43 protein-coding genes and 2 tRNA genes (2 of these 45 cut by a window edge) are annotated in these 57,671 nt (G+C 46.7%); 36 read left to right on the forward strand and 9 right to left on the reverse strand.

What is annotated here, in order from left to right; genetic code table 11:
- Positions 1-276, reverse strand: the start of a protein-coding gene (locus MHI01_RS24915) for a TetR/AcrR family transcriptional regulator (RefSeq protein WP_340984340.1). 300 nt of this gene lie to the left of the window's left edge; only the first 276 of its 576 coding nucleotides appear in the window; its start codon is at positions 274-276; the stop codon falls past the left edge of the window.
- A 1,046-nt stretch (positions 277-1,322) separates the two neighbouring features.
- On the reverse strand, positions 1,323-2,678 hold the full coding sequence (locus MHI01_RS24920) for a dipeptidase (protein WP_076329046.1): 1,356 nt from the start codon (positions 2,676-2,678) through the stop codon (positions 1,323-1,325).
- Positions 2,679-2,893: 215 nt separating this feature from the next.
- On the opposite strand from MHI01_RS24920, the gene MHI01_RS24925 reads away from it, so the two are divergent.
- The 7 genes from MHI01_RS24925 (at position 2,894) to MHI01_RS24955 (ending at position 15,653) form a co-directional block, all read left to right on the forward strand.
- The gene (locus MHI01_RS24925) at positions 2,894-5,299 is read left to right on the forward strand and encodes an AraC family transcriptional regulator (protein WP_340984341.1); all 2,406 of its coding nucleotides are present in this window, start codon (positions 2,894-2,896) and stop codon (positions 5,297-5,299) included.
- Between the two features lie 333 nt (positions 5,300-5,632).
- Positions 5,633-6,562: an ABC transporter permease gene (locus tag MHI01_RS24930; protein ID WP_340984904.1), complete on the forward strand. Its 930-nt coding sequence runs from the start codon at positions 5,633-5,635 to the stop codon at positions 6,560-6,562.
- A gap of 12 nt (positions 6,563-6,574) precedes the next feature.
- Positions 6,575-7,462, forward strand: coding sequence for a carbohydrate ABC transporter permease (locus tag MHI01_RS24935; RefSeq protein WP_340984342.1), 888 nt, complete (start codon positions 6,575-6,577; stop codon positions 7,460-7,462).
- 18 nt (positions 7,463-7,480) lie between these two features.
- Positions 7,481-8,986, forward strand: coding sequence for an extracellular solute-binding protein (locus MHI01_RS24940; protein WP_036673488.1), 1,506 nt, complete (start codon positions 7,481-7,483; stop codon positions 8,984-8,986).
- Between the two features lie 239 nt (positions 8,987-9,225).
- Positions 9,226-12,579: a glycosyl hydrolase gene (locus MHI01_RS24945; protein WP_340984343.1), complete on the forward strand. Its 3,354-nt coding sequence runs from the start codon at positions 9,226-9,228 to the stop codon at positions 12,577-12,579.
- 17 nt (positions 12,580-12,596) lie between these two features.
- Positions 12,597-13,418, forward strand: a complete 822-nt coding sequence (locus MHI01_RS24950) for a polysaccharide deacetylase family protein (protein WP_340984344.1) — start codon at positions 12,597-12,599, stop codon at positions 13,416-13,418.
- A 90-nt stretch (positions 13,419-13,508) separates the two neighbouring features.
- Positions 13,509-15,653, forward strand: a complete 2,145-nt coding sequence (locus MHI01_RS24955; protein ID WP_340984346.1) for a glycoside hydrolase family 88/105 protein — start codon at positions 13,509-13,511, stop codon at positions 15,651-15,653.
- Between the two features lie 190 nt (positions 15,654-15,843).
- Here the strand turns inward: MHI01_RS24955 and MHI01_RS24960 are convergent, their stop codons facing one another.
- Positions 15,844-16,719, reverse strand: a complete 876-nt coding sequence (locus tag MHI01_RS24960) for a DUF72 domain-containing protein (RefSeq protein ID WP_340984347.1) — start codon at positions 16,717-16,719, stop codon at positions 15,844-15,846.
- A gap of 215 nt (positions 16,720-16,934) precedes the next feature.
- Here MHI01_RS24960 and MHI01_RS24965 point away from each other — a divergent pair, with 215 nt between their 5' ends.
- Positions 16,935-17,402: an Lrp/AsnC family transcriptional regulator gene (locus tag MHI01_RS24965; protein WP_315370740.1), complete on the forward strand. Its 468-nt coding sequence runs from the start codon at positions 16,935-16,937 to the stop codon at positions 17,400-17,402.
- On the opposite strand, the gene MHI01_RS24970 is transcribed toward MHI01_RS24965, so the two are convergent.
- Complete coding sequence (locus MHI01_RS24970; RefSeq protein WP_315370739.1) at positions 17,383-18,588, reverse strand: MFS transporter; 1,206 nt, start codon at positions 18,586-18,588, stop codon at positions 17,383-17,385. The genes MHI01_RS24965 and MHI01_RS24970 overlap by 20 nt on opposite strands.
- A gap of 741 nt (positions 18,589-19,329) precedes the next feature.
- Between MHI01_RS24970 and MHI01_RS24975 the strand changes: the two genes are divergently transcribed.
- The 5 genes from MHI01_RS24975 (at position 19,330) to MHI01_RS24995 (ending at position 23,427) form a co-directional block, all read left to right on the forward strand.
- The gene (locus tag MHI01_RS24975; RefSeq protein WP_253502930.1) at positions 19,330-20,073 is read left to right on the forward strand and encodes a class I SAM-dependent methyltransferase; all 744 of its coding nucleotides are present in this window, start codon (positions 19,330-19,332) and stop codon (positions 20,071-20,073) included.
- Between the two features lie 27 nt (positions 20,074-20,100).
- Positions 20,101-21,084: an MBL fold metallo-hydrolase gene (locus MHI01_RS24980; protein WP_340984348.1), complete on the forward strand. Its 984-nt coding sequence runs from the start codon at positions 20,101-20,103 to the stop codon at positions 21,082-21,084.
- Positions 21,085-21,282: 198 nt separating this feature from the next.
- Positions 21,283-21,699: a hypothetical protein gene (locus MHI01_RS24985; RefSeq protein WP_036605873.1), complete on the forward strand. Its 417-nt coding sequence runs from the start codon at positions 21,283-21,285 to the stop codon at positions 21,697-21,699.
- Positions 21,696-22,739, forward strand: a complete 1,044-nt coding sequence (locus MHI01_RS24990) for an FAD:protein FMN transferase (RefSeq protein WP_340984349.1) — start codon at positions 21,696-21,698, stop codon at positions 22,737-22,739. Before MHI01_RS24985 ends, MHI01_RS24990 begins: the two co-directional genes overlap by 4 nt.
- 31 nt (positions 22,740-22,770) lie before the next feature.
- Positions 22,771-23,427 (forward strand): ferric reductase-like transmembrane domain-containing protein, encoded by a 657-nt coding sequence (locus MHI01_RS24995; protein WP_340984350.1) that lies wholly within the window; start codon positions 22,771-22,773, stop codon positions 23,425-23,427.
- Between the two features lie 205 nt (positions 23,428-23,632).
- Here the strand turns inward: MHI01_RS24995 and MHI01_RS25000 are convergent, their stop codons facing one another.
- Positions 23,633-24,199 (reverse strand): phosphatidylglycerophosphatase A family protein, encoded by a 567-nt coding sequence (locus tag MHI01_RS25000; protein ID WP_017692570.1) that lies wholly within the window; start codon positions 24,197-24,199, stop codon positions 23,633-23,635.
- A 272-nt stretch (positions 24,200-24,471) separates the two neighbouring features.
- On the opposite strand from MHI01_RS25000, the gene MHI01_RS25005 reads away from it, so the two are divergent.
- The 9 genes from MHI01_RS25005 to MHI01_RS25045 all read left to right on the forward strand — a co-directional run bounded on the left by MHI01_RS25005 (position 24,472) and on the right by MHI01_RS25045 (position 34,853).
- Complete coding sequence (locus tag MHI01_RS25005) at positions 24,472-25,527, forward strand: GerMN domain-containing protein (RefSeq protein ID WP_047841205.1); 1,056 nt, start codon at positions 24,472-24,474, stop codon at positions 25,525-25,527.
- 301 nt (positions 25,528-25,828) lie between these two features.
- A complete protein-coding gene (rph, locus tag MHI01_RS25010; protein WP_017692572.1) occupies positions 25,829-26,584 on the forward strand; it encodes a ribonuclease PH in 756 nt (251 codons plus the stop codon).
- Position 26,585: 1 nt separating this feature from the next.
- On the forward strand, positions 26,586-27,209 hold the full coding sequence (locus MHI01_RS25015; protein WP_017692573.1) for an XTP/dITP diphosphatase: 624 nt from the start codon (positions 26,586-26,588) through the stop codon (positions 27,207-27,209).
- 350 nt (positions 27,210-27,559) lie between these two features.
- Complete coding sequence (locus MHI01_RS25020; protein WP_211084587.1) at positions 27,560-28,402, forward strand: STM4015 family protein; 843 nt, start codon at positions 27,560-27,562, stop codon at positions 28,400-28,402.
- A gap of 21 nt (positions 28,403-28,423) precedes the next feature.
- Positions 28,424-29,674 carry an STM4014 family protein gene (locus MHI01_RS25025; RefSeq protein ID WP_200869435.1) on the forward strand — a complete coding sequence of 417 codons (1,251 nt, stop codon included), beginning with the start codon at positions 28,424-28,426 and terminating at the stop codon, positions 29,672-29,674.
- Positions 29,667-30,452, forward strand: a complete 786-nt coding sequence (locus MHI01_RS25030; RefSeq protein ID WP_340984351.1) for an STM4013/SEN3800 family hydrolase — start codon at positions 29,667-29,669, stop codon at positions 30,450-30,452. Before MHI01_RS25025 ends, MHI01_RS25030 begins: the two co-directional genes overlap by 8 nt.
- A 47-nt stretch (positions 30,453-30,499) precedes the next feature.
- Positions 30,500-31,888, forward strand: a complete 1,389-nt coding sequence (locus MHI01_RS25035; RefSeq protein ID WP_036673517.1) for an STM4012 family radical SAM protein — start codon at positions 30,500-30,502, stop codon at positions 31,886-31,888.
- Positions 31,885-32,745, forward strand: a complete 861-nt coding sequence (locus MHI01_RS25040) for an STM4011 family radical SAM protein (protein WP_340984352.1) — start codon at positions 31,885-31,887, stop codon at positions 32,743-32,745. Before MHI01_RS25035 ends, MHI01_RS25040 begins: the two co-directional genes overlap by 4 nt.
- 410 nt (positions 32,746-33,155) lie before the next feature.
- Positions 33,156-34,853, forward strand: a complete 1,698-nt coding sequence (locus tag MHI01_RS25045; RefSeq protein ID WP_340984353.1) for a methyl-accepting chemotaxis protein — start codon at positions 33,156-33,158, stop codon at positions 34,851-34,853.
- A 147-nt stretch (positions 34,854-35,000) separates the two neighbouring features.
- On the opposite strand, the gene asnB is transcribed toward MHI01_RS25045, so the two are convergent.
- Positions 35,001-36,845, reverse strand: a complete 1,845-nt coding sequence (gene asnB, locus MHI01_RS25050; RefSeq protein WP_036673522.1) for an asparagine synthase (glutamine-hydrolyzing) — start codon at positions 36,843-36,845, stop codon at positions 35,001-35,003.
- A gap of 192 nt (positions 36,846-37,037) precedes the next feature.
- Here asnB and MHI01_RS25055 point away from each other — a divergent pair, with 192 nt between their 5' ends.
- Together MHI01_RS25055 and MHI01_RS25060 are read left to right on the forward strand one after the other, a co-directional pair.
- Positions 37,038-37,337, forward strand: a complete 300-nt coding sequence (locus tag MHI01_RS25055) for a hypothetical protein (RefSeq protein ID WP_017692581.1) — start codon at positions 37,038-37,040, stop codon at positions 37,335-37,337.
- Between the two features lie 31 nt (positions 37,338-37,368).
- Positions 37,369-37,725, forward strand: coding sequence for a hypothetical protein (locus tag MHI01_RS25060; RefSeq protein ID WP_036605881.1), 357 nt, complete (start codon positions 37,369-37,371; stop codon positions 37,723-37,725).
- A gap of 171 nt (positions 37,726-37,896) precedes the next feature.
- On the opposite strand, the gene MHI01_RS25065 is transcribed toward MHI01_RS25060, so the two are convergent.
- Positions 37,897-38,190, reverse strand: a complete 294-nt coding sequence (locus tag MHI01_RS25065; protein ID WP_017692583.1) for a DUF4870 domain-containing protein — start codon at positions 38,188-38,190, stop codon at positions 37,897-37,899.
- 479 nt (positions 38,191-38,669) lie between these two features.
- Between MHI01_RS25065 and MHI01_RS25070 the strand changes: the two genes are divergently transcribed.
- From MHI01_RS25070 to MHI01_RS25080, 3 genes are all read left to right on the forward strand, one after another.
- Positions 38,670-38,743 (forward strand) — tRNA-Arg (locus MHI01_RS25070).
- Positions 38,744-38,942: 199 nt separating this feature from the next.
- A complete protein-coding gene (locus MHI01_RS25075) occupies positions 38,943-39,713 on the forward strand; it encodes a class I SAM-dependent methyltransferase (protein ID WP_340984354.1) in 771 nt (256 codons plus the stop codon).
- Positions 39,714-40,105: 392 nt separating this feature from the next.
- The gene (locus MHI01_RS25080; RefSeq protein ID WP_340984355.1) at positions 40,106-44,065 is read left to right on the forward strand and encodes a S8 family serine peptidase; all 3,960 of its coding nucleotides are present in this window, start codon (positions 40,106-40,108) and stop codon (positions 44,063-44,065) included.
- A gap of 128 nt (positions 44,066-44,193) precedes the next feature.
- Here the strand turns inward: MHI01_RS25080 and MHI01_RS25085 are convergent, their stop codons facing one another.
- Both MHI01_RS25085 and MHI01_RS25090 read right to left on the reverse strand, forming a co-directional pair.
- On the reverse strand, positions 44,194-45,423 hold the full coding sequence (locus tag MHI01_RS25085; protein ID WP_340984357.1) for a CynX/NimT family MFS transporter: 1,230 nt from the start codon (positions 45,421-45,423) through the stop codon (positions 44,194-44,196).
- Between the two features lie 632 nt (positions 45,424-46,055).
- Positions 46,056-46,129 (reverse strand) — tRNA-Arg (locus tag MHI01_RS25090).
- A gap of 189 nt (positions 46,130-46,318) precedes the next feature.
- Here MHI01_RS25090 and MHI01_RS25095 point away from each other — a divergent pair.
- The 9 genes from MHI01_RS25095 to MHI01_RS25135 form a co-directional block, all read left to right on the forward strand.
- Positions 46,319-47,299 carry a hypothetical protein gene (locus MHI01_RS25095; RefSeq protein WP_370511445.1) on the forward strand — a complete coding sequence of 327 codons (981 nt, stop codon included), beginning with the start codon at positions 46,319-46,321 and terminating at the stop codon, positions 47,297-47,299.
- 138 nt (positions 47,300-47,437) lie between these two features.
- Positions 47,438-48,778 carry a trigger factor gene (tig, locus tag MHI01_RS25100; RefSeq protein WP_340984358.1) on the forward strand — a complete coding sequence of 447 codons (1,341 nt, stop codon included), beginning with the start codon at positions 47,438-47,440 and terminating at the stop codon, positions 48,776-48,778.
- A 379-nt stretch (positions 48,779-49,157) separates the two neighbouring features.
- Entirely contained in the window at positions 49,158-49,748 is a 591-nt protein-coding gene (gene clpP, locus MHI01_RS25105) for an ATP-dependent Clp endopeptidase proteolytic subunit ClpP (protein ID WP_036605886.1), read from the forward strand.
- Positions 49,749-49,760: 12 nt separating this feature from the next.
- Complete coding sequence (clpX, locus tag MHI01_RS25110) at positions 49,761-51,014, forward strand: ATP-dependent protease ATP-binding subunit ClpX (protein WP_036605887.1); 1,254 nt, start codon at positions 49,761-49,763, stop codon at positions 51,012-51,014.
- 121 nt (positions 51,015-51,135) lie between these two features.
- Entirely contained in the window at positions 51,136-52,233 is a 1,098-nt protein-coding gene (gene ispG / locus MHI01_RS25115; protein WP_017692591.1) for a flavodoxin-dependent (E)-4-hydroxy-3-methylbut-2-enyl-diphosphate synthase, read from the forward strand.
- 167 nt (positions 52,234-52,400) lie between these two features.
- Entirely contained in the window at positions 52,401-54,155 is a 1,755-nt protein-coding gene (gene lonB / locus MHI01_RS25120) for an ATP-dependent protease LonB (RefSeq protein WP_036605888.1), read from the forward strand.
- Between the two features lie 86 nt (positions 54,156-54,241).
- Entirely contained in the window at positions 54,242-56,581 is a 2,340-nt protein-coding gene (gene lon / locus MHI01_RS25125) for an endopeptidase La (protein ID WP_340984359.1), read from the forward strand.
- Positions 56,582-56,737: 156 nt separating this feature from the next.
- The gene (yihA, locus tag MHI01_RS25130) at positions 56,738-57,394 is read left to right on the forward strand and encodes a ribosome biogenesis GTP-binding protein YihA/YsxC (RefSeq protein ID WP_100527752.1); all 657 of its coding nucleotides are present in this window, start codon (positions 56,738-56,740) and stop codon (positions 57,392-57,394) included.
- Between the two features lie 267 nt (positions 57,395-57,661).
- A protein-coding gene (locus tag MHI01_RS25135; RefSeq protein ID WP_036605891.1) for a hypothetical protein crosses the window boundary here: on the forward strand, positions 57,662-57,671 show its 5' end (the start). The gene runs 578 nt beyond the window's last position; the window shows 10 of its 588 coding nt (coding positions 1-10); it begins with the start codon at positions 57,662-57,664; its stop codon lies off the right edge, out of view.

The raw sequence follows: 57,671 nt of genomic DNA on the forward strand, positions 1-57,671 counted from the left end.
GAACGTTTTGTTGTTCTCGATGTAACAAAAGATTTTATAGAATCCGTCCGTCCATGTGCTGTAGCTTCGGTACTCCGTAAGACTCTCCACCGCTTCAGTCTGATAGATCCACCCAAGTAGCGCGTAAATATCCTGAAAATGATAATAAAAGGTTTGCCTGTTCACGCCGCAATGATCAACCAGATGTTTGACCGTAATCTTGTTCAATGGAGTATGCTCCATCAGTGATTTAAGCGAGTGAGCCAGCGCATTTTTGGTCAGGTGAGAAGTAGACACAACATTCACCTCATCATTTTGGATTAGCTTGCCGGGGCGCAACAGCAGGTAAACACTCATGGCAAAAGTCCCGCGCCGAAGTCGCTGAACATAAGCAAGTCAAAACGCAGGAATCCCGAAAGACCCTCCCATCCACAAAACCCCTTTAGCTATCAACATCTTCGTTACCCGATCCACATCATACTCCATAAGGTTCATTCTAAGTACTGAATATCAATCGATTCAAACAAAACTCCAAAGGCCAACGCTTGAGTTATCTCTATCAAAACCCTTAAAAGTTAGCCGTCGTCTAAAACCAGTCACAATAAAGCAACCGCTGTAAAAGCTGAAACCTAGTGAAGGAGACCGAATCAAAAAAGACTATAAGGTCGCGTATGTTATCTCCCATACACTAAACCATTAAAACCGAGACCTCGTCTATAAAATCAGTCATAGGAACAATGATAACGAAGTTATCGAGAAAAAAATCGAAAAAGTGTTCAGTAGCCCATCCTTAAGGTAATCTATCACACTAACCCATCAAAGTGAGACCCAACCCTCTAAAGCACCATGATAAAGCTACAACGTAACGATCGAGACAAAATCAAAGAAACGGCCTATAGGGCTACCATGTTGTTATCACTAATACACTAACCTTTTTAAAAGTAAGCCTCCATCGTCTCCATCATAAAAAGCAACCATCAAAAAAACTACAATTTCACCAAAGAAACAAGAACCAAAGAACCAAAGAAACAAGAAACAAAATCAAAAAAACAAAAAAACAAAATAAATCAAAAAAACGACCCGAAGGCCGTCATTTTGTTCTCCCCATTACACTAACCATTCAATAGTTAGGCTCAATCCTAAAATCAGTCATGCGAGAAGCTGCAACGTAGTGAAGGGGACGAAATCGATTCTGAAGAAGCGGAGCGTTCGCCTTTATCGTCGGATTTTACCCTTTGAGAAGGGGAATCCAAAAAATCCGACGATAACAGCGATCTAAAGAACGATTCGGCCCCGGAACGTCCACTCAGCACGCTCTCATGAACTGGTTTTAAACACGATGATTACAAACTCTTCAGAAATTGAACAATCGTCAACAACCCTTTATCAAAGTTCTCCAGGTTGAAGTGCTCGTTCGGTGCATGCAGGTTCTCATCCGGCAAGCCAAAGCCCATCATAACAGCAGGGATTTCGAGTACACGTGAGAGCTTCTCAACAATCGGAATGGAGCCGCCATCTTTGGTAAAGAGGGCACGAACGCCATACACGTGCTCATACGCGTCTGCTGCTTTTTGCAGAATTGGATTGGAAGGATCGGTATTGAAAGCAAAAGCTTTCTCGATCTGTTTCACATGCAATGTTGCACCCGGTTGAACGTTAGCGCGCAGATGTGCTTCGATACGATCCAATACATGTTGTGGATCTTGATCCGCCACGAGGCGGCAGGTGATTTTGGCATGAGCTTCCTTCGGAATAACCGTTTTGCTGCCTTCGCCTTGGAAACCACCCCATACGCCATTCAGTTCCAATGTTGGACGAGCGCCAACACGTTCCACGAACGAGTAACCTTCTTCGCCGTACAATTGCTCCAGCCCAAGGTCTTGACGAAGCTGTTCTTCATTGAAGCCTTGTTTCACAAATTCTTCTCTCATCTCAGGAGACAGTGGCAGTACGCCGTCGTAGAAACCATCTACACTTACACGGCCTTGCTCATCATGCAACGAAGCGAGCAGTGATACGAGTGCGTGCAGTGCGTTAGGTACACCACCACCAAATGAACCGGAGTGCAAGTCGGTATTGGCTGTGTTCAGATCTACGTGAAGCGAGCAAAGGCCGCGCAGGCCTGTAGAGATCGCCGGCTTACCTTTTTCAAGCAAGGACGTATCCGAGATCAGTATCATGTCTGCACGCAGCTTGTCTGTATGTTCATTCAGATAGATGGGCAAGTTCGGGCTGGAGATTTCCTCTTCGCCTTCGATACAGAACTTGATATTAACTGGAAGTTCCTTGTTTTCGGCGAGAATGGCTTCAACTGCCTTGATATGTAGGAAGATCTGTCCTTTGTCATCCGTTGCACCACGGGCATACAGCTTGCCATCACGAACGGTAGGTTCAAAAGGAGGTGTCTCCCACAGGTTAAGCGGATCAACAGGTTGTACATCATAGTGTCCATAGATCAGAGCCGTTGGTTTGCCGGGTGCATGCAGGTGATCTGCATAGACAATCGGATGTCCAGCCGTTTGAATGACCTCTACGTTTTCCATGCCTGCACGTGTGAGCGCATCTGCTGCCCATTGTGCTGCACGATTAATATCCTCTTTATGCTCTGAAATGGCAGAGATACTTGGAATGGACAACCATTCATTCAGTTCTGCCAGGTGTTTTTCTCTATTTTGTTCAAAATAAGTCTGTTCTTTCATTAAAAAGGCCTCCTTCATGTTTGCTATATCTCATTGTAATCCATTTTGTCATGTTAATAAAACATTGGTTAAAAAAATGATCGGTTACAGATCGTTTCATTCACCTGAGGATTGTGCGTATAATACAAGAAAAGGATTTCATCCATATATTCTCAGGGGAGTTGAGGAAGTTTCCATGACAGTCAGACTCGATGCAAGCAGGCAGGTGAGCAACGATGGAACCGACTAGGAGCGATCGAATATTTGGCAGATTCAAGCGGTTATCCGATTTGAAGGCTGGAAGGCATAAAGGACGATTTTATCGGAACAGCCTCATGCTTATTTTACTCATTGCCAGCATTCCCGGACTAATCACAGGTATCGTCATGTATCAACAGGTTGTTGGCCGGATGGAATCCGAGTTCAATCAGATGCACCAGAACCAGATTGAGAACCGGGCACGTAATGTGGATGACCAGCTGGCTTATCTGGAGATGAACTTATCCCATTGGGCTTTTGAACCGAGGTTTGGCAATGCACTGCGAACGCTGGATTTTGTGTATTATTTTAATGAGACGCAGGAGATTGTGACTACCTTATACGTATTACAAGGTTCCCATCCACTGATCAAGTCAGCACAGCTGTATTTGCAGGAACCGAAGCCAATCTTGTTTAATCGGGATTATACCGAATTGAACGATGAAGCGAAAGTACAAGCCTATGATCGATACCTTTCCATGGGGAACCACGTGTACTGGACAGATTGGGTTTCCAGCATCAACAGTGATACCGAACCTTCGACCAACGATAGTCCACTGCATACGGATGCAGGCAATGCACTTGTTCTAGTACATAAGATACCGGGGGAGAGCATTAATCCGTTTGGTGCACTGATCATCACGCTGGATAACGAGAAAGTCGCCAGTTTATTGAAAACGCTTACTCCGTATGACGAAGGTTTAACGTTCCTTATGGATCAGGAAGGAAACACACTGGTTACCGGGAATCCGGGAACGGCGGGAGAGACTTCTGCTTTTGAGCAGCAGCTAAAAGAAGAAGTAGCCCTGCATGCGGACAGCCGCTCATTCCTGTTCCGATATGAGGATCAGACCTATTCTGTCTCATACGGTTCATTGAGCCGGATCGATTCAGACTGGACTTACGTGTCCGCAGCACCTTTGACCTCAGTCACTTCGCCAGTCAAACTGGTATCCAAAATCATCGTCATTGCGAGTGCAGGCAGTCTCATCCTGGGATTATTGTTATCCTGGTTTGCTTCCCGCCGCATCTATTCGCCTGTAGCACGGATGCTGCATCTGCTTACGCCTGGCAGAAACGAAACAACACCAACGGATGCCAAGCTGGACGAGTTTAAGCTACTGGAGCAACAGTGGAACGAATTGACCTCCCGCAATGTCACGGCACATCGCCAATTGCAGGAGCAGCTTCCCCATCTGCGCGACAGTTTTGTCTTACAACTTGTACAGGGGCATCTATATGCCTATAACGAGCAGGATCTTCAGCAGCGGATGCGTCATCTGGGATTTGAGTTGGAGGGCCAGCAGTTTTTGTTGGTGCAGATGTATTTTACGGGGTACGAGCAGCTGCAAGGCAGATTTGGAAGCCAGGACACGGGATTAGTCACCTTTGCAGCAGTGAATATTACACAGGAAGTTGCGAAAAATTATTTCAGGCAGATCAGTGTCATGAACTTTCATGACCTGTCTTCCGCCATGCTTGTGATCGCTCCCCAGGACGAACCTGTGAAGTCACAAGCGCTGTTATGGGGACGGGAACTGGTGGAGGTCATTGGACGTACGCTCAAAATGAAGGTGACCTTGATGGTCAGTCGCCCGGCAGCTTCACTACAGGAACTGCCCGGACGATTCGTCGAGATGGAACAGGCCGTGGCTTATCGCAGTGTGGAGGAAGGAAGTCAGATTCTCGATCTGGAGGATGAGGCGTGTTTCAGCAGAAATGAAGCAGCTTCCTATCCGCTTGGGCTGGAAAGGGAATTGTTACAGGCGGTCAGGCTGGGCAAACAAGCCGAAGCGGAACGTGTGCTGGAACAATTCATGAGTGAGATTACGCGGACGGGCAGTACCGAATTTCAGGTGCAACAGATGATGCTTCAATTGCTTGGCAGCATTCAGCACATGATGTTGCAAACGGGTGTCACACCTTATAAGCTGTTTGGTGGTTACAACATGTATGAGCAACTATCCGGTATTCGTGAACCTGTACAGATGAAGCAATGGATGATGAATGAGGTACTCATACCTTATATACAAGAGGTTGAGGTACGATCGCAGGAACCGCTGAAACTGGTGGTGGAACGAACGATGTTGTATATCGATACACATTACCGCAGCGACATTTCGCTGGAGAATTGTGCTGACGAGGAGCAGATGACACCCTATGCACTGAGTAAGGCTTTCAAACAGGTATCGGGCATCAACTTTATTGATTATTTGACACGTGTGAGAATGGATGCGGCGAAGCAATTGTTGCGGGAGACAACGATGAAAATCAATGATGTTGCAGCGGCTGTGGGATATCAGCACAGTTATTTTAATCGGATCTTCAAGAAACAGGAGGGAGTTACCCCGAGTCAGTATCGCGATCAATGGTTTGGACAATAACCTTTTATATCTTTGTCATTTCAGACCGGCATTCGGCTTTAGCGGATGCCGGTTTTTTCTTTTTTTTACCGTGATACAAAGAAGGATAAACCCGCAAAAATGTGCAATTCTACCTGCTACGTTATGTGCAATTTCTTGTGAAAATGGCGTTATAGCGGGCTTTTCGGCCATCATGTCGTAGCAATGCAAAAAATGAAGGTTGCCGGAAACCAGGCGTCTGTATAGTCTGAATAACAGGTTAATTGATAACGCTTACATCGTTGAGGGAGGGGAGACATGATGAACGGGAAGACGGACTGGAATACCAACGGCACTGCAACTGCTCAAGCGGATATGGCAACAAGACCATTAAAACAAGAGTCCAATTGGAAGAGGCGGATCAAACGAAACAAGTGGTTATATGTGCTTGTGCTTCCCGGCTTTTTGTACTTTGTCATCTTTAAATACTTGCCCATGTGGGGGATCATCATTGCCTTTCAGGACTACCAGCCTTTCCTGGGCATCCGGGAGAGTAACTGGGTGGGGCTAGAGAACTTTACGAACTTTTTCTCCAATCCGGACTTCTACCGACTATTACGCAATACGCTGGTCCTTGCCCTGTATGATCTCATCTTCTTTTTTCCGGCACCAATCATTATCGCTTTGTTATTAAATGAAATTCGGGTCGCTTTCTTCAAAAGAACGATTCAAACACTGGTCTATGTACCCCATTTTGTATCGATGGTTATTATCGCGAGTATCACGTACGTGTTCCTGACCCCGCAGGGCGGGGTGTTATACGACCTGATCGCCTGGATTACAGGCAAGCCTATTGATGTACTCTCCAGCCCGGGTTCGTTCCGCCCGCTCATTATTGTTCAGATGATGTGGAAGGAGATGGGATGGGGCACAATTATTTTCTTGGCAGCCCTCGCAGGTGTCGATACGGAACAATATGAAGCCTCCATTGTGGATGGTGCAGGACGGTTACGGCGGATGTGGCATATCACGCTTCCAGCCATTCGTACGACCATAGTCATTTTGCTTATTCTCAGACTGGGGAACTTCCTCGATACCGGATTTGAGCAGATCTATCTGATGACCAACTCCCTCAACCGGGATGTGGCGGACGTATTTGATACGTATGTGTACACGGTAGGGATTACGCAAGGTGCATTCAGTTACAGTACCGCTGTGGGACTATTCAAGTCTGTGGTGGGGATTATCCTGGTGCTTGGCAGTAATAAACTTGCGAAAAAATTCGGCCATCCCGGAATTTATTAAGGAGGAGCGCCCATGAACAGCCGTCTATACAACAGCCCTGCCGGCAAGGTATTTGATATCTTCAATTACGTCATGCTGGGGATTCTGGGCATATTAACCGTCCTTCCGTTCCTGTATATTATAGGGAATTCTTTCGCAACGGAAGCCGAGATCACCGAACGTAGTTTTTTCCTCATCCCGAAGGTATTTTCCTTTAGTGCATATGAGTATATTTTCTCCTCGTCCACGATCTTTCGCAGCATTGGTGTTTCCATCTTCATCACGGTGGCAGGGACACTGGTCAATCTGTTCTTCACCCTAACGATGGCCTATCCACTATCCAGAAGTGACTTCTGGGGCCGTAACGTCATAATGAACATGGTGATTTTCTCGATGTTATTTGGCGGTGGCATGATTCCAACGTATCTCGTCATTCGTGGACTGGGACTGCTCGATTCTTACTGGGCCCTTATGCTTCCTGGCGCGATCAGCGCTTTTAACTTAATAGTTGTCAAAAACTTTTTTCAGCAAATGCCGCCCGGGCTGGAGGAAGCGGCCCGCATCGACGGCTGTTCGGATCTTGGGGTGCTGTGGCGAATCGTTCTGCCTTTATCCAAACCGGTCATTGCCACGTTTGCCTTGTTCTACGCCGTAGGCCACTGGAACAATTTTTTCTCCGCACTGCTGTACATTTCCGACAGTGACAAATGGCCGTTACAAGTCATGCTGAGACAGATCGTGTTACTCTCGCAAGCCAGTGTCGGAGATATGGCAAACATGGACCCCAATTTTGTACAGCCACCAGAGCAGTCGATCAAAATGGCGGTGATCGTTGTAGGTACCATTCCGATTTTGCTGGTGTATCCGTTTTTGCAGAAGCATTTTGCCAAAGGTGTCATGTTAGGTTCAATCAAAGGCTAAAGCCAAGGGGGAGAACGTATGGGACAAAAAACGGGATTCAAAAAAGGTGCACTGTTACTCTCTGCGTCACTGGTATTGAGTACAATTCTGGGAGCATGCTCCACGGATAAAACAGGTTCAGGGAGCGCTGCCGGTGGCACAGACGAAATTACCATTATGCTGCCGAACTTTGAAGCGGAGAATCCGCCGGAGAACAGCCCGGTCATCCAGAAGCTTGAAGAACTGACCAAGGTGGATGTGAACCTGCAGTGGGTGCCAAGCAGCTCGTACGAAGACAAATTTAACATCACACTGGCTTCGGGAAAGCTGCCTCAGATTATGGTGGTGTTAGGGAAGTCTCCGAGTTTTATCAATGCGGCACGAACTGGAGCATTCTGGGAGCTTGGTCCTTATCTGAAAGATTATCCGAATCTGAGCCAGATGAATGAAATCATCACCAACAATGCGTCCATCGATGGCAAAACCTATGGGATCTACCGGGCACGCGCCCTAGGACGTAATGGGGTTACAATCCGAAAGGATTGGCTGGAGAAGTTGGGGTTGGAAGAGCCAAAGACGATTGATGAATTTTACAATGTATTGAAAGCGTTCACGAAGGATGATCCAGACGGTAACGGCAAGGATGATACGTACGGTCTGGTTGCCAGCAAATTCACAGGCCCGTGGGATAACATGCAGGTATGGTTTGGTGCACCCAACAAGTGGGGAGATGATGGCAGTGGAGGCCTGATCCCGGCGCATGAGACACCAGAATACATGGAAGCCCTGAAATTTTTCCGGCAAATCTATAGCGAAGGTCTGGTGAACAAGGACTTTGCCGTGATGGATGCAACGAAACTTCCTGATCCATTTGTGAATGGGCAAGCCGGTGTCATGGTGGATGTAGCAGATAATGCGCAGCGGATGGATCAGAAAATACTCGATAAAGACCCCAATGCGACGGGACGCGTGGATGTGCTGCAAGCGATGGAAGGTCCAAAGGGATTGCGTGATATGCCAACGTCCGGCTACTCCGGCCTGATTGCGATCTCCAAAAGCAGTGTCAAAACGGAAGAAGACCTGAAGAAGGTACTGAGTTTTCTGGATCAGCTGAATGAACCGGAATTGCAGGCATTGTTGTACAACGGACTGGAAGGCAAGCAGTATGAGAAAAAAGAAGACTACATCATACCGAGCACTGACAAGCTTGCGCTCCGCGACCTGCAAGGTTTAAATCAGATTTTGATGTTTGTGCCGGAAGACAGAACGCTTCGTGTCCAACAGACACCTGTCCGTGAAAAGGTTGCACAGGTGCAGAAAGCCAACGAAGAGATTGTCATTGCCAATCCTGGCGAACCGCTGATCTCTGATGTTTACGCTCAGAAAGGACCGCAGCTGGACAATATCATCAACGATGCACGGATCAAATATATCGTAGGTCAGATTGATGAGAAAGGATTCGAAGATGCTGTTGCCCTTTGGAAGAATAATGGCGGAGACGATTATGTGAAAGAAGTTAATGAACTGTACGCTGCACTGAAGTAGTCTTATAAGCCAAAGCCCGGTAGCCGTGCCTTCAGTGTAGGGGAAACAGCCGGGCTTTCCTTATCGCTGTAATGGCTTGATTCGCGAACAAAATTTCATCCAACTTTCTGGAAATTATGACTTCCTGAATATGGTTTTTGATGTATAATCAAAACAAAAAAAACCTATATGAACTGAAATGAACGTTATTGGTAAAGCTGGACACCACACACTCTTGGACACGCAGGGAGGAAGGCAACATGTGGAACGGGGATGCTTTTGAAAATCCCGAGGCGCAGTACCGGGTTCATCCCTTTTGGTTCTGGAACGGGGATATGGAAGAAGAGCAGATAAAGCGGCAAGTGGCTGAGATGGCGGCGCAAGGTGTAGGTGGATTCTTCATCTGTCCACGTCAGGGACTGCAAATTCCCTATCTGTCGGAAGCGTGGTTTGATAAGGTGCGGATTGCAGTGGAAGCGGCGGCTGCTCACGGCATGCAAGTATGGTTATATGACGAATATCCATATCCAAGTGGGATGGCTGGTGGGGAAGTGACCCTTGATTTCCCTGAAGCGAAGCAGCGACAGCTCGTACATCATCAGTTGGTGGTTCAGGGCGGAGAAGCTGTGGATCTGGAGTTACCATGGGGACGAGTCTTGGTTGCCAAGGCGATTCCCAAGGATGAACAGGGCAAACGGTTGTGGCATGAATCCATTGACTTGCGCAGCAAAATCGGTAATATCCAGACCGATCAGGTGTATCAGGAGACCGGACTCACATCGTATAACCGCAAGCGGTTCTTCACCTACCGAACAGCGTTCCGCTTGTTGTGGGATGTTCCCCCGGGTGATTGGGAGTTGATTATATTTCAAGAAATGGAGATCGACGATTTCAAATATTACGGCAACTTTGTTGATCCTTGCCACAAGGAAGCGATGAGTCGTTTTATTGAACTGACACATGAGTGTTATAAGTCAGCGGTTGGAGATCAATTTGAGAGCGTAATCAAAGGTATGTTCTCGGATGAGATTGCACCGCTGGGCCGTATCCCCTGGTCACCACAGCTTCCCCGTTATTTCAGCGAGCGTTGTGGTTATAGTCTGATCGATTCGCTACCGGCCCTGTTATATAGTGATGTTCCGGACGCGCATCGGATTCGGTATGACTACTATCAGTCCCTACATCTGCTTCTCCGGGAGTCCTATCACAAACAGGTGCATGACTGGTGTGAGGAAGCAGGAATCCAGTACGCGGCAGAGGTGCCTGGCGTACGGATGACCACCCAGTTGTTCAGTCATATGCCAGGTGGTGATTCGGCCCATGAGAAAATCGGACGATCCTTATCGTGGATTCTGGAACGGTATGGTCAAAAGATGCGTGACAATCCCAAGATGGTCAGTTCGCTTGCCCGGCAATTGGGCCGAAGCCGCAATCTGATTGAATGTTTTCACAGTGTAGGCTGGTCCATGACGCTACAGGATGCCAAGTGGATGATTGATCGTATGGCCGCCATGGGCACTAATTTCTATAACTTTCACGCCTTTTTCTATACGATTGGTGGGCTTGCGAAGCATGACGCACCACCGTCTCAATTTTTGCAGAATCCCTACTGGAAGCATTTCCGGCAGTTGGGGGATTACACCGGACGGTTGAGCTATCTCATGAGCACCGGAACAGCAGATATTCGTATTGCCGTGCTTGACCCAACGACGACATTCTGGAGTCTGATGGGTAATCCGCTGCATGGATTTGAGTATAGCGGCGAGGACGAAGCAGAACGGGTGCAACTGGAGCGCCTGACGAAGGACTGGATGAGGATCACGACACATCTGCTCGAAAACAGACGTGACTATGATCACCTTGACCCCGAATTGTTGGTTGAAGCTGACTTAACGGATGGCATCATTCAGATCGGCGTTGCCCGTTATGACGTATTAATTCTGCCACCGATGCTGAATCTGGAGGCCGTGGCCTGGGAACAGGTGAAGCGATTTGTTCGGCAGGGAGGAACTGTCATCTCTGTTGGGATGCCTCCGCATATTGCGATTCAGCAGGGAAGTCCAGAGGGAGATGAAGCTGCCCAGTTCTTTGGTGCGGACGAGCAGCCGCAAGAGGTGTACTGGGGCCGTAACGTGACAACAGATCACGATAACCGTGAAACCATGTGGCATCAGGGTGAGGGGAATGCCTATTTTCTACCCGCAGGAACGGGGCAGGGAGATGACTTTTCGCTGGAGCTAATCTCTCTCCTGCTCGATCAGGTATTGCCGGAACCCATCTGTTGGATCATGGAGGAGGAAAGTGCCTCCCTGCTGATGCACACCCGTGAATTGTCGGCTGGAGAGCATATGGTTTTCTTGACCAATCAGGAGGGTCAGGACCTGAAGGGACAATTGAAGCTGGTCACCAGGCAGTTGTGGGATGGAACGGAGCTGACAGAGGGTGCTTGTCTGGTGGCAGAACGACTTGATCTGGAGACAGGGCAGCTTCAGACATTGCCGTATACGAGCAGTGGCGGGGAATGGTGCATTTCACTAACGCTGGCGCCTTATGAAGCGCATGCTGTTCGTCTTACTTTACAACCTGCGAAGGAAGAGGCATTAACAACGAAGGTGGATGTAACAGACAAAACGGGTTCGACGTTCGTAACGGATGTATTGGCAGGAGCTAATCAAGCCTGTAAGATCATGGTCCCTTCGGAAGGGCCATGGCGACTCGAAACGGTGCAACCTAACATTTTGCGAATGGGACAATTCCATCTTCAGGCTTCCAATGTTAATGGTGTGATTCTGGAAAGCCAGCATGTAGCTGTAAAACCGTTTATTGATCAGGCGGCAGAATTATCGGAGCAGCAGCATCTGTCAGTCCAGTTTAATCAGGTATTTGGCACACCGAAAAAAGCATCCTTAGCCTATCCCATCGAATGTCGATATACGACTACATTTGAGCTAAGAACGGCATTGCCTGCATGTTTGTTATTTATGGATAGAGCGGCGATCTCGGGCAGTTGGTCCATGGAGATTAATGGGCAACCACTTGAAAAGGAACAATTCGATCCAATCGAAATAACCGACCACAATAACATTGCTTGTGAGATTACGGAGTTGCTGCACAGCGGTCTCAACGAAATGACGGTCATCGTACAGGTAACGAAAGATGAGGATGGCATTGTGGATCCCTTGTATCTACAGGGAAGATTCGGCGTGGAGTTCCATCATGAAGGCATGGCTTCGCTCGTGCGGGAGTCGGACACGGCCCTTTGTATCGGACCAGAACCGCAGCCGCTGTATCCCCATTTTGCCGGGGAAATGAGTTATAAACGCACGTTCTGGCTGGATGAGCCAGGGGAAGATATTACCTCGTTTGAATTAGAATTTAGCGATTGGCGGGTGCAGGATGTGACGGAAGTGCGGGTGAACGGACATAGTCTGGGTGTGAGATGCTGGTCTCCGTATCGTTGGAAAGGAGAGGCCTCCTGGTTGCGTCCGGGAGACAACGACATTGAAGTACGGATCACGAACACATTAATTGGCCTGCTGGAAGGTACGTATTTTGATTCAGAACATCATCGATTACAGGATGCAGGTCATGTACCTGTTGAAGAATTGGGATAAAGGAGTGGAAGTAAGGGATGGGACATCGTATTCAGTTTGACCGCTATCCAGGTGGTGTGATGAAAGCGTTAACGCTCAGTTATGACGACGGAGTGGTGCATGATCGTAGACTGGTGGAAATCTGTAATCGGTATGGTCTGCGGGGAACCTTTAATCTGAACTCCGGTACCCTGCGTAATCCAGGCCGCATTGAGGCTGGGGAAGTCGCTGAACTTTATTCGGGGCATGAAGTAGCCGTTCACACGGTTACTCACCCTACGCTGCCTTATGTTCCGAATGAACTACTGACCGAAGAGATTACGGAGGACCGAAAAGCATTGGAGCAGCTCGTCGGTTATCCGGTACGAGGCATGGCTTATCCCAACGGAGGGTATGACCGTGCGTTAAGTACAAAGCTGGAGTGGCTTGGCATTGATTATGCCCGTACCGTTGAATCACATGGGAGATACACGTTGCCAGATCGGCCGCTTGAATGGCATCCGACGTGTCATCATAACCATGATCTGGCGGCGCATGCCAAACGTTTTATCCAACATTCCAAAACAGGTACGCCACTATTACTCTACGTCTGGGGTCACAGTTATGAGTTCAATGACAACGACAACTGGGAGATCATCGAACAGTTCGGTGAGCAGATTGGCGGCAGGGACGATATCTGGTATGCCACGAACATCGAAGTGATTGCCTATTGGAAAGCGGTGCAACGATTGGAGTGTTCAGCAGATCGCTCCATCATCCATAATCCGTCTGCCATCCCGGTTTGGTTCACGGCTGACCAGCAGGTTGTTGAAGTGCAGGGTGGAGAAACATTGCGGCTAAGCGAACGAATCAAGGTATAAGGAAGGGAGCTGACGATCATTCGTTATTTTCATGAGAACGAGGCGATTGCAGGCAAGGTATACGATTCAATTCCGGATATATTAACTACGGTGGCTCAGCGTTATATTGGCGATCATCCGAAACATTCCTTTTTGTTCAGAGCTTATCATCAGGGAGGTTTTCGTAGACTTGGAGATTATCGTTACGACCTGAATCTGAATGAGAAATGCGTTGGGGCGCATGCAGGGCAGTACGTGTATGTATGGGGCAAGTTATGGAGCGAGCAGAATACAACGTTAAATACGGGCTTGAACTGTTATAGTCCGGTGACGATTTACGTGAACGGTGAAGAGGTATTCAAGTCTGAGCTGTTGCAGGAATTATTTCCCGAGCGAAGAACCCAGATTCCGATTTCCGTGAACTATGGCTGGAATGATGTATTGCTGTGTTTTGTCAAAACAGAAGTGGGATTCGGCGGTATCTACGGAACAGCCTCGTTCAAAAATTTCCCGCTGCACTTCCTCACTCCTGGGGCAGATCGTCAGGGTCAGGAGGGCTGGTTATATTCGGAACCCGTCGATGAACCTGTAGTATCTCTTCCTCGTGACGGCATGACGGAAGAAGAAACGGGTCTTACCTGGTATCCGCGCAGGGGCTGGACAGATGAGGAGCAGAGCATGGGTTCTTTTGCCCGTATCTTTGGTACAGAAAAGCCCGCTGTTGCCTACGCATGGTCCAGATTGGATGTAACTTTGCCAGGAACATCACCAGTTATTTTAAAAGGTCGTCATGATGGAGCTTTGACCCTGTATGTGGATGGCACGGAAGTATACTCTGCTGGAAGCAGCGGTAATTTCCGCGTTGAACTTCCTCGCCGTTACGGTACATCCGATCTGGTGGCGAAAGGTGAAATTCAGGCAGTCGGCGGCTCATGGGGATTCACGTTGGAATATGCCGAGCGTTCGGATTCCAAAGGCTGGAGACTGAAATCGCCTCATCCGGTTGCGGGATGTTCTAACCCCTTGCTGTACACGGGTGTGTTTGCTCCCGGTGCTGAACCATCGCATGTCGACATCGTGCGAACAGATACCGTATTTGATGATGGCGCACAAGGTGTGTATTGGCGGGTAGATCTTCCCGACACCCATGTTCGTCCTTACCTGGAAAATACACATTACGGAAAGTGGAATTATCCGCTTGGCGTTACCCTGCTTGGACTGCTACAGATGGGACAGGAATTGGGACGGGATGATTACATTCAGTATGTGCGGCAACATATTGAACTGAGTACTTCATTTGATCGCTATGGTCTGTGGGATCGGGAAGGGTACGGTGCGGCAGGGATTAATAATCAGCTGTCTGCCATCGACAGTCTGGATGATTGCGGTTCGTTTGGATCTACACTGCTCGCTGCGATGGAGTTGGGCGATATTCGTGGGGGAAGAGATACTGCGGATCGGATTGCGGGCTACATTACGGATGAGCAGGAACGTTTGGAGGATGGTGCCTTTTACCGGGTTCGCGGCAGTGGGGAGATGCGTCAGGAGACGATGTGGTGTGATGACTTGTACATGAGTACACCTTTTCTGATGCGTTATGGTCAATTGACAGGAGATGCGACGTACTGGGATGATGCGGTCAATCAGTTCCTGATGTTCCGTAAATACCTCTACCTTCCCGATCAACAGATCATGTCCCATGTGTATGATTTTGTGCGTGGTCGGGCGACAGGTATTCCATGGGGACGGGGGAACGGCTGGGTGCTCTTTTCATTAACCGAATTGTTATCCATCCTGCCGTATGATCATGTGAAACGGTCGGAACTACTACAGTTCTATCGTGATTTAAGTGAAGGTTACTTAGCGTTGCAAGGGGAAAATGGACTATGGCATCAGGTGCTGAACCGCCCGGATTCGTATGAAGAAACCTCCTGCACATCCATGTTCATCTACGCTTATGCCCGTGGTATTCGGGAGGGCTGGCTGGAACAGCCAGAGCCCTATCTGGAGGCAGTGCGCAAAGGATGGGTAGGCATGACGCGCTTGTCGATTGACTATAAAGGCAATGTATACGGGGTATGCCGGGGTTCCGGGTACTCGTTTACCGCCTTGTATTATCGCGATGATCTGGGATGGAATCTGAATGATACCCATGGGATCGGTATTGTGCTCTTGGCTGGCATTGAATTGTATAAAATGAACCAGCAGCTCCGTGAGGCGCATATCGATTCTTCGGTTACAGCCGCGCAGCGCTGATGTTTGACACAACGAAACGGATGTATGTGGATAGCCTTCTATAGGTAGATTACCAGTTAAAGAAAGCGGCAAAGCCTCCGGGCTTGCCGCTTTTAGTTTGTTTCCAATTTCGAATCCGATCTGCATAATAGCAATGATAAATACACTTACCTTCACCCAATAATATGAATAACTCCGTTTATAGCACGTATTAAAATAGCTCTAGCTGCTCCGGTCCTTCTTCCTTCTCCGGTTCAGAACGGTCAGGGAAAGGCTTCACTGGCTGGTCCAGCAGGTCCATCATCATCTGGGCATTCGCTGCTGCATCACCACCGGAGTTGTTGTTGAAAATAACATAGACATCCTTGCTCTGCTCCTGCAATTGCTCCAGATACCCTTTCCACTCCAACAGCTCTTCCTTGTTGTAACGGTACAGGTAACGGGTCTCGCGCCAATTAGGCGCACCATTCTGATGCCAACCGGACACATTGCGTCCGTGCAAGCGCACCAGCGTCATCTCGGAATCCGTCGCCTGTGGCACGATGGGGATAGAACCTAGACCTGCCTGAGGTTCGTCACAGACGCTGTGAATCCAGCCTTGCTCTTTCAGGAACGAAAGCGTGCGCTCTCGCATGTCACCTTCATACCAGCTACGATGACGGAATTCCAGGGCACACGGAATGCCCTCCATTCTCAGTTTCACTTCACGAAGCTCTTTCACGTTGTCTTTATTGCACTCAAACCAAGGCGGATATTGAAACAAGGCTGCCTGCATCTTGCCGGCTTCAATGACCGGTTCCAGTGATTCCCGAAAAGCCTTATACATCTCCGACGTGCTGGTGAAGTATGGTTTGCCTCGCAGATGTCCGGTCATTCCCTGATAGGCTTTGATGATAAAAGCAAAGGATTCGGGCGTCTCTGCAACCCACCGTGCCATTCGATCCCGCGGCTGAACGGCGTAGAAAGAACTATCCACCTCCACGGTGGAGAAGTACTGTCCGTATAGACTGAGCTTGTCTTTGGCTTTGGTACGGTTTGGATAGAGATCTTCCTGATCCCCCCATCCGGTAAGTCCGATGCGAATCATAAGAACACCTCCTGTTGCTTTTTGAACAACCTCTTATAATTAACCGATTTGCAGGCATATGTCTAACATTATATCGTGTGCATTTTGGCTCTTCAATGTTGGAGCAGCTTTATAATTGATTTTATGAATACGGCATTGATGTCCATGAATTGATAAATTAATTTGTATAAACGATAATATAATAATACCTTTCAATTATAAGGAGGATACTTAGAGTGGATCATGTTGATAACCAAATCCTTTTACACCTTCAAAATCAAGCTAGGATTTCCATGACTGAACTCGGTAGATTGGTGGGGCTATCCCAACCTGCTGTAACGGAAAGAGTCAAACGGATGGAGGAAAAGGGAATTATTCAGGAATATCGCACAATCATTTCTCCGCAAAAAACCGGAAAAAATGTTGCCGCCTATTTCCTGTTTAGTACTAGAAACTGTAATGTTTTTCTCGATTTTGTTCGGTCGTCACCCTTTGTTGTCGAGTGTCATCGTATGAGCGGAGAACACAATTTTTTAATGAAAGTCATTGCCGACTCTACATACGCACTTGAAGAGTTCGGCAATGACTGTGATAAATATGGAACGTATACGATTCTAATTGTTATGTCTTCACCCATTGATTATAAACCCATCATTCCATCTCTCGAAGAGTTGAAAAATGAATCTATCCACTCTTTGTTGTGAATCCATGTTCTTTCGCTTTCCATACTACGAGTAGCGCAATGAGTACGAGAATAAGCATAACCCATGGAAATGAGAGGACATCAACTGTTACAAGAAGGGCCGCACCAATTAACCCGCCAGCGCTTACAGCCAAATTCCATGCTGTTACCAGCATAGACTGAGCCACGTCCACATTATCACCAGAAGCTTCAGCTACAGCCGTTTGAAGCAGTGAAGCGGCTCCGCCAAAAGTCAGCCCCCACAATGCAGCAGCCAAAAAGATCCCTACTGGCTGACTGCTACTTATCCCAAACATCATAGATGCTAGAGCGAAACCCGCAAGGCTGCATAGAATCAATGGACGAAGCATGCGGTCAATCCATATTCCTGTAATCCAGAGCCCCACAACCGATGCAATACCAAAAACAAATAGTATAATGTCAACACGTTGAACAAGCCCAACTTGAGCGAGGTAAGGCGTAATATATGTGTATAGAATATTGTGAGCTAGTACCCATATTAGTACGACAAACAAGATAGGGCGAATCCCCGGTTTAACGAAAACTTTATGAAGGGGAAGTCTCTTATTCGTTGATTGACCAGCAAAGTCTGGAACTTTTAAGAGTATCCAAACGATTAACAAGACAGTAAACACTGACATGATTCCAAAAACTGTACGCCAGCCTACAAGAGTGCCGAGTATTGTTCCCGCGGGAACACCAAGCGCCATAGCCAAAGGTGTACCTATTCCTGCTACCGCCATAGCTCGACCTTTGAGCGAATCAGGCACCATGCGGCTAGCATAACCTGCTAACATTCCCCACAAAACACCTCCGGCTGCACCTGCCAAGAATCGGGCAACAAGAGTTATTGTGTAACTGGAAGATAGAGCTGTAACACTGTTAAACAAGAAAAAACAAATCAAGCTTAGCAACAACAGTGGCCGCCTCCGCCAACCGCGTGTAGCTGTAGTTAGTGGAATTGCTGCCAAGACAGAGCCAAGGGCATACAACGTTATGAATTGCCCAGCTAATGCCTCTGAGATTCCAAGTCCTTCGCTTATCTGTGGCAATAAACCAGCCGGAATGATTTCAGTTAAGAGACTTATAAATCCAGCTAAGGCAAGCGGAATTAGCCCTACCCATGGGAGGCGGACAGAAGATGCAGCATCCGCAGTGTTACTATGTGTGGTTTTAAGTTTTTTCAATTTATGCCCTCTCCTTTTGAAAATCTTGTACTTACAAAAATATTGCTCAATTGGCATATATAAGCTTATCAAATCAAATAGCAACCTTACATAATCGAATTAAAGTAAATGTATTTTTAAACCTATATATTATATTTATAATGAGGATATTTCCTTTGATTTTAATGTAAGCGTTGTTACCACTTAAAAATTCATGAATCAGATCCATAACAGATTAACTGTTACAGACAATATTTGAGACTTATAAATAGATACCTCTACAGATTATGTTAAACAACCTCTCTAAGAAGGGAAAAACTTCTATTCCTCGAATTTTTTTGATTGTGTATTTAAAATTAATGAACAGAATACGATTCAAAAATAAGCTAGCTATAAGTTAATTGAAATAAAGATAGGAAAAGAAGGTAGTCCAGAATAAAATTCTGGCTACCTTCTTTATTCAAACGGTTCTTTCTATTAAATCTGGGTTTTTATTAACGTTGATTTGTGTAAATATTATTCATTTATGTACATGTTTTAAGTGCTCAAGGTTAATTATGTACATTTTAATAATGTTGTACATTCAATAAACAGAGTATTCCCTCGTGTGCATTTTGGCTCTTCAATGTTGGAAAATTACTGGAATTTTTTGAGTTTGCAGAATAAAGACGTTACAATACATTAAAGCTAGTGGAAATGATCAGGCCTGTACATAGCGTACTACAGATAGAGAGCCAGTGACCAAGTGGAGGGCGAGAATGGATGACGGAATGGTATGAAAAGAGTTTTGGAGAAGATTATCTTCTCGTATACAAGCACCGGGATGTGCAGGGTGCCCATCAGGAAGTACATAAAATGATTAATTGGTTGAAGCTTGAGCCCAATTCTGAAGTATTGGATCTATGCTGCGGTATGGGACGGCACTCCATGGCACTTGCTGACGCAGGATTGCGAGTGACCGGAGTTGATCTGTCCGATGTGCTTCTACGTGAAGCGCGCCTAATGGACACTGAACACCGAGTATCTTGGTGTCACGCAGACATGCGTGAACTGCCGCTGAAAGGTGGCTTTGACGCTGTAGTTAATCTGTTCACATCGTTTGGTTATTTCCTGGAGGACGGAGAACAATTGAAAGTATTACGTGCCATTCATCGCATGCTTCGCCCAGGTGGCAGCTATATTATTGATTTTATGAATACGGCTTATGTAACGCGTCATCTGGTGCAGCACTCCGTTCGAGAGGATGAAGGACAGCGTATTGAGGAGTATCGCAAGATTGAGGAAGGGTTTGTGCAAAAGGAAATTCGCATTACGGATACCACATCCGGACATGAACCGCGGGTATATCAGGAACGTGTGAAGTTGTACACACGGGAACAACTGAGTCAGATGTTAAGTGCCGCCGGACTCCGGGTAGATCAGGTACATGGCGGCTATGACGAAGAGAAATATGACGAGCAGACTTCTCCGCGCATGATTTTTGTTGGTCGTCGTCCTGTGGAGTGAACAGAGACAGTTTGGAAGGGGGATAACATGAAGCGCACAGAAGAGATGTCCATGACAGAGGGCATACACCGGGTCAAGATCAGCATGACGTTTCCCTTACGATGGGTGAACAGTTATGTCTTATCAGAATCGGATGGGAAGATAACTATTATAGATCCGGGACCGCGTAATTCGGAAACAGAACAGGAGTGGAGTGAAGCGCTGGCAGATCTCGGCCTGACCTTTAGCGATATTCGTCAAATTGTACTGACCCACCATCACCCCGATCATCTTGGGTTGTCGGGTTGGATGCAACAGATGACGGGGGCACCCGTTCGAATGTCCACACGCTCCCGCCAAGAGGCCGACTATATGTGGGGACCTGATTCACGCATCAATACAATATTACCTGATTATTATGGTCGTCATGGTATGCCGGAAGACAAGACTGAGCAGATACATGAACATATGAAGGCATTTACTTCGCAGATCACACCACTTCCGAAGGTGACACCCATTGAAGATGGCGAGTGGCTTGAAATGGGCGGGAAACGTTGGGTTGCTGTGGAGACGGGTGGACATGCCCCAGGCCATTTATCCTTTTATGCGCCGGAGTCCATGGAGATTCTGTGCGGAGATGCAGTTTTGCCACAGATTTCACCGAATATCAGTCTGCAACCCGGCAGTGACCCTCAGCCATTATTGTCTTATATGGAAGGATTGCAACGTCTTGGGGAGCTGAATGTCAAGCAGGCGTATCCGGGGCATCGGAATCCTTTTGCCCAGTTCAACGAACGGACAGTTCAATTGCTGGCTCATCACGAGGAACGTCTTCAGAAGATGACGGAGCGAATTCAGGAGTCACCGGCGAATGCTTATGACATCTGTGTGCACATGTTTGGCAATCGGCTGGGTACCCATCAACTGCGGTTTGCCATGAGTGAGACGTTAGCCCATTTGCAGGAGTTAATTCGACGCGAACTAGTGAAGCAAGAGCAGCAACCGGATGGCACGTTCTATTTTCAAATCTAAACGGAATGATGATATCGATATGAAATGATAATACGATCTTATATAGAGGCTCGGGACAGGAAATTCACCTGTTCTGGGCCTTTTTAGCCTCTCTTAACGGTTCATTCATCTATTTTTAAGCCAGCGCGCCTATGATACATCTATGAACTTCGCTAGGGCATGTCTTGAGACACACCCTAAAGAAAGCAGGGAAGAGCGATGACCAGAAGAAAACGGAATCAATGGAGAAAATGGCAAGCTTCAGCGGCAGCAACGTTGACTGTGGCTGCACTTTTTCAATATGTAAGAACTTCGGATGCCTTTGATGTGGCCTATGCAGCAGCAAATGGCACAGATACAAGCGTTACTGCTTCAAGCCAAGTGGATACGCATGATGATGTGATGGATGAATGGATCAACAGTACAACGGACAGCAACAACTGGAACACGCAGGACAATGACAATAATGATAGTCAATATAATGGAACATCCGATAGCACACAAGCAGCTCGGCCAGATCAGAGCTCGAGTAACGAGGGGAATTATTCAGATTCTCAGCGTATCGGGCAAAATAACCAGGGTACAGACTCCGGATACAGCAGTGGCAACTATCAGTCACGTACAGGTGCATCATGAGCCGCACGGAGCAAGTTGCTCGTCCGCTCCGATTTCAATTCCGTGCGATGAACACGGATGTTGAAGTGCAACTGTCCGCTGGGCGGGAAGAAGCTGAACATGCAGCAACCGTGGTGAAGAATTGGTTTGAGACGCAGGAGCAGCGCTTCAGCCGATTTGTTGCAGACAGTGAACTAAATCGTCTGAATGGTTCAACCGGATGGATGCCCATCTCCGCTGCGATGGATGAAGTTTTGAGTTTGGCCTATGGATATATTGGCCTGACCGAAGGGATTTTTCAACCGGGTATCTCGCAGGCTCTTCAGGCTTCGGGATATGATCTAAGCTTCGAGAAGGTGCAGCAACGACAATTGCAACGTCCATTAATTGAACGCATATTGCGAACGAGAACACCTGAATCATCAAGCTGGATGGAAGATCGACATGACCACAGCCGTCCGAGCTGGATTCAGCGGGAAGGTAGCCGGATGGTTCATCTGGACCCCGGAGCTGAGTTAGACCTGGGAGGCATTGTTAAGGGCTGGGCAGTGGAGCGTATCGCAGACTGGTTGCAGCGAACATTGCATATTCCAGCGGGTCTGATTAACGCGGGTGGAGATATCCAAGTATGGGGCACATCAGACCATCCCCAGTGGACCTTAGAAGTAGCAGATCCTTTGCAAAATCAGGGTGCTGTGTCGGGAGCGATCCGTTTACAGCGAGGAGCTGTTGCTACTTCGGGTATTTCCCGCAGACAATGGCAGAATACGGATGGAAGCCTTGCACACCACCTCATTGACCCCCGGACGATGGAGCCGGCAGATACGGACGTATTGCAGTGTACCGTTATGGGACAGCATGCTTCGCAATGCGAGATCATTGCCAAGACGGTATGCATTCTGGGGAGTGCCGAAGCCGTGGGCTGGTTAAACCGACATTACGATCGGCATGACGTCCTGTGGATGACACGGGATGGGAGTATTTATTTTAGAGGGAATACGGATACGCTTGCTGAGCATTGGCCCGGTTTTGATCCGGATCATCGCTTCAGTCTGATCTAGGACAAGTCTAACAGATATGGGGGAGCCGGTTATGGCACAATGGATTGTAGATTACCTGCCAACGTGGAATATCATTCGAATTAGTGGAATTGCTGCTTATGTGTTGCTCTTTGCCGGTGTGTTTCTGGGTATTGCGCAAGGGATGCCTATGGCCAAAGGCAAACCAAAAGCAGCCATGTTCAAATGGCATACCCGAACGACCTGGCTCGCCTTCGGACTTGGACTCGTGCACGCATTAACGTTATATATTGATCATTACAGCCCATTTACCTGGGGAGAACTTCTGATTCCTTTTACCGCCTCCGTACATCCGATCGGCAGTGGTCTGGGAACGTTAGCCTTCTACGGATTAGTGATTGTCCTGTTATCCAGTGATCTGCGGAACAAGCTGGGCCGTAAATGGTGGTTCATGTTCCACATGTTGTCCTATCCGGTGTTCATTGGTCTGCTGGTTCACGGCATGGTTACCGGAACGGATTCTGGCAACATCATCATGCGGATGATATATGTATTTACCGGACTCAGCATTCTCGGTATCACCGTGCTACGTGGCATGTTGCGAGAGCGTAAAGGCCCGGAAATCACGATTGGACCGAAACGTGCAACATCTGGTTCACCTTCCGAGCAGAATTGGGTTGAAGGTTTTGGTTTGGTGGGAACGGTACGACCTAAACATCTGAAATTATAACATGTGGATTATCCAATATGTATCGTTACACATGCAAAAAAGCGGCCATCAGGCCGCTTTTTCCATGAACAGTTATTTCCATGAACAGTTATTTCCATGAACAGTTATTTCCATGAACAGTTATTTCCATGAACAGTTATTTCACGAAGCATCCATACACATGTCCATTATTCCACATGACCTCAGATATGAAACGAGTTACACATTATACAGCGTCATCACTGACAGGTTTTTCTCCCAGTGCTTCTTCAAGCTCGGATTGTTTGCGATGGGCGATCCGACTGCTCGCTGCTGATGCAATCGCACCGACAATATCATCGAAGAACGTGTGGACAGGGCCCAGGCTCTTGTCATTCAGTCGTTCAAGCACCCCTGGTTTTAGCTTGTCCACATAACCATAATTCGTAAATCCAATACTGCCATATACATTGACAATTGAGAATGCCAAAATCTCATCCACGCCATACAGTCCTTCATCGTTCTCAATCATCTCCTGCAAAGGAGATATGAGTTGCCCCTGTTCTGCCAGAATATCAAGCTGAATCCCGGTCAGAACAGCATTCTGTACCTCACGTTTACGGAGAACCATCTCCACATTTTCGATACATTCTTCCATCGTAAGACCTGGATAATATTTTTGCTGCAATAACATGACCAGTTCTGCGATCTCAGGGATCGTGACGCCCCGCTTATGCAGCCATTCCCTTGTGGCCTCCGCCACCTTGCGGCTATTCAGGCTGTAAGGGATTTTTTCTTGCTCAGGATGTTCCATGGGCGATTCCTCCTCTGAAGTTAGCAATGTCCCTACTCTTGCTTCCTAATACGTTATTAACCTGGTTTACGTTTCTTTAAGATAATAAAATTATAAGTTTCAGTGAAGTTGAACAATTCGATTAACACATGAAAAATTTCAGCTAAAAACGGTCTGCCTTCCGTGAAAGTGCGTTGATAGACATTTTTCTTATTATCTTTTAGTTATTTTTTGGACAAAGGCTCGTATACATGGTAGTACAAACTGTAAAAATGATGAGGGGGAACGTGATCATGAGAAAGATCCATTCTTTGCGTACGGTATCGGCAGCAGCGCTGCTGAGTATTCCTATGGTATTGTCAGGCTGCGGCATGTTTGGAGCACAGTCTTCCGAAGCTGTTGATCCACCACCGCCCATCCAGGAAGCAGCTATGATTCAAGCGGCCGAAGGGAATGGAGCACTCGCAATGCTCCCGTTAACGACGGTATATCTGCAAGACCAGCAGGGGCTGCTCGCTCCGGTATCCCTGACACTTCCTTCTGGAACAGACGCAAGCAGTCCAAAGACAGCTCTGGATACACTTGTCACAGGCGGGGCCTATGCGGGTATGCTGCCTGAAGGATTCCAGGGCGTTCTCCCGCAGGGAACGGTTGTGCAGAATGTAACGATTCACGCGGATGACAAGCTGGCGGTTGTTGAGTTCTCGGGTAATTTTGCCAAGTATGATGCAAAGGAAGAACGGAAAATGCTAGAAGCTGTCACGTGGACATTGACGGGAACACCTGATGTGGAGAATGTGCAGATCTGGGTGGATGGCAAAAAGTTAACACAAATGCCTGTGAACAGCACGCCGTTGCCTGAACCGCTGAATCGGGCTGTGGGAATCAATCTGGATCTGGGTGATACGTTTGTGACCAACAGCAGCCCGGTAACGGTCTATTTCTCCGCTGCTTCGCCAGCAGGCATCCAATATTATGTTCCGGTTACACGTCTGGTTACACCTGGTGAAGATCGGGTGCAGGCAGCATTGAACGAACTGATCAAAGGACCTGACAAAGGTGGAGAACTGGAAGAGGTTATGACAGGCGGAACCGAGCTGCAATCGGTCAAAACAGCAGAGGATGGTACGGTAACGGTTGCCTTGAAAGATGATATGTTTGCCGAAGGGGATATCGTGCCAAGCGAGCTGTTACAGTCTGTCGTATTAACCACTGCGGAGAACACAGCCAGCAAGGATGCCAAAGTACAGATCGAGTGGAACGGCCAAAAAACGGTCATGGGTGACGACAACAGGGATTACAGTGCGCCGGTTTCCAAGCCTGAATATATCAACGAAATTCCGATTTAATGACCAAGGAATGCTTAAGGATGCTTTTAACCGAACTCTTTGGTAAAATATAAGGGATTCGTAAAAATACGTGTTCAAAAAGATCGGTTTTCAGTACCGAGAAGATGGGATGAAGCTAGAAATGGAGTAGCGGAGCGTAGGCAAACTACGTGAGCAACGGACATTTCGGCTGAATTCCATATTCGATGCTGATGATGCCTTAAGGCATTTTTCGTAATCAAAAGCGAGCTTTTTGAACAATCTCTAAAAGTGTGAATAAGTTCAACATTACAGGATGCTTAAGTCGTAGGAGGCAGAAAATATGAGATCAAACGGACGAACCAGCGAACAGCTGCGCCCGCTGAATTTAACAGTGAACACGAATAAATACGCCGAGGGCTCTGTACTGATTGAAGTTGGAGATACAAAGGTGATCTGTACAGCTACAGTAGAGGAACGTGTACCTCCCTTTATGAAAGGGCAGGGTAAAGGCTGGGTAACAGCTGAATATTCCATGTTGCCACGTGCAACACATACTCGGAACCAACGTGAAGCCAATCGTGGCAAATTAACTGGACGCACCATGGAAATCCAGCGTCTGATTGGTCGGGCACTGCGCTCGGTAGTTAATCTGCAGGCTCTTGGTGAGCGTACGATTACCTTGGACTGTGATGTTATTCAAGCTGACGGAGGCACACGCACAACGTCCATTACCGGTGCGTTTGTAGCGCTGGCGCTTGCCGTGAACAAGATCTCCCAACAGCACAAACTGCAAGTGTTCCCGATTACGGATTTCATTGCCGCAGTAAGTGTTGGTGTTGTGGGTGAACAGCCTGTACTGGATCTGAACTATGATGAAGATTCCAAAGCCAAGGTGGACATGAACTTGGTGATGACAGGCGGCGGTAAATACGTCGAGCTTCAGGGAACAGGTGAGGAAGCGCCATTTGATCGCCGTGAGCTGAACGCCATGTTGGAACTGGGCGAGCAGGGGATTTTGGAGATGATTGAGCGTCAAAAAGAAGTGCTTGGACCGATTGCGCTCAAGATCGGCGCGCGTGGATTAGGGGAAGCCTAAGATGAGTTTGGACAGCCCAATCCTCATTGTTGCAACCCGCAATGCGGGGAAAGTCCGTGAATTCGCTCATGCTTTCGCACCGCTTGGCAAAGAGGTTAAGAGTATGTTTGACTATCCGGAGCTACCGGATGTCGTAGAAGATGGCGTAACGTTTGCGGAGAATGCCTGGAAGAAAGCCAAAGCGGTTGGTGATGCGCTTGGTTTGCCCGTTCTGGCAGATGATTCAGGTTTATGTGTAGACCTGTTGGATGGTGAGCCGGGAGTATATTCAGCGAGATATGCAGGCGAAGGAGCAACGGATGCACAGAATAATGCGAAGTTGCTGGAGACGCTGGAATCGTTGAAATCCGGTGAGGACACCGAGCAGCCGCTACTAAGTCCGGCTCGTTTCGTTTGTGCGCTGGTCCTGTACGATCCGACAACAGGTGATAAGTATGAATCAGAAGGCACTGCGGAAGGCTGGATTACGGCTCAAGCTGCAGGTGCTGGCGGTTTTGGATATGATCCACTCTTCTATGTACCTGAATACGAGATGACGATGGCAGAGCTGACGCTTGAGCAAAAACAGGCGATTAGTCACCGTGGTCATGCGCTGAGAGCGCTTGTATCCAGACTTGAAGGCTAAGACTAAATGAAACATCTTGATTTAACTTCATGATATGTGAACATCAAAGCGTTAATGGAAGGACAGAAGCATTCCGATGGGATGCTTCATCCGCCATTAACGCTTTTTCTATGAAATGAAGTGTTTGATCGGGTTTGGTGAGGGTCCATCCATATACCTAATTGAAGATAGCTATTTCTGCGACTACACATCAGAACGTATGTTCTTGTACCTACATGAGAAATGGTTTACATTGCACGATTGGGAATCTCATTGGGACTGGAGTTGGAAGAAGTTGCAAGCCTTGTGTGGTATGGGTTAACATTCAAACTAACGAATCACATATGAACCTTAAACGGAGGGATCTACTCATGCAAGAAGTGAAGCTTGTTGTATCTTACGATGATTATGAGGACGGCATTCGTATGGAAAAATTAATTAAGGAACTGGCAGCTAAACCGGAGGCTAGCTCATTGGAAAGTCTGGTCATCGGAGATTGGGGACAGGCTTATGAAAATTCGCCTGACGAGTTCATAGGTACGCTTGTCGAGTCTGCTCCAAGCTTTCCGTCATTGAAGAAACTGTTTATTGGAGATATGGGATTCGAAGAATGTGAAGTATCGTGGATTATCCAGACAAATCTCACACCACTGTTAGGTGCTTTTCCAGAATTAAAATCATTCTCTGTAATGGGCAGTAGCGGCCTCAGTCTGGAACCACTCCAGCATGCCAAGCTTGAAGAATTGATTATTATTTGTGGTGGTCTCCCGAAAGAAGTGTTATCTTCAATCACCCATGCCAAGTTGCCTGAATTGCGTAAACTGGAACTGTACCTGGGTGTGGATAATTATGGTTTCAATGGATCACTTGAAGATGTGCTTCCTTTGCTAGAAAAAGGATTGTTTCCAAAGCTGGTTTACTTGGGTCTGAAAGACAGTGAAATTCAGGATGAGATTGCCAAAGCAGCAGCTGAAGCACCTATTCTGGACCAACTTGAAGTACTGGATCTATCGCAAGGAACGTTGTCCGATGAAGGGGCTGAGGCGTTGCTTGCCAGTGACAAGATCAAGAAACTGAAACATCTTGATCTAAGTTACCATTACATGACCAATGAAATGATCAGTCGCTGGAACCGATCGGGTATATCTGTAGATGTTAGCGACCAGCAACAGAGTGATGAGGATGACTGGCGCTATCCATCGTTAACGGAATAGTCGATGTCAGGTGTAAAGGAAATGAATGAAAGCCTGCACCAGCCAATAGATGTACCTGATCTAACGCAAGATCAGCCTTTTTTATTGATCGGAAACCCTGATAACCGACGAACACAAGGGCTGCAAGAGGCTAGGCATAGATTGGGTTTGAAACCTGCGGTTGTACTGCCATATGCTCAATTGCTGCAGAATTGGAGACACGGACGAACCATCGCTGATACAGTAGATTTCAATCTGCCTGTACCCCTGATTCGGATCGATGCTCCTGGTGAGGATTGGGACGTGGAGCGTGAACTACTGTTCCTTGGAGCTATGAATGATTCGTCAACATTAACGGCTGGGATGGGTACAGAAGCATTTTCCGCAGAACAGGCACTTGCGCTGGAACAGGAGTGGGGAAGAATCTACGCTCCCGCCCAGTGGTTCCGTGGCTGGAAAGCATGTCTGGATCGAATCGGCCGTGAGTCTCGGGAGATATGGTCTGAAGTCCGATTCATGAATGATCCCGCCGATATCCAATTGATGTTTGACAAGAGAACTTGTCAGCAACATCTATCTTCACATGGAGTTGATGTACCTCCGGCGCTGCAATTTTCGCAGCCAATCCGCGATTATATGGACCTGCGTAGCTCAATGAAGTCTGCCGAGATGCATCGTGTGTTTGTGAAGCTTGCTTACGGCTCCGGGGCTTCAGGAGTTGTTGCCTATCAAGTCAATCCCCGAACGGGTGATGAAATTGCTGTAACAACGATGGGAATGGAACAGTCGCGGGGCAAGACGATTTTCTTCAATGAAGGACGTCTACGCAAGTATACCCGCAGTGAAGAGATTGCTACGCTGATGAACTGGTTATGTGTAGAAGGTGCACAGATTGAACGATGGATGCCCAAAGCCACGCTTGATCAGCGGGCCTATGATATTCGCCAACTGGTTGCAGGTGGACAGGCAGGTCATGCGATTATGCGGTTGAGCCATACGCCAATTACCAATCTGCATCTGCGTAATGAACGTATGCTGCCTGCTGAAGCAGGCCTGGATGAACAGCGGATGTCGCTGATACGGTCGGCAGCGCAAGCAGCCATGTCTGCATTTCCCAACTCGTGGTCAGCCGGGATTGATGTGTTGCTTACTAGTGGTTCGAATCTGCGTGCCTATGTGCTGGATGTGAATCCATTTGGAGATCTGTTATACAGGGTTGAGCATCATGGCCTCGGAACCTATGAGTGGGAAATGGAACTTTTACGAAAGGAGGAGCCTATTCAACATGCCTGATATGAACACCATTGTGGGCTCCCATGATCTGTTAATGATTACGCTGGATACGTTACGCTATGACGTAGCCAAGCTGGAAGAGGAGAATTGTCCTAATCTGTGTGGTTCGGGTCCGTGGGAGAAGCGTCATACCCCAGGCAGTTTTACATATGCGGCACACCATGCTTTTTTTGGTGGTTTTATGCCGACTCCTGCCAATACAGATAAGGCATCTCATGTAAGGCTATTTCATTCCCGAAATACTGGGCTCAAAACACATCCGCACACCTGGCTGTTTGATACACCGGATATCGTATCCGGGTTCGCAGCTGAAGGTTACCGTACCATCTGTATTGGCGGCGTCATCTTTTTTACGAAAAAAAATCCGCTTGCAAAAGTATTGCCCGGTTATTTCCAACAGAGCTACTGGAGAATGAACTTTGGGGTAACCAACCCCAAATCAACAGAGCATCAGGTACAGCATGCATTAAAGTTGCTTGAACAGACAGCGCCGGATGAAAAGATATTTATGTTTTTGAACGTGTCTGCCATTCATGGACCCAATCGTTACTTTGTAGAAGGAGCGAAGGAGGATTCGGTGGAGACTCAGAAAGCTGCACTTCGATATGTAGATGAGGCTCTTGGACCATTGTTCGAGGCGATGCGAAAACGCGCCCGGCCTGCGTATTGCCTGGCTTTTTCCGATCATGGTACAGCTTACGGTGAAGACGGGTATCAAGGACACCGGCTTGCACATGATGTCGTCTGGACGGTGCCTTACCGTGAATTTTTAGTATAGAATGTATTGATCTTATGAGGACAACAACCGGAGACAGGAGGAAACCGATGGAGAAACATATACAACATACAACAACAGGCCATTCCACACAGTCCGGATCCAATATAGCTACAAGTCTCAGTGAAGTACTGGCATTCCCTTATCGTTCTTACTTATACTCGTACCCACACAAGACAGCCTATCGGGAGCTTGACCCACCACTGCCGTTAGGGCCACTGTGGGAACGAGAAAATACCGATACGTATTTTTTATATATGCATATTCCCTTTTGTGCTGCTCGTTGCGGATTCTGTAATCTGTTCACACTGCCGGATCGACGGGATGATACGCATGAACGCTATGTAGATGCGCTGGAACGTCAGGCGAAGCAGTGGGCACCTATTACATCTCGAAGACCGTATTCGCGGTTCGCGATTGGTGGGGGAACGCCTACATTATTAAATGAGGTTCAGTTGAATCGTCTGTTTGATATTGCTGAACATGTGATGGGGCTGGACCCTGCGCAAGCATCGATTTCGGTGGAAACGTCGCCGGATACCGTTACGGAAGCCAAGCTGGCCATCATGAAGGAACGAAGTGTGGATCGTGTCAGTATGGGTATCCAGAGTTTTATTGAAGCTGAAGCATCTGCCATCTATCGTCCACAAAAACCGCAGGAAGTTGAACGAGCGCTTGAGAAGCTTACTCGGTATGATTTCCCATTGTTAAATCTGGATCTGATCTATGGTTTGCCGGGTCAAACGGTGGAATCGTGGATCTATTCATTGGAAAGAGTTCTGGCTTACGAACCGGGCGAAATTTTTATCTATCCCTTGTATACACGGGAAAATACAATCGTGAAGCCTGATGACATTCGCCGTCAGGGACCTGATATTCGGATGGAACTGTATAAAGCTGCACGTGAGACTTTAAAAAGTAAAGGTTATGTGCAATATTCGATGCGCAGATTTGCCAAAGAACAGTCGTCCTCGAAAGCACTTCTGCCATACAGCTGTCAGGAGGAAGGCATGGTTGGACTGGGATGTGGCGCACGATCTTATACGAGTGAAGTACATTATGCTTCCAAGTACGGCGTGAGTTACAAGGCCACACAGAGCATCATTGCCGATTATGTAGCGACCGAGCGCTACGATGTGGCGGATTATGGTATCGTGTTAAGCCGTGAGGAACAGAGACGTCGCTTTATTCTGAAAGCCTTGCTGCATCGCGAGGGATTGACGTTGTCTGACTACCAACAGCGCTTTGGTACCGATGTGATGTCCGACTATGTCTGGTTGGCTGAACTGTTGACAGAGGGCATGGCGGAGTTGGAGAGTGATGAGGACAAGCAGGTGCTGCGTCTGACAGAAGAAGGACTAGGTTACTCCGATGCGATTGGAGATTGGCTTATATCTGCCGAAATCCGTGAACAGATGGAAGGGTTTGTTTTCTCATGAGAGCGACTTTGTATTATCGGGGGAAGCTGTCTTCCTGTAATTACGACTGTCCCTACTGTCCTTTTAGCAAAACCGTGGATTCCAAAGAGACGTTGGAAGTGGATGAACAACAATTGCGTCAATTTGTGAATTGGGTCAGGGAGCAAGAGGGTGCTGGGCATCAATTTTCGATTTTCTTCAATCCCTACGGTGAAGCTTTGGTGCGTCGTTGGTACCGGGAAGCGATGGTTGAGCTGTCACATATGCCACATGTGGATAAAGTTGCAATTCAAACCAACCTGTCCGTCAAGCTGGATTGGGCGAGGGAGCTGGATGCGAACAAAGCAGCCTTTTGGGCGACGTATCATCCTCGTGAGACAAAAGAGGCTTCTTTTGTTAAACAATGTCTGACCTTGCGTCAGATGGGACTTGCTTTTAGTGTCGGTACTGTCGGACTCCGTAGTGCTTTCCCCTCAATTGAGTCCATGAGACAGGCTTTGCCGGATGATGTGTATATGTGGGTTAATGCCTTCAAAGATCGGCCCAAGTATTACACTCCAGAGGAAATTCAGTTTTTACGTGGGCTTGATCCGCTTTTTGAAGGTAATCTGCAGGATTATGAGAGCTTGGGCAAACGATGTGCTGCCGGTTCGGAAGTATTTTATGTACAGGGGTCCGGGCATGTGAAGAGGTGTTACAAGGATCGTCGAATCATTGGACATCTATATCGCGATGGTTTGCAGGCTTTGTCTGAGGATCGGCCCTGTCGCATGAAAAAATGTGGCTGTTACATCGGTTATATCCATATGGAGGATTCCCCGTTCAGGGAAACGTTTGGCAGCGGGTTGCTTGAACGTAATCCGGTATTGATTCGTTGACCGGCATTTCATATTTAGCTATTCCACTGTGAGCTGGAATAGGTTTATCCGTTTCTAAACCACATATCAGCGTAACTTCAAACGCATCTTTTAGTATAGGCAGGATCAGACCTTTGGTTTGGACTTGCCTTCTGGAAGGTGTTTTTTTTGTTTTACCGGACTAGAGTTAGTGTTTGTGTTCTTTATTAAAAGGGCCTTGACAATTTTGAAAAATAATATTTTAAGTTTATGATTCAAATTTTATATTTTATGGGTTAGTATGAATAGGAAAAAAGACCCTGTTATGAATAGTATTTGTACATATAATCGCGAATTATACTTTTAATTGGGTCTAAAGTCTCAATTTAATTGAAAGGAGGGCGGATGTAGGAAGTATCATGCACGTTATCTGAACTTTCGGGGGAGTACACATGAAAAAAATCTCAATTAGCCGTAAATTACTTATGGGTTTCTCATCTGTGCTGTTATTATTGGTGGCTATAACGGTTATAACATATACGCAGTTTATAGCCGTTGAGAAAACGTATACAGAATTAATTAATGATAGAACAAGCAAACTATTACTCATTAAAAATATGTCGATTGATCTTAAATCACAGCAGATTGCTTTGAGAAATTATATTCTGGAAGACAGTGCGGAGAACGAACAGGCATTTAATAAAGCTTATGAAGATTACATAGCATTAAATGAAGAATTAAAATCATCAGTTTCAAGTTCAAAGATGAAAGATTACCTTTCACGATCGGATGAAGCGATGAGCCAATATTATGAACTTGCGCAGCAGATTATGACATTGACAAGACAGGGGAATAACAGTGAAATCTCAAGATTACTGAAGGATACAGCCCCAAGTCTGATCTCTGAATTTGAAGCAATTGTGGAAGGTATGGAAACACATCAACAAGATGCCATGAACTCAGGCGTTGTGGAGGCTAATCTTCAGATTGTGCAGGTCCTTAGGTGGATTGCAATTATTGGAGTGGCTTCTCTTCTAATTGGGGCACTTGTGGCGTATGTCATTGGCAGAATGATATCCTTGCCTGTTGCTGCTATTGCCCAATCCGCGAGCCGGATTGCAGACGGAGATCTGACTGGTGAGCCTATTGTGGTCCGTAACAAGGATGAGATTGGTGATCTCGCCCAAGCCTTTAATATCATGTCTGCCAATTTGCGTACACTCATTCATCAGGTAGGCGACAGTGCAGAACGGGTAGCTGCCTCTTCAGAAGAGTTGACGGCAAGCACCGAACAGACAGCAACCGCCACAGAGCAAGTAGCCATCACAATGGGTGAGATTGCAACAGGTATGGATACACAGGTTCGAATGGCGAGTGATGGATTCCAGACGATGAATGAGTTAACGACAGGCTTTCAACAAGTTACGGAGAACACACTCCATATGTCTGAAGAAGCTACCAAAGTCTCCGTAAAAACAATATCGGGTAGCGAGTCAGTTCAGTCTGCGATAGGTCAAATGAATTCTATACAAGGGACGGTGTCGAATCTGTCGGTCGTGATCCAGGAACTGAGCAGACACTCTCAGGATATTGTGAAAATGGTGGACAGCATCTCGGAAATATCAGCACAGACGAATCTCCTATCCCTTAATGCTGCTATTGAGGCTGCACGAGCTGGCGAACAGGGAAGAGGGTTTCAGGTTGTTGCTACAGAGGTTCGGAAGCTGTCTGAGCAGTCTGCGCTTTCTGCTAATCAAATTGTTCCATTGGTGGCATCGATTGAGAAGGGAATGCGAAATGCTGCTGAATCTATGGTGGTTGTATCCGCAGAGGTTCAAGAGGGGATTACACTTGTTCACCAGGCGGGAGCCACATTTGATGAAATTCGTGAGGCGGTTGGGGGCGTAGCGGGGCAAACACAGGAAGTCTCTGCTTCAATTGAGCAAATGTCAACAGGGGTAGAACAGATTAATAGGTCTATGAAAACAATCATGGAAGTGACCGAAACGGGGGCCGCCGGAACAGAAGAAGTGAGTGCATCTTCTGAGGAGCAGTTGTCTGCGATGCAGGAGATTGCTTCCGCAGCCAATGATCTCTCCTTGATGGCAGAACAGTTGCAACAGACCGTCAGTCGTTTCAAAGTGCAATAAATCGAACTGAGTGGAATGTGGATGAAGAACGAGCGCATACGTACAGAGATTCTTATAAAAAAGTAATAAAAGGGTGTCCAAACACAGTAGTTACTGTTTGGGCACCCTTAAATAATTCATCATGTTGAATCAATGCATAACATGATCTTAACGAATAGCGACTTTATATGTCCGCAACCAGGTATTGATCTGAGTCAGATATGCAAATAACTGTGGCCCAGACATTAACTGTCCGAACCAGGGAAGATTGGAAGCTGCATCTGGTGAAGACGCAAGATTGCGGATCTGAGTTTTGTCGATCAAAGGCAAAATCGGCGAAGTGGGATCATCCAGGATATCAAGTACCTGCTGTTTGACCGCGGCCAGATATTGCGGATTATGTGTTTTCGGATACGGACTCTTTTTGCGATATAACACATCGTCAGGCAGGACACCTTCGAGTGCTTTACGCAGAATACCTTTTTCCCGTCCGCCCGTTATTTTCATTTCCCAAGGGATGTTAAACACATACTGGATCAGACGATGGTCACAGTAAGGTACCCGCACTTCCAGTCCTGCCCCCATGCTCATCCGGTCTTTGCGATCCAGAAGTGTAGGCATGAAACGTGTAATATTCAGGTAGGACATCACCCGCATTTGTGCAGCTTTACCTGTTTCCCCATCCAACAGAGGCACTTCAGCCACTGCATCCGAATAGCGGTCTGCCAAATAATCGAGTGGCCGAATCCATTCCCGAATATCCGGGGATAACAACGCTGCTCGCATATCAGGTGCTACAGACCACGGAAACGTACCGGAGTTCAGCATATCTTCTCGATGGAACCAGGGGTAACCGCCAAACACTTCATCCGCTGCTTCGCCTGAAATGGCAACGGTGGCCCCTTTTTTGATTTCTTTACAGAACAAATAGAGCGAGGAGTCTACATCTGCCATACCTGGCAGATCCCTGACTAACATGGCCTGTGTCAGTGCATGAATCAGTTCTCCGTTCTCAATTTCAATCCAGTGATGGTCGGTCTTGAGTTCATCCACCATTCGCTTAATCCAGGGTCCATCTGCACCCGGCTGAAAGGAATGCGCCTGGAAATGCTTGGCGTTATCCACATAATCGACAGAATACGTACTGATTTGGCCTTGCCCGGTTCGCTTGTAATAATCAACGGCTAATGCAGACAAGGCGCTGGAGTCCAGTCCTCCTGATAAAAGAGAGCATACTGGAACATCCGAAGCCAACTGGCGCTCCAGTGTATCTTGCAAGAGAGAGCGTACCTCTGCTGCCGTCTCTTCCAGGTTATGTTCGTGGTTCTGGCTTTCCAGTTTCCAGTAGGCATAGGTTCGGATACCGTTTCGGTTATAGATCAGCGCGTGCGCAGGCTTGAGTTCGCTTAGTGAAGAGTATACGCCGTGTCCTGGTGTCCGTGCAGGCCCTACGATAAACACTTCGGCCAATCCTTCCGGGCCAACAGCGGCTTCCACATCAGGGTGAATAAGCAGAGCTTTGGGCTCTGAACCAAATACGAGAGTGTCTTTGTTATTACTGTAGAACAGAGGTTTCACGCCAAGGCGATCTCGTGCGATAAAAACCTGTTCGCGTCCCCCATCCCATATGGCAAAAGCAAAAATACCGTTAAACCGGTCAACACATGCCGGTCCCCACTCAATATAAGAGGCGAGCAACACTTCCGTATCACATTGCGTGCGGAACTGATGCCCCCGCTGGAGCAATTCCTTTTTCAACTCGGGTGCATTGTATAGTTCTCCGTTATACACGACGGTATAGGAGGTATCTCCCTGTAACGCATGCATGGGCTGTGCGCCGTTCTCGGGGTCCATTACACTAAGACGCCGATGTCCAAAGGCACAAGGATTGGAGATCCATGTACCTGAAGCGTCGGGCCCCCGGTTCGACAAGCTATCCGTCATACGGACCAGCAGCTCTGATTCCTGGGTCAAATCCCGATTCCACTGTATGAAGCCGGTAATACCGCACATGGTTTGTTCATCCTTTCTTGGTCGAGTCATTCATCCGTATGGCTGCTTAGTTACTGGCAACCAGCAAATGTTGTCTTTTCGTCAGAGGTCGTAACAAATATATGCCGAAAGTAGGCATAAAATGTCTGTCCTCTTCGGAAACTAGTTCTAGGGACAACTGCCTCAACATGCCTGTGAAGGAGAGAACATGCAATGGACAGTATGAAGTATTATGTGTCTGTCATGGGCCGCTCCGTTATTCCGGATCCGTCGGTAACATCATATGAATGGATCATTCAGGCAACGCCGCAGGAAGCGGAGCAATTACTGGGACTGCTGAGCCTCATGCAGGAAAAGGAGGAAGAGGCCTTTCCTGGCATGGTATTCCCATGGCCAGATACACCGGAGGAGTCCGTAAACCGAGCTTATGAAACGGTATTACAACAGGTGTATCGAGAGATTTACCGATTGGGCACACCAGAGACACGATACCAGATTGAACAAAGTACATGATAAGCACAAAGGAAAAGGAGCGCGATGACGAATGTATGCCATTCAAGATGCCAAAATACGCAGATTAACCGAGGTGGATGGATTGTCTTGTGCAGAGGTTGAAGTGCAGCCTGGAAATGCCGGAGATCCATCGTTACTTGTATACGTGGCTTCAACACAGCCCGGAAATTCGCTGGAAGTTGTTCGGATTGTACGCAATCACTCCGATTCGGCGATCGACTGGTATAACAATAATATGCATACTGCGTTTGAAGAGGCGACAGATACCGCATTTGAGAACAGCGAAGGTATGACAGTAGAAGAAGATAAAGCTCGGTTTCAAAGTGAGTTGTTTTCCTTTGGTTTGCTTGGTCCAACACTTCAGCGTTATCTGATCGGGCAGGCTTAACAGGTAACGCTCCAGCAACACATGTGGCGATAGTGGGATAGAGTTCGATGTTGAGCTATATGTAGATGTGACCTGTTGCTGGTTGCTCTGACTGTATCTGTAACTGGAAAAACCCGCCGTTGTTGAACGGCGGGTTTTGTTATGCGATGGTCAGATCAGGTGGAGATGTGATCAAGCATACTCGCGCAGTACTTGAATCCCTTTAACCACATTGTACACAAAGCTTAATCCGTAAATCACAAAGAATAGAATGACAAACCCAACGGCGGAACCCAGACTATGCGCAGTCACGAAGAAATAAAATAACGGAATGGCAGCGAGAAAGGGGAATACATGTGAGAATAAGGCGCGTTTTGCATGTCCCTCAATGTAATCATCCTTGGCAACAATCCATATAATGATCGGAAACAAGAACGGGGCAAAGAAAATACTGAAATAGGATAGGGCTGATAAAAGCTGTCTCATGACGATTCTCTCCTTCAATGGATCATTGAAATGTATGTATGCAAAAGATTACCCAGCAATTCTGACATTGAAAATGTCTGATGTTAATCTTACTCTAAATGTCCCAATCTCCTCAATATAACCTGGTTCAAGCTATCATATTCTCAAAGGGACTGAAGTATGAGAATAACACTGAAAAGTACATTTATCGCCTTTGATTACGAATGATGCCTAGTGGCATCATCAACATCGAATATGGAATTCAGCCTAATAAGCATAAGCTTACGAAGTATGTTTCCTTCGGAAACATTGTAGTTGCTCACGTAGTTTGCCTACGCTCCGCTACTCCATTTCTAGCTTCATTCCATCTTCTCGGTACTGAAAACCGGAGTTTTTGAACCCGCATTTAAGTATAATTATTAATTTTTTTATAAAACTATTGAAAAATATAGAAATCAGAGTATAATAAGAACCGCGCCGAAAATTTATTATACATATTTGTCTCAGTAGCTCAGCTGGATAGAGCAACGCCCTTCTAAGGCGTCGGTCGGGGGTTCGAATCCCTCCTGGGACGTTAAAAAGAAGAAGCTTCCTTCGGGAAGCTTCTTCTTTTTCGTTCAAGGGAAGAGAACCCCCAATGGTTCGTCGGAGCATCCGCTTCGTTAGCCCTTTTATTGGTTATACCTATAAAAAATATAGAGTTTATATATTTAAAGAATAAACAATTCTGTGTCACAATGAGGATATCAATAACGAAAGCGACGGTGGTATCCATGAAATCATTAAATCAATGGCAACCAGATGAGTATGACAACAAACTGGCTTTTGTGTCCGGATACGGCAAAAATCTGATCTCTTGGCTTCAACCCCAAAAAGGGGAATACATTCTTGATCTGGGTTGTGGGACGGGGGATTTGACGCATGAAATTTCTCTGACTGGAGCTGAAGTTATTGGCATGGATGCATCGACGGACATGATTCGCCGTGCGAGGAAGAAATTCCCTGAACTTGAGTTCGTGGAAGGAGACGGTCATCAGTTTGAGACGAATAGACTATATGATGCCGTCTTCTCCAATGCAGCCCTGCACTGGATGCGAAGCCCGCGATTAGTGGTGGATAGTATATGGAAATCTTTGAAGCCTGGAGGGCGTTTTGTAGCAGAATTTGGTGGTAAAGGGAACGTGCAGACCATTGTGAATGCATTAGAGCAGGTTATGGAGCGAAACACGGGCATTCGTGCATCGGAACGCAATCCTTGGTACTTTCCTTCGATCGGAGAATATAGCCATATTTTAGAGCAAAGTGGATTTATGGTGCGTCATGCCTATCACTATGACCGTCCTACCAGACTGGCAGATGGTGAGCAGGGTATAGTAGGCTGGTTGGCTCATTTTGGAGGCGACTATTTTGCCGGTCTCAGTCATGAAGAGATACAACAAATATGCCATGAAACCAGTCAGATCGTGATGTCTCACCTTTGGAAAGATGATGCGATGTATGCCGATTACAAGCGCCTGCGTATTGAAGCCGTGAAGCCAGAATAAAGTGAAATTTCGCGATACGTAGCAATTTTATCGATGTTAGACGAACTATCACGATCCTTTGTATACTAACCACGCTTCCCCTATACACCAAGAGCCTCTTTTGGATAAAGAGGCTCTTGGTCTTTTTTGATGCATTATTTCAAAAATGAAATATTCAAACGACAAATAATTACAAATGGATATTTTTATCATACTGAAGACCCATATAAGTAATTTCTATATCATATTTGTAATTATTTAGAAGGAAAATGTGGTATTTTGATAGAATAATTTACCAAGGGTCAATCTTCTTGCAGATAGGCGGTGAAATTGGAGTGTGTATTGCAGTACGCACAAACAGCAGGAACCCATCATTTGGTGACGTATTCACATTTAAAAGGAGGGGCAAAGCCTTGAGTAAACGATTGATATCCACGTTATTAAGTGTTCTGATGGTCTTTTCCATTATTCTCCCCGCGGCTGGAGCCGCTCCCGCAGATTCAGTTATTCAGCTTGACAACTTACCCAGTACAGCCGAAGCCAAGCAATGGAGAGAGATTCTTGCAGGACGGGAAGCAAAACTTGCGGCAGATCCATTTTTGGATAAAAGCTTGGAAGGTCTGGGTGGAGAGAACACCCGAGTAATCGTTGAGCTTTCCAATAAACCTGTTGCAGTAGCGCAAGGTGAATCAACCCTCTCCGGAAAATCTTTTACCTCCTCTATGGAAACAAAGGCTGTGACTCAAGTTGAGCAACAACAACAGTCATTTGTACATAGCCTCACTCAGAAGAAAATCAAACATGAAGTATTGGAAGAATATGCATATGCCCTGAATGGTGTAGCGATTGAGCTTAAAGGAAACCAGGTGGGACAATTGCTTCAAATACCTGGCGTGGTCAGCGTATATCCTGACCTTGAAGTTACAATAGCGCCAGAGACAGATGAAGTGAACCCGTACATGAAAGACACAGCGCCTTTTATTGGTGCACCTGAAGTATGGGATCTGGGTTACAAAGGAAATGGCATCAAAGTGGGTGTCATCGATACAGGGATTGACTATGAACATCCTAATTTGCAGGAAGCTTACAAAGGCGGATGGGACTTTGTTGGAAACGACAATGATCCGTATGAAACAACATATCAAGAATGGAAAGGATCGGGCGAGCCTGAGCTTAACGAGCTTGGAAGCCCCTATTACACATCTCACGGTACGCACGTAGCGGGTACCGTTGCTGCTCGCGAAGCAGGGGACTACGGTATTGTTGGTGTGGCTCCTGAAGCAGATATCTATGCTTACCGTGTACTTGGACCGTATGGTAGTGGTCAAACCTCATGGGTACTCGGCGGAATTGATCGTTCTGTTCAAGATGGCATGGACGTAATCAATCTCTCGTTAGGTAACGCCGCCAACGACCCGAGTTATATCACTTCGGTTGCCCTGAACAATGCGATGTTGTCTGGTGTGACAGCGGTTGTGGCAAGTGGTAACAGTGGACCTAACCGTTATACACTCGGTTCTCCGGGTGCGTCTGCAATGGCCATTACGGTAGGTAACTCTACAGGACCTAGCCAGCTGATTACAGCCGATACTCACTTCTGGATTGGTGAGGAAGGCGAAGAGGCACAACCTGAACAACAACCGGTGCCAGAGGTTGAACAATCTCCTGAACTGGGTACGGCACCTGGAACAGAAGCACCAGAAGTTTCAGAGCAAGGTGTACCTGCAACTACTGATGAGGAAAGTGCAGCGGCTGTGGAGGACACAGTTTCTAACGAAGCTGAAGATCTGAATGTAGAAGAAGCTACAACGGAAGAAAATACTCCATCTGCATCACCTTCTGCACCCGTTGAAGCTTCTCCTGAAGCTGCTCCTGTGGAAGAAGAGTCTGTAATTGCTCCGACTGAAGCTCCACTGGCTATTACAGAGTCGGTTTACCGTCTGGATCTGATGGGATGGAGCCTGTCGGCAGACCCTGAAACTGTTTTGACAGGGAAATATGAGCTTGAATATGCAGCACTGGGTAAGCCAACTGATTTTGAAGGTAAGGATTTTACAGGTAAAGTGGCATTAATACAGCGTGGTGAAATCGCATTTGTAGAGAAAATCGCCAATGCCAAAGCAGCTGGAGCCGTGGCTGTTATTGTATATAACAACATTCCGGGTCCAATCGGTGTAAGTCTGGGCGATAACTTTGAACTCATTCCAACACTGAGCATGTCCAAGGAAGATGGAGATGTGATCAAGGCTGAGCTGGACGCAGGCCAAGCCGTTGAAGTGAGCTTTAGTGATTTTGAACGTTCACAAACTCCGGGCGATGAAATGAGCTCATCCAGTTCACGTGGACCTGCAAAGGTAACACTGGACATCAAACCGGATATTGTTGCACCAGGTACAAGCATTTTGTCTACGATTCCTGCCTACGGCAAGGATGAGCCAGACGCAGATTACGCACAAGCTTATGATCGTAAATCAGGTACAAGTATGGCTACACCTCATGTAGCAGGTTTGATTGCTTTGCTGATCGAGAAGCATCCGGAATGGACTCCATTTGATATCAAAGTTGCACTGATGAACAATAGTAAAGTGCTGGATACAACCAAGTTTGATGTATTTGATCAAGGTGCTGGCCGTATTCAGGCTGTTAATACCATTGATCCTGCGGCTTTTGTCAAAGTGCTTGATGTAACTCAATACACAGAAAGTGGCTCTGTTGTTGAAAAGGAGAATATCACCGGAAGTATCAACTACGGTAATTTCCTGAGCACAGATGAAAAGACGATTACCAAAACAATTAAAGTTGAAGCGCTGAATGGTAGTGGCGGGGATTACACCGTAAATGTGAATCCAACTCGTAATGTCGCTGGTGTATCCGTTGCGGTGGACAAGAGTTCCTTCACACTGAATGGTGAGGAAGAACTTGCAGTGACAATCACCGTTCCGCGTGGGGTTACTGCGACTACAGAAGCACAAGGATACATTGAGTTCTCGAACGGAACCAATACTTTTACTGTGCCATATGTTGCTCATTTCAACGTTACGTTGAGTGGGGTTAAATATATTGAAACCGTAAAAGGCACTGAGAAAAATCCATTCCACTATCCATTGAAGGCTGATGGTACATTGGATACGCTGAATGTTGCGATGGAATTCTATAATCCGATGACATTTGCCCTGATTGAGATCTATGATGGTCTTAATCCGGAAGGTGGATATTATCAAGATGGTTATATCGGCTCCATCTTTGGTAACTATTTTAACTTCAATGCCAATGCAAGATACAACCTTGCTTGGGACGGCTCATATGCAGACTACACAACCGATGAAGTGACTGAGATTCCGGATGGTTTATATACGGTAGACATCACTACTATTGGTACGGACGGCAAAACCTATAAGGAAGACACTTCGCCATTTTTGGTGAAAAAGACAGCTCCAGCTGTAACTGCACCAGAAGCGTTGGAGTTTAAAGAGGATGAGTCTGCTGTCCTTAACGGTAGCGTGGAAGACTTGTACTTCCGTGTAGCTCCTGCGCTTGCCAGCGGATGGGACATCACGTTTGATCCGGCCGCTTCTCTGGAAGCAACGTATGTTGTGAAAAAAGAGGATGGATCAGTTTATAAAGAAGGAGTCTTTGAAGTACAAGCTGATGGCAGCATCAGCCTTCCTTTGGAGGGAATTGAAGCAGGCGAGTATGCTGTTGAACTTACGGTAAAAGACCAACAGGGGCTTTCGGGTACAGCCAATACGGCACTGAAATTGGAAGCCGTGGAGACCGAACCTGAAACTCCGGCAACCAAGGCCCCAGGTACGCCTGTATTGTCTCACAATAACTGGGTAGGCAACGGCCTACCAGAGGGCGCGTATATCGTTACAATGAACCTGTGGTGGGGTGAGAACGCAACTAGCTACAAGTTATATGAGGACGGGGTTTTGGTAGATACGCAGAAGTTGACTTACAACGCGCCTTGGGCGCAGTTTGCTCAGACGAAGATCACGGGCAAAGCCAACGGCACGTATACGTACGTGGCTGAGCTGACCAACGACAAGGGAACAACGCGTAGTCAGACGTTGACTGTTCAGGTTACCAACGCAACGCCAGGCAAAGCGGTTCTTTCTCACGATAACTGGGATGGCGATGGCAATTATAAGGTGTCTATGAACCTGTGGTGGGGGACCAACGCTACAGAGTATCGTCTCTATGAAAATGATAAGTTGATCGATACGCAAGAACTCCGTTCGGCTACACCTTATGCGCAAAGTGCTGTGACTACACTGTCTGGGAAAACATCGGGCACGTATACGTATCGGGCAGAGTTAATTAACGCAGGCGGTGTTACCAGCACAGACACGATTAAGGTAAAAGTGAAGTAAGTTCATTCCTCATTGAAATTGATTAAAATGGATTCAATTAATGAAGGAATTGTTCTATGCAAAAACGGCCTCCATCCTGATTCGCAGGATGGAGGCCGTTTTGTTTTTTTTGTAAATGAATTATATGACTAACCGATCATCCTATTTTTGCTGGCTTGAATCCCTGCGATTAGCAAAGCGATGGCCAGAATGACCTGTATTAGCAACGGCAGGGTCCATCCTTTTGTCCAGTCATGAAGCATACCGAACAGTAAAGGTCCAACTGCCGCTAGCATATATCCGAAGGACTGGGCCATACCGGACAGGCTGGCAGCTTGTCTGGCATCTTTTGTGCGAAGGACGAAGAACATCGTTACCATTCCAAATGAAGCTCCAGCGCCTATTCCTGCCAACGTGACACCGATGGTAACGAGCGAAGCGATACCACTTAACAATAAAGCATACCCGACAATTAAAGAAGAGCACGTTATCGCGGTTAGAACACGCTGATCTCGCGTTCGGCCGGCGAGGATTGGAACGATAAAGGTAGCCGGTACACTAACCATCTGCATTAGGGATAGCATCCACCCTGCTGAGGTGGGGCTGAATCCTTGCTCAGCAAGAATTTCGGGAAGCCAGGTAATCGTTGTATAGAATATTAGAGATTGCAGACCCATAAATAAAGTAATGAACCAGGCCAGGGAAGAGGTCCGTAGACGTACAGGCGTCCCTTCACTCTGTGTGGCTATGAATAACATTCGCTGACGTCCTGCGGCGATCTGGGGGAGCCACAAGAGAAGCGCCAATATGGACAACAGGGCCCACATGCCTAACGAAGCACGCCAACCCATAGATGTGGCTCCTGCTAGGGGCACACTCACACCTGAGGCGATGGCGCCAAATATATTCATGGATACAGAGTATAATCCGGTGACGATACCTACCCGCAATGGAAAATCACGTTTGATCAAACTTGGCAAAAGCACGTTGCTTAATGCAATGCCGCACCCCAAAATTGCGGTTCCTGCATATAAGGAGAGAACGGAAGGCAACAAGCGTAATGCCACCCCAATGGTTACGATCATAACAGCCAATAGCAGAGCAGATTCGAGTCCTAACCGCTTGGCAAGACGTGGTGCAAAAGGAGAGACTGCTGCAAAGGCGAGCAAAGGAAGTGAGGTCAGAAGCCCGACCATTGAATGGCCGATACCTGTATCTGAGCGGATCATCTCCACAACGGGACCCGTTGCAGTGATCGGTGACCTCATGGTAGCGGCGATGACGATAATGCCTGCTAACAACAGGCCGAATCTTTTGGATGTCGAAGAATGTTCTTCCTCGGTATGGATAGATGAGTGTTGCTGTATTGAAGATGACATTGATAAAATCTCCTGTTTCCTAAGAAGTTAATATGTATGGATTGTTACATTACCCACTCCGTAAGCATAACATTCTATGTCAATGTTGAGCAATGAAATGAAAAAACACCCAATGGACTTTGGGTGTCTTGACTAGCCTGTGAACTTTAACGAATCCACGAGGTCTTATAATGGGTAAAACCGCTATTTTCAGATTCTAACGAACCTCAGCGACGTTAATCAGGCTACGAAGTGCGAATAAGTGAGTTAATACCCCAGAATGGTGAAATAAGTTCTCTAAGATTCGTTAGAATTCCACAATGCTGAATTTGGAGCAAATAAAGTGTCCTGTGTTCGTTAGAACATCGATACTTCAACGTGTTGCTTATAGAATGAGCAAATACGGATGCTCCAATGCAACGACATAGAGCATGTAACGAAGCGAATGCTCCGACAAACCGTTGGGGTTTTCATCCCCAGAACACAAAAAAAGCTTCCCGAAGGAAGCTTCTTTTTAATACGTCCCAGGAGGGATACTCTCCTTGCAGTCGAGACTGCGAAGTGGTGCTAACGAAGAGGATGCTCCGACGAACCGTTGGGGTTCTCATCCCCAGAACGCAAAAAAAGCTTCCCGAAGGAAGCTTCTTTTTATACGTCCCAGGAGGGATTCGAACCCCCGACCGACGCCTTAGAAGGGCGTTGCTCTATCCAGCTGAGCTACTGAGACATGAATTTTTTCAAGCAAAATTGATTTTATCATATGCATACAGGAATATCAAGCGTTTTATTTTGAATTATTTTTCGTATATGATATTTAGCGGCAGTAACGTTTTTTTCATTATATTTAAGGTTATGTTAGAATATCAGGAGAACTCAGAAAATAGATCAACAATCGTTTTAATATATACATCTATTTATGTTGATTCCGACTGGAGATTCAGGATATAGAGGAGGTGCTCCCATTAAGGAATCCACGACCCCGGAAACCGAGCATAACAACAATATTGTGCTGTTTCCTAAGACGCTGGACTATTACCAGATTCAATTGACAGTTATGCTTGAAAATGAACGGTATGGTGAAGCGATGAAATTGCTTCACTTTTTGTTGCAATGTCAGGGACAGGAAGAGCGCCATTATGATGAATGGCGGGCTCTGCTCGAATGGCTTCAGGCTGCGTTTCCTCAATATGAAGAAACCTCGCCTGCCGTTCTTGAAGAACGAGAAGAGGAAGAAGAGATTAGTGAGGAAGACATGGCACGGCAGCATGCCCGAATGAAGCTTGAACAGGATGATGGTTATGCAGATAAGATGCTTCGCACAGTAATGGAGGAGCCGCTGTCTGAACAGACGATGCTGGCTTTGGAGCAACTGGCCTATCTTGATCTACCGAAGATTGACGAGGCACTTACGAGTTGGTTAAAAGATAAGTCGCTTCACCCTCTGCTTCAATTTCGGGTGTTGCAAACCTTGCGTCGACGAGGTGTTCAAGGTATGATCCTGTTTACGAGAGGCGAAGAGCAGGTTGAAGTCGAGATCGACACCGTGCCTCTTAGACCAGAGGAATTCCCGCTCCAAATCGTTCAGATTCTGGAACGAGTGGCAGATCAGACGGAGGTTCATGAACCTACGCTCTTTTATTTTGCCCAGGAACTGTGGATACAATATGTCATGGCGGTGTATGGAACCCGTGATTATGTATCGATGCTGGAAGAAAATGATTCCATGACAGATATATGGGCAGCAGCTCTACATATGACCGTTGCAGACAGTCTGGGTGGTTCGCATGATGAGGAAAATACCCGCTCAATGTATGCTGTGACAGGCGCGATGCGCTTTCGACTGGAACAGGCTTATCGTTCTATGAAACAGTTTGTATCTGCCGGTTTGGATGGTTAATCGAGGCCGGAAACGTTTTCCTTAAACTGTATCAAGGGATTCCCCTTGAAAAAGAATCTAATCTTGTTTATACTAAAATGGTTATTTTGTACGTGATTGCCTACGTGAACATGTGAATTTTGGAGGGGAAAGTATACAATGAAAGCAACTTGGGAAAAGATAGAGAAGAACCTTGGGGTTCTTGAGGTTGAAGTGGATGCAGATCGTGTAACTGCAGCACTCGACAAAGCTTTTAATAAAGTGGTTAAACAAGCAAACGTACCTGGATTCCGTAAAGGTAAAGTACCACGTTCCATTTTCGAAGCACGTTTTGGTGTAGAGAGCCTTTATCAAGAAGCAATCGACATTTTGCTTCCTGAAGCTTATACAGAAGCAATCGACCAAACGGATATCTTCCCGGTTGATCGTCCTGACGTAGATGTTGAACAATTTGCTAAAGGACAAACATTCAAGTTCAAAGCAAAAGTAACTGTGAAACCTGAAGTTACTCTTGGTGAGTACAAAGGAATCGAAGTTGCTGTAGCAAAAGGTGAAGTAACTGACGCAGAAGTGAATGAAGAACTTGAGCGTCTTCAACAACGTCACGCTGAACTCGTTGTAATTGACGAAGGTTCCGCTGCTAACGGCGACGTTGCAGTAATCGACTTCGACGGTTCCGTTGATGGTGTACCTTTCGAAGGTGGACAAGCTGAGCGTTATTCCCTGGAACTGGGTTCCAACACATTCATTCCTGGATTTGAAGAACAAGTTGTGGGTCTGTCCACAGGCGACTTCAAAGACGTAGAAGTGACTTTCCCAGAGAGCTACCATGCAGCAGAACTTGCTGGCAAACAAGCGGTATTCAAAGTGAAAATTCACGAAATCAAACGCAAACAACTTCCTGCATTGGATGATGAGTTTGCTAAAGATGTTAGCGAATTCGACACACTTGAAGAGTACAAAGCTGATCTGAAAACACAATTGGAATCCCGTAAAGCTGACGAAGCCAAAGCTGCACAAGAAAATGCAGTTGTAGAAAAAGTGGCTGAGAACGCTGAAGTGGACATTCCTTCTGCAATGGTAGAGAGCGAAGTACAAAACATGATGCGTGATTTCGACAACCGTCTTCGCAACCAAGGGATGAACCTTGAAATGTTCCTGAGCTTCTCTGGCCAGACACAAGCTGACCTGAGAGGACAAATGCAAGAAGATGCTTCCAAACGTGTTCGCAATAACCTGGTGCTTGAAGCTGTAGGTAAAGCGGAAAACATTGAAGTGTCTGATGAAGAAGTGAATCAAGAACTCGAAAAAATGGCTGAATCTTACAAGCGTCCTGCTGATGAGATCCGTGGCATCCTCGAGGGTAATGGTTCCCTGGACAGCCTTCGTGATGAAGTAAAACTGCGTAAAACGATTGACGTTCTCCTTGAGAACAGCACAGTTGTTGAACCGGTTGAAGCTCCAGCTGAAGAAGTTGTTGCAGAAGCTGACGAAAAATAAGACAAGCTGTTATCAACTTGTCAGTTGAATAAACGATAAGGCACGTGAATTATTGCGTGCCTTATTTTTAAATTATGACATCCATTTTATAGAAAATGAAGTAATTATATGGATGAACACTATTTTTATTGATCCGCGTACACTTTTTACATACCTATGTACTTCATGCAAATAAAAAACGGCAAGACGGCATAGGATGGCTTCAATTTGCACATACATAGAAAACATGGTTAAATATGATCAGGCTAAAAAAGTAAACAAATTGATGTCTCACCCCTCTTGTGAAAAATGACATTGTCACAGGAAAGTGTTAGAATGAATTTGGGTTTGCTTTACAGGTGGCCTATGTCTAATTACATGTAGAAAAGAGGTTGGTCTCATGAGTCTGGTGCCAATGGTTATAGAACAAACCAATCGAGGCGAGCGGTCTTACGATATATATTCACGTTTGCTGAAAGATCGCATTATCTTTCTAACCAGTGCGATTGATGACGATGTAGCCAATCTTGTCATAGCACAGCTTTTGTTTTTGGCAGCCGACGATCCTGAGAAGGATATCAGCTTGTACATTAACTCACCTGGTGGTTCTGTCACCGCAGGGATGGGTATATACGATACGATGCAATTTATCAAGCCGGATGTATCTACCATTTGCGTAGGGATGGCAGCAAGCATGGGCTCGTTATTGCTGACAGCCGGTGCACCTGGCAAGAGATATGCGCTGACAAATAGCGAAGTAATGATTCATCAGCCGCTTGGCGGCATTCAAGGACAGGCTGCGGATATTAAGATACACGCAGAATGGATTATTAAAACACGTCAGAAACTGAATCAAATATACGTCGATCGTACGGGTCAGCCTCTTGAGAAAATTGAGCGGGATACCGACCGTGACTTCTTCATGAGCGCTGAAGAAGCTAAGACGTACGGCATTATTGACCAGGTGCTCAGTAGACCGATCAATTCCTAAAGGGGTGGTTTCATGTTTAAATTTAACGATGAGAAAGGGCAATTGAAATGCTCTTTTTGCGGTAAATCTCAGGAGCAGGTACGCAAGTTGGTCGCTGGACCAGGCGTGTACATCTGTGATGAATGTATCGAACTTTGCACCGAAATCGTTGAGGAAGAACTTGGTCATGATGAAGAAGTAGACCTGAAAGATATTCCGAAACCAAAAGAAATTCGTAATATTCTGGACCAATATGTTATTGGACAGGAACAAGCGAAAAAATCATTGTCTGTTGCGGTGTATAATCACTACAAACGGATCAACACACAAAGCAAAATTGAAGACGTTGAATTGTCAAAGAGTAACATTTTGCTGTTAGGGCCAACAGGTTCTGGTAAAACGTTGCTTGCGCAAACGATGGCAAAAATTTTGAATGTTCCTTTTGCTATTGCGGATGCTACGTCATTAACAGAAGCGGGTTATGTGGGTGAGGATGTAGAGAACATCCTGCTCAAACTGATTCAAGCTGCTGATTATGATGTGGAAAAAGCAGAGCGTGGCATTATTTATATCGATGAGATTGATAAAGTAGCGCGTAAATCCGAAAACCCATCCATTACTCGTGATGTATCGGGCGAAGGTGTGCAACAGGCTCTCTTGAAAATTCTTGAAGGAACTGTGGCTTCTGTACCACCACAAGGTGGTCGTAAACACCCTCATCAAGAATTCATTCAGATCGATACAACAAACATCCTGTTCATTTGCGGCGGTGCCTTTGATGGTCTGGAGCAAATGATCAAACGCCGGATCGGTAAAAAAGTCATTGGCTTTAATACCGTTTCTGAGCAAAAAGATCTGAAACCAGGTGAATACCTGGGTATGGTATTGCCGGAAGATTTGCTGAAATTTGGTCTGATTCCGGAATTTGTAGGCCGTCTGCCAGTCATCTCCACTTTGGAGCCGCTGGATGAAGATACGCTGGTACGGATTCTTTCCGAACCAAAAAACGCGCTTACCAAACAGTACCAAAAACTGCTTGAACTTGATAATGTGAATCTGGTATTTGAACCAGCTGCATTGCTTGCGATTGCAAAAGAAGCAATTAAACGTAACACAGGTGCACGTGGATTGCGTGCCATCATTGAAGGTATTATGCTGGAAATCATGTATGAAGTGCCTTCACGTGAAGATGTTACGAACTGTGTCATTACCGAAGAAGTTGTTGAGAAAAGAGTCGTGCCTGAACTAAGCCAATCGAAGGACGATAAGCAGGAAGAGAGCGCCTAATAAAAGGCCTGAATCCCGTTGAACTCTGAAATATAGACTTGTCAGTTCTCCACTTTGGCAGAAGGCGAATTCTTGTCTCTGTCAGGGTGGAGCTTTGACGTTGTGGGGAGAGAAATCACTCATGTATTTAAGACAGGATACACGTCCCGTGAAAGTGGGAAACGTAACGATCGGTGGCAGTAACGAAGTCATTATCCAAAGTATGTGTACAACCAAAACGGCAGACGTTGAAGCAACGGTTGCAGAGATTCTGCGACTGGAAGAAGCGGGCTGTCAAGTGGTACGTGTAACGGTGAATAATGAGGAAGCTGCCGCAGCCATCAAGGAAATCAAAAAACGCATTAATATACCGCTCGTAGCGGACATTCATTTCAACTATAAGCTGGCTTTACTTGCGATTGAGAACGGCATCGATAAAGTTCGGATTAATCCAGGTAACATCGGTAAACGTGCAAAAGTGGAAGAAGTGGTTAAGGCTTGTAAAGACCGCGGCATTCCGATTCGGATTGGAGTAAATGCGGGTTCTTTGGAAAACCATCTCCTTGAGAAGTATGGGTATCCTACGGCAGATGCTATGGTAGAAAGTGCATTGTATCACATTGGTATTTTGGAAGAGCTTGATTTCCATGATATCATCGTGTCTCTCAAAGCATCAGATGTGCCGATGGCAATTGAGGCGTATACCAAAGCAGCTCAAATCATTCCGTATCCGTTGCATCTCGGGATTACCGAAGCAGGTACACTGTTCTCCGGTACAATCAAAAGCTCCGCAGGTATGGGAGCTCTATTGTCCATGGGTATTGGTTCAACGATGCGGATCTCACTGAGTGCGGACCCGGTAGAAGAAATTAAGGTCGCTCGTGATCTGCTCAAAACATTTGGACTTATTACAAATGCAGCCACATTGATCTCCTGCCCAACGTGTGGACGTTTGGACATCGACCTGTTCTCCATTGCCAACGAAGTGGAAGAGTATATCTCCAAACTGAAGGTGCCGATTAAAGTATCGGTGTTGGGTTGTGCGGTTAATGGTCCAGGTGAGGCCAAAGAAGCGGATATCGGAATTGCCGGTGCTCGTGGAGAAGGTCTCTTGTTCCGTCATGGTAAGATGATTCGTAAAGTGCCTGAAGAAATCATGGTTGAGGAATTAAAAAAAGAGATCGACAAAATCGTCGAAGCCTACGAAGAGACAGGTGTTATTCCTGGTCGTTCGCACTGATTGATTCATATCTTGTTACAACAAAAGCTCGCCAGCGATGGCGGGCTTTTTATTTTCTCGCATACAAATTCCGCATCGCCCGTTTACGTCGCGTTGAAAAGGCTATACTACCAAGTATTAGCATGATCTCATATGAGAATAGCGACAAAATAGGAGGATGTGAAGACATGGAATTTGGTATGGTCATCATGTTGATTCAGTTATTTTTTGGAGTGGTGATTGGTTTATATTTCTGGAACCTGCTGCGTGGTCAGAAAACAAACCGCAGTGCCGTTGAGCGTGAATCTCGCAAGGAACTGGAGAAGCTGCGCAAGCTGCGTTCGATCTCACTCACCAAGCCGTTGTCGGAGAAGACGCGTCCAGCTACCATTAACGATATTGTTGGGCAAAAAGACGGGCTGCGTGCCCTTAAAGCTGCTTTGTGCAGTGCTAATCCGCAACATGTTATCATTTATGGCCCTCCCGGAGTCGGGAAGACAGCCGCGGCAAGGGTCGTTTTGGAAGAGGCTAAGAAGAATCCAACATCGCCTTTCAAGCCAGATGCGAAATTCACGGAGTTGGATGCAACAACAGCTCGTTTTGATGAGCGTGGTATTGCGGACCCCTTAATTGGTTCGGTCCACGATCCGATATATCAGGGAGCAGGAGCTATGGGCGTTGCTGGTATTCCCCAACCAAAACCGGGCGCTGTGACGAAAGCGCATGGGGGAATGCTTTTTATTGATGAAATTGGTGAATTACATTCGATTCAGATGAATAAGCTGTTGAAAGTATTGGAGGATCGCAAGGTGTTTTTGGAGAGTGCGTACTATAACTCGGAAGACACGCATACTCCTGCTTATATCCACGATATTTTTCAAAATGGCCTGCCGGCCGATTTCCGCCTTGTTGGAGCAACGACACGTTCGCCTCATGAACTGCCACCAGCTCTGCGTTCCCGCTGCATGGAAGTTTATTTCCGACCTTTGTTGCCTGAGGAGATTGGGCGAATTGCAGAGGATGCTGTTCAGAAAATAGGGTTCAGTCCATGTCCGGATGCCGTTGATGTGGTCAAGCGATATGCAACCAATGGACGTGAAGCGGTCAATATCATCCAGCTGGCTGCTGGACTTGCGCTGACAGAGAAGCGTGAGACGCTTCAGGCGTCTGATGTGGAGTGGGTGGCGGGTAGCAGTCAGATTCAGCCACGGCCTGATCGGAAGGTCCCGACACAGCCGCAGGTGGGTTTTGTTAACGGCTTGGCGGTATACGGACCGAATATGGGAACCATTTTGGAGATCGAAGTATCTGCTGTTCCGGCTCTTAAAGATCAAGGCCGAATCAACATTACAGGCGTTGTGGATGAAGAAGAGATTGGAGGCGGTTCGCGTACACTCCGGCGAAAAAGTATGGCCAAAGGCTCGGTTGAAAATGTGTTAACCGTATTAAAAGCCATGGGTATTCGTCCGAATGATTACGATTTACACGTGAATTTCCCAGGTGGGACGCCTATTGATGGTCCATCCGCCGGGATCGCCATGGCGACTGCCATTACATCAGCCATTCAGAGGCGTCCTGTGGATCATGAGACAGCGATGACTGGCGAGATCAGTATTCATGGTCGGGTTAAGCCTATCGGTGGCGTGCTAGCCAAGGTGGAGGCTGCCTTTCAGGCTGGAGCGAAGACCGTTATTATTCCCGCGGAGAACTGGCAGTCCATTTTTGAGAATCTGGATGGCTTGCGCGTTATCCCGGTAGATACGGTACAGGACGTATTCCGTGAAGTGTTCGCCTGGGTTCCGGAATCACAACAAATGGAACAAACGAAGCTTGCAGAGGAGACAGTTGCACCTGCACCGGAGATTTTTCCACCGGCATCCGCTTCCTATTTGCGTGCGGACGTGCCTCGTCCAGGACAGGTTACAGATTCGGGAAGCTGCTAAGCGCTTCCCTTCATTGGTTTTTTATGTGAACATTTGATAGAATAATGAATGACTACAACCTGAGAGCCATTGGAGGTGCGAAAGCGATGGGACCGAGCAAAGCGAAAGGTCGTCGTTTTCCTTTACTGCCTTTAAGAGGACTTCTCGTCTACCCGAGTATGGTACTGCATCTCGATGTGGGCCGGGAGAAATCGGTCAAGGCTTTAGAAAAAGCGATGGTAGAAGAACATCTGATTCTCCTATGTTCCCAAGCCGAAGTAAATATTGAAGAACCAACACAAGAGGACATTTTCAGAATCGGAACCGTGGCCAAGGTCAGACAGATGCTGAAGCTTCCGAACGGTACGATTCGTGTACTCGTTGAAGGCTTGGAACGGGCTGAAATTATTGAATATACGGACAACGAGGAATATTATGAAGTACTGGCAAAAGAGCTGCCTGAAGAGGAGAATACCCATCCGGAGACGGATGCCTTGATGCGTACCGTTCTGAACCAGTTCGAGAATTATATTAATCTGTCCAAAAAAGTCACACCAGAGACACTCGCAGCGGTGTCTGACATTGAAGAACCAGGGCGTCTGGCCGATGTTATCACGAGTCACCTGTCCTTGAAGATCAAGGATAAACAGGAAATTCTGGAGACCATCGACGTTCGGGAACGTCTGGAGAAATTACTGGATATCCTGAACAATGAGCGCGAAGTGCTGGAGCTTGAACGCAAGATCAGCCAACGTGTGAAGAAACAGATGGAGAAAACGCAGAAGGAATATTATTTGCGCGAGCAGATGAAAGCGATCCAGAAAGAACTGGGTGAAAAAGAAGGCCGTGCGGGTGAGGTCGAGGAACTTCGCACTCAGATGGAAGAACTCGGCTTGCCGTACAAGGTGAAAGAAAAGGTCGAGAAAGAAATTGATCGACTGGAGAAAATGCCTGCAAGTTCAGCCGAGGGCGGAGTCATTCGCAACTACGTGGATTGGCTGCTTGGCCTTCCTTGGAGTCAGATGACAGCGGATGATCTGGATATCCAAAAAGCCGAAGATGTGCTCAATGCAGATCATTACGGACTGGAAAAGCCCAAAGAACGTGTGCTGGAATATCTGGCTGTCCAGAAGCTCGTCAAGAAGCTCAAAGGACCAATTCTCTGTCTGGTCGGACCTCCAGGGGTCGGTAAAACATCACTTGCTCGTTCGATCGCGAGATCGCTAGGTCGGGAGTTTGTAAGAATATCTCTTGGCGGCGTGCGGGATGAAGCTGAGATTCGTGGTCACCGACGTACCTATGTCGGCGCCATGCCTGGACGTATCATCCAGGGGATGAAAACGGCAGGGTCACTTAATCCGGTATTCCTGCTGGACGAGATTGATAAGATGGCTTCAGACTTCCGCGGAGATCCTTCCGCAGCGTTACTTGAGGTACTTGATCCGGAACAAAATAATACGTTTAGTGATCATTTTGTAGAATTGCCGTTTGACTTATCCAACGTTATGTTTATAACAACTGCCAACACGGTACACAATATTCCGCGTCCATTGCTGGATCGGATGGAAATGCTCAACATCCCTGGTTATACGGAACTGGAGAAGCAACAAATTGCGAAAAACTATTTGTTGCCCAAACAGAAGCAGGACCATGGTTTGGAAGAAGAGCAATTGGAAATCCCGGATGACGCGTTGTTGCGTGTAATTCGTGAATATACACGGGAGTCAGGTGTGCGTAACCTGGAACAGCAGATGGCTTCGTTGTGCCGGAAAGCTGCCAAGAACATCGTATCTGGTGTGGAAGGTCAGATTAACATCTCATCCGATGAGATCAAAGATTACCTTGGACCTGGCAAGTTCCGTTATGGTATGGCCGAACTGGAAGATCAGATTGGTACCGTAACGGGTCTGGCGTGGACTGAAGTGGGTGGAGATACCCTTATCATTGAAGTGACTGTTGTGCCTGGAACAGGTAAATTGACTCTCACAGGTAAACTGGGGGATGTCATGAAGGAATCGGCACAAGCCGCATTCAGTTACACCCGTTCCAAAGCTACACAGCTTGGAATTTCGCCTGACTTCCATGAGAAGAACGATATCCATATCCACGTTCCGGAAGGAGCGATTCCGAAGGATGGTCCATCTGCTGGGATTACGATGGCAACAGCGTTAATCTCAGCCTTGACGAACAAACATGTGTCCAAGGATATCGCGATGACTGGTGAAATAACACTGCGTGGACGTGTACTGCCGATTGGTGGTCTGAAAGAGAAATCACTGGCGGCCCATCGTGCCGGCTATAAAAAAATATTATTGCCTAAGGATAACGAACGGGACCTGCGTGACATTCCAGACAGCATCAAGGAAGATGTGGAGTTTGTCCCTGTAGCCCATATGGATCAGGTATTGCAGCATGCACTTGTTGAGCAGACAGGAATTCACCTGTAATCCACGTATCCGAAAGGTTCGTATGAAGAGTAGACCGTTCTGCGGAGGCTTCGGCGTCCGCTGGAACGGTTTTTTTGGTATGATAGAACAATCCATGGCATAATACCTTCAACAGGTGATGCATAGCACAGGCGTTCAAGAGAGGAAAGATACAATATGAAAGTAAATCAATCTGAATTTATTATCAGTGCCGTTCGGCCTGAACAATACCCCGAGGACGGTCTGCCAGAGATTGCTTTGGCGGGACGCTCCAATGTGGGGAAATCTTCCCTGATCAACCGTTTGATCAATCGTAAAAATTTGGCTCGGACTAGCTCAACACCGGGTAAGACACAGCAACTCAACTATTATAAAATTAATCAGGATCTCTACTTCGTCGATTTCCCGGGATATGGTTACGCCAAAGTTTCCAAAGAGCAGCGTTTTGCCTGGGGCAAAATGATGGAGAAATATTTGTTGGGACGCGAGGAATTGAAATTGGTCATGCAGATGGTTGATATGAGACATGAACCGTCCAAGGAGGACAAGATGATGAACGAATGGCTTCGTCATAATGGACTGCCTTTGGTTGTTGTAGCCACCAAGATGGACAAGATTCCAAAAACACGCAGAGCCAAATATATCAAAGTCATTAAGGAATCACTTGGTCTTCGTTCAGGGGATTTGTTTGTGCCGTTTTCATCCGAAGAGGGATTGGGGAAAGAAGAGTTATGGGACATCATTACCCGCCATGCCCGCATAGATAAGTATGCACCAGTGCTGGATGCAGAGGGTGCTTCTGATGAGGAAGAAAGCAACGAAATTAACGGATAACCGAGATAGTATACCGTTTTAGTGCAGGAAAGCGAGCATGCTAAATGAATCTTTGATGAGATCCAGATTAATCCGGTTTTTTAAGGGATTTCGTGACAATTCATTATCTGGGTCTGGAGAAAAATAACGTTAGGGTAGTGTATAATGAGCATAGGTGCATATTGCCAACAGTACCAAAATTACCGGCCATGCCGGCCTGAAGAATTTTGAGATGACTGCTACATGTGCAGGAAGACAAAACAATCGGGAAAGAATTGAGGGATTTGTATGGCTCAGC

This window comes from Paenibacillus sp. FSL M7-0656, assembly GCF_038003225.1.
Taxonomy (GTDB): Bacteria; Bacillota; Bacilli; order Paenibacillales; family Paenibacillaceae; genus Paenibacillus; species Paenibacillus amylolyticus.

Coding starts and splice junctions, on each gene's coding strand:
- MHI01_RS24920 (WP_076329046.1), bottom strand. CDS start 2,678: ATGAAAGAACAGACTTATTTTGAACAAAATAGAGAAAAACACCTGGCA.
- MHI01_RS24925 (WP_340984341.1), top strand. CDS start 2,894: ATGGAACCGACTAGGAGCGATCGAATATTTGGCAGATTCAAGCGGTTA.
- MHI01_RS24930 (WP_340984904.1), top strand. CDS start 5,633: ATGGCAACAAGACCATTAAAACAAGAGTCCAATTGGAAGAGGCGGATC.
- MHI01_RS24935 (WP_340984342.1), top strand. CDS start 6,575: ATGAACAGCCGTCTATACAACAGCCCTGCCGGCAAGGTATTTGATATC.
- MHI01_RS24940 (WP_036673488.1), top strand. CDS start 7,481: ATGGGACAAAAAACGGGATTCAAAAAAGGTGCACTGTTACTCTCTGCG.
- MHI01_RS24945 (WP_340984343.1), top strand. CDS start 9,226: ATGTGGAACGGGGATGCTTTTGAAAATCCCGAGGCGCAGTACCGGGTT.
- MHI01_RS24950 (WP_340984344.1), top strand. CDS start 12,597: ATGGGACATCGTATTCAGTTTGACCGCTATCCAGGTGGTGTGATGAAA.
- MHI01_RS24960 (WP_340984347.1), bottom strand. CDS start 16,719: ATGATTCGCATCGGACTTACCGGATGGGGGGATCAGGAAGATCTCTAT.
- MHI01_RS24975 (WP_253502930.1), top strand. CDS start 19,330: ATGACGGAATGGTATGAAAAGAGTTTTGGAGAAGATTATCTTCTCGTA.
- MHI01_RS24980 (WP_340984348.1), top strand. CDS start 20,101: ATGAAGCGCACAGAAGAGATGTCCATGACAGAGGGCATACACCGGGTC.
- MHI01_RS24985 (WP_036605873.1), top strand. CDS start 21,283: ATGACCAGAAGAAAACGGAATCAATGGAGAAAATGGCAAGCTTCAGCG.
- MHI01_RS24990 (WP_340984349.1), top strand. CDS start 21,696: ATGAGCCGCACGGAGCAAGTTGCTCGTCCGCTCCGATTTCAATTCCGT.
- MHI01_RS24995 (WP_340984350.1), top strand. CDS start 22,771: ATGGCACAATGGATTGTAGATTACCTGCCAACGTGGAATATCATTCGA.
- MHI01_RS25000 (WP_017692570.1), bottom strand. CDS start 24,199: ATGGAACATCCTGAGCAAGAAAAAATCCCTTACAGCCTGAATAGCCGC.
- MHI01_RS25005 (WP_047841205.1), top strand. CDS start 24,472: ATGAGAAAGATCCATTCTTTGCGTACGGTATCGGCAGCAGCGCTGCTG.
- rph (WP_017692572.1), top strand. CDS start 25,829: ATGAGATCAAACGGACGAACCAGCGAACAGCTGCGCCCGCTGAATTTA.
- MHI01_RS25015 (WP_017692573.1), top strand. CDS start 26,586: ATGAGTTTGGACAGCCCAATCCTCATTGTTGCAACCCGCAATGCGGGG.
- MHI01_RS25020 (WP_211084587.1), top strand. CDS start 27,560: ATGCAAGAAGTGAAGCTTGTTGTATCTTACGATGATTATGAGGACGGC.
- MHI01_RS25025 (WP_200869435.1), top strand. CDS start 28,424: ATGAATGAAAGCCTGCACCAGCCAATAGATGTACCTGATCTAACGCAA.
- MHI01_RS25030 (WP_340984351.1), top strand. CDS start 29,667: ATGCCTGATATGAACACCATTGTGGGCTCCCATGATCTGTTAATGATT.
- MHI01_RS25035 (WP_036673517.1), top strand. CDS start 30,500: ATGGAGAAACATATACAACATACAACAACAGGCCATTCCACACAGTCC.
- MHI01_RS25040 (WP_340984352.1), top strand. CDS start 31,885: ATGAGAGCGACTTTGTATTATCGGGGGAAGCTGTCTTCCTGTAATTAC.
- MHI01_RS25045 (WP_340984353.1), top strand. CDS start 33,156: ATGAAAAAAATCTCAATTAGCCGTAAATTACTTATGGGTTTCTCATCT.
- asnB (WP_036673522.1), bottom strand. CDS start 36,845: ATGTGCGGTATTACCGGCTTCATACAGTGGAATCGGGATTTGACCCAG.
- MHI01_RS25055 (WP_017692581.1), top strand. CDS start 37,038: ATGGACAGTATGAAGTATTATGTGTCTGTCATGGGCCGCTCCGTTATT.
- MHI01_RS25060 (WP_036605881.1), top strand. CDS start 37,369: ATGTATGCCATTCAAGATGCCAAAATACGCAGATTAACCGAGGTGGAT.
- MHI01_RS25065 (WP_017692583.1), bottom strand. CDS start 38,190: ATGAGACAGCTTTTATCAGCCCTATCCTATTTCAGTATTTTCTTTGCC.
- MHI01_RS25075 (WP_340984354.1), top strand. CDS start 38,943: ATGAAATCATTAAATCAATGGCAACCAGATGAGTATGACAACAAACTG.
- MHI01_RS25085 (WP_340984357.1), bottom strand. CDS start 45,423: ATGTCATCTTCAATACAGCAACACTCATCTATCCATACCGAGGAAGAA.
- MHI01_RS25095 (WP_370511445.1), top strand. CDS start 46,319: ATGTTGATTCCGACTGGAGATTCAGGATATAGAGGAGGTGCTCCCATT.
- tig (WP_340984358.1), top strand. CDS start 47,438: ATGAAAGCAACTTGGGAAAAGATAGAGAAGAACCTTGGGGTTCTTGAG.
- clpP (WP_036605886.1), top strand. CDS start 49,158: ATGAGTCTGGTGCCAATGGTTATAGAACAAACCAATCGAGGCGAGCGG.
- clpX (WP_036605887.1), top strand. CDS start 49,761: ATGTTTAAATTTAACGATGAGAAAGGGCAATTGAAATGCTCTTTTTGC.
- ispG (WP_017692591.1), top strand. CDS start 51,136: ATGTATTTAAGACAGGATACACGTCCCGTGAAAGTGGGAAACGTAACG.
- lonB (WP_036605888.1), top strand. CDS start 52,401: ATGGAATTTGGTATGGTCATCATGTTGATTCAGTTATTTTTTGGAGTG.
- lon (WP_340984359.1), top strand. CDS start 54,242: ATGGGACCGAGCAAAGCGAAAGGTCGTCGTTTTCCTTTACTGCCTTTA.
- yihA (WP_100527752.1), top strand. CDS start 56,738: ATGAAAGTAAATCAATCTGAATTTATTATCAGTGCCGTTCGGCCTGAA.